This window comes from Streptomyces sp. NPDC054770 (assembly GCF_053611985.1).
In genome coordinates, this window is sequence record NZ_JBSHBL010000043.1 from 56,527 (window position 1) to 99,088 (window position 42,562).

Below are 42,562 nucleotides of genomic sequence, written 5' to 3' on the forward strand. Positions count from 1 at the left end.
CATCCCGCCGACGACGCGGTCGTCCTCGGTGCGGACCAGCACGTACATGCCCCAGCCGGGGCGGTGGCCGCCGGCCGCGTGGGCGCCGAGGAGCATCCCGGCGGCCTCCCGGGAGCCCTCGCCGGGCGTCCCGCCCAGCCAGTCGAGGCCCGCGGGCCGTCCCTCGCGCAGTTCGGCGGCCTCGGCCGGCTGGACCTCGCGCAGCCGCAGCCGGTCCGTCTCCAGGACCGCCGAGGGGCGTTCGGCCACCTGCCGCCGGCAGGTGGGCTCGTCGCCGGACCAGCCGGTGTCCCGCCAGCCGTCCGGCAGGGCGGCGGAGGCGGGCAGTACGGCGTAGGCGTCCTGCGCGTCGAGGGCGATCACATGGGTCACTGGTGCTCCTGAACGGTGGTGCGGATACGGGGGTTGGAACCGGCATCGGTGGGACCGGCGTGGGTGGGACCGGCGTGGGTGGGACCGGCGTCCTCGCCGGTGCCGGGGGCGACGGCGTCGAGGGCGTCGAGGAGCCGCTCGAGCTGGGCGGCGGGGCCGACGGAGATCCGCAGGTGTCCGGGCAGGCCGAACCGGCCGGCGTCGCGGACGAGGATCCCGTGGTCGCGTTCGAGCAGCCGCTCGGCGCGTGCGGAGTCCGCCACCGGTACGGCCAGGAAGTTGGTCACCGACGGCAGCGCACGGCGTCCGCGCGCGGCGAGTTCGGCGCGCAGCCGCTCCCGGGCCGTCTCGTTGCCGCGCCGCACCCGCTCCAGGTGCTCGCGGTCGGCGAGAGCGGCGACCGCGGCGGCCTGCGCGGCGCGGTTGACGCTGAACGGCATGCTGCCCTGGACCTCACGCAGCCGGGCGACGAGGTCCCTGCTGCCGACCGCGTAGCCGATGCGCAGCCCGGCCAGGCCGTGCGCCTTGGAGAAGGTGCGCAGCGCCAGCAGGGGCGCGCCGGTGCCGAGGTAGTCGAGCACCTGTGGCGTGCCGGGCGGAGCGAAGTCCAGATAGGCCTCGTCCACCACGAGGGGCGTGCCGGTGGCCGCGGCCCGTTCGACGAGCAGATCGAACGCGGCGCGGTCCAGGGCACCGCCGGTGGGGTTGTGCGGGTTGCACACGTAGGCGACGCCCGCGCCGTCCAGGGCGCCGGCCAGCGCGGCGATGCCCGGTGCCGTGCCGTCGAGCGGGACCTCCCGGCAGCCGCGGCGCACGTTCTCCAGGCAGATCCGGTAGCCGGGGAAGGTGCCGGCGGTGGTGATGCCGGGGCGCTGCCAATCACCGAGAGACAGGGCGGTGAGCAGGACGAGTTCGTCGCTGCCGTTGGCGACGGCGACCTGGTCGGGCCCGACGCCGAGCAGGCCGGCGATGGCCTGCACGGGCGCGGTGCGGGTCGGGTCCGGATAGGTGCCGGTGTCGTCGACGGCCTCGTGGGCGGCCCGCAGGGCGCGCGGGCTGGGGCCGTAGGGGCTCTCGCTGAGATGGAGGCGCGCGGGCGCGTCCGGCCGGCTGCGCGGGACGGCGGGGGCGGTCACCGTGCACCGCCGAGCAGGAGTCCGAAGCAGTAGCTGCCGGGCTCGGCCTCCAGGGTGAGGAAGCGGTGCTCGGCGCCGGCCGGGACGCGCAGCAGGGCCGGGGAGGTCAGCTCGTGCCGGTCGCCGTCGACGAGGACCTCGATGCGGGCGCCGCCGGGGCGGGGCGACACCAGGAAGTAGATCTCGTCGACCTCATGGCGGTGCGGGTCGGCGACCGGCTTGCCGACCAGGTCGGTGACGGGGCCGCCGGCCAGTTCGACGGGGACGCCGCCGAACATGTCGGCGGTCAGGTAGAACGGGGCCGGCGCGTGGTGTCCCGCCACCGGCAGGAACCGCGGGATGTCGGTGCGGATCTCGGCGCGGGCCGGGCCGGTGGCCGGGGTCGGTGTCTCGGTGGTCATCGCGGGGCCTTTCGTCCGTCGAGCGGGGTGAAGCCGAGAGGGGGAAGGGGTGAGGGGAGGGGTTCGCCGGACCCGGCGAGGTCGCGGGCGCGCACGGTCCGCCCGGCGGGGGTGCCGACGGCGTCGGCGAAGGTGTAGGTGAGGGTGTCCAGGGCCCGGTCGAGGACGGCGAGCATGGTGTCGTGGTCGTCGGCCGTACCCCACAGCACGGCGAGTTCCCCCGTGCCGACGCCGGGGCCGACCCTGGTGCCGGGTCGCACCCGGGTCTCGTAGCCGGCGACCCCCGGCAGGGCGAGCGCGTCGGCGACGCCGTGCACGCCGGTGAGCAGTCCGCCCGCCACGGGCGTCGGCACCGCACGGGCGTACACCACGCGGTCCTCGGGCGCCCGGACGTCGGGGACGGGGCCGCCCAGGGCCAGCCGGGCGGCCAGGGCCACCGGGTCCAGTCCGCCGGCCAGCCGGCCCAGACCGCCCTGGAAGCCGCCCAGCCGGCCGTTGACCTCGATCAGCCGGGGGCCGTCCGGTGTCAGCTTCACCTCGGTGTGGGTGATCCCGGTCCGTACGCTGAGCGCCTCGACGGCGCGGGCGGCCAGGGTGAGCACGGCCTCCCGCTCGTCGGCGGCGAGCGGTGCCGGCCAGAAGTGGCCCACCTCGCGGAACGGCGGGGCCAGCGGGAACTTGCCGGTCACCGCCCAGTGCACGACCCGGCCGGCCGCCACGGAGCTCTCCACGGAGACGTGGTCGCCGAACGGTCCGCGGCCCGCGCCCGCCAGGTACTCCTCCAGCACCAGGGCGTCCTCGCCGCCCTCGGCGCCGGGCGCGGCCAGCAGGCTCCCGGCCAGTTCCGCGCCGCGGGCCGCGTCGCGTACCAGGTGGGTGCTGCGGCTGCCCTCGCCGCGCGCCGGCTTGAGGACCGCCGGCAGGCCCACGGCGGCGAGCGCGGGCGCCCAGTCCGCCGGGGTGCGCAGCAGCGCGGAGCGCACCGGGTCCACGCCCCGCTCGCGCAGCCTGCGCCGCTGCTCGTACTTGTCGGTCAGCAGCCGCACGGTGTCCGTGCCGTGGTACAGCAGCCCGAGGCGGGCGGCGAGGCCCGCCGTGGTGGCCAGTCTGCGCTCGCTGTAGGTGAGCACGGCGTCGGGGCGGTGGCCGCGCAGGCGGTCGGCGGCGGCGTCCAGCCGGTCCTCGTCGTCCCCGTCGAGGGGGACGACGAGGGCCAGGTCGGCCAGCAGCGGGGCGAGTTGCCGGGTGTGCGGGGAGTCGCACACGACGAGGACGACGTCGCCGAGCGGTTCGAGGCGGTCCACGATGTCCGCGGGCGCGACGGAGCCGAAGTCGTAGACGACGGCGATGACGGGGCGTGGCATGGCCGTTCCTCAGGCGTCGGCGTGGTCAGGGTCGGGTGCGTAGCGGACGCCGGAGAGCGTGGCGGCCTGCGCGGTGGTCGCCGGCGCGGTGCGTACGGCCCCTGCTCCAGCCTCGGCCCCTGCCCCTGCCTCGGCGCCGAACATGGCCAGCGCCGGTTCCAGGCCGTTGATCTCGGCGGGGATACGGCGGCCCGCCGCCCAGGCGTCGCGGCCGAGCCGGTACCGGTCGCTGAGGACGCGCCCGCCGCGCACGGCGTTGACCTGTGTGCCGTCGTGCAGGAAGCCGAACTTGCGGCACACCGCCTGCGAGGCCTCGTTCTCCCGGCGCACCACGGAGAACGCGTCCTGGGCACCGAGGCCGGCGAAGGCGAGCTCCAGGACGGCGGCACGGGCGTGGCCGCCCAGGCCCCGGCCCTGGTGGCGCAGGCCGAGCCAGGAGGTCAGCAGCACCTCGCGGGTCACCGCGAAGTCACGGGCACCCAGCGACTGGGAGCCCACCACCTCGCCGTCGTGCACCACCACCAGGAACAGGGTCCAGTCCTGGGGGCTCCAGCCGGCCATGGCGTTCCAGTGGCGTTGCAGGACGCGGCGGGCGACGGTGGCCGGGTCACCGTCGGTCCACTGGGAGAAGAACGGCATGAAACCGGGCGCGTGCACGCCCTCGGCACCCAGGCCCGCGAGGTCGTCGAGGTCCTGCGGCGTCGGCCAGCGCAGCTCGACGAGCGGGGTGCGCACGGTGATGTCGCTCAGCGGCCAGTTGTGCATGGCGGGTCCTTCCCTGAGGCTGCGACGGGGAGCGAGGGCGGTCACGGGGCGGCGGCCACGGGGGCCGATCCGGTATCGGCCACGGCCTGCGCGTCGGCCTGCGCGTCTGCGATGTCCTGCGCGTCCGGTTGCGGGTCGGTGGGCGCCGGCAGGTCGGCGTCCGGTGGCAGGACGCGGTGGAGTCCGGCTCCCACCAGCGCGACGGCCCCGCTGCAGGCGACGAGGGCGACGACCAGCGGCAGCCCGTCCGCGAGGGGCAGCGTGACGCCGGCCAGGAGGGGCCCGGCGACCGATCCGGTGGACACGGCCACCGAGAGCATGGCGTTGACCCGGCCGCGGATCCGCTCCTCGGCGAGGTCGTTGAGCAGTCCGGTGACGACGGGGAAGACCAGGGCCTCGCCCACCGACAGCAGCAGCACACCGCCCATGGCCGTGACCGTCGCGGCGGCGCCGTGCTGGCGTCCCGCGACCAGGATCAGCGCCCAGGCCGCCGCCCACAGACCGCCGGAGGCGGACAGCACCGTGCTGCGCCGGACCCGCTGGATCCGCTCGCCCAGCAGCACCTGGGTGAGCACGGCGACCACGATGTTCACGGCGAAGGAGCCCGACAGGCCCTCCGGACCCACCGCGCCGCCGGCCGTGAGGTAGCCGGGCAGCCCGGACCTGAGCTGTCCGTACGACACCAGCGAACACAGCGTGAGAGTGGCCAGCAGTACGGCGAGCGACCGCTGTCCGAGCACGTCGCGGTAGCCCACCGGCTTCGCGGACGGTCCGGACCCGCCGCCGTCGGCGCCGGCCCGCCGCCCGGAGCGGTCCAGGCGCGGCAGCAGGAGCAGGAAGGCGGCTCCCGCCGCCAGGAAGGTGCATCCGTCGGCGAGGTAGAGGGCCGCGAACCGGGCCGCGCGCGAGCCCGGTCCGGAGGCGGCCACCAGGCCGCCGACGAGGACGCCGAGGCCGGTCATCGCGTTGAACACGGCGTAGTCGGCGGAGAAGGCCAGCCCGCGCTCGCGTGCCGTGGCGGCACCCGCGTACAGGTAGCGCAGGACCGTGCCCACCCCGCTGATGCCGAGCCCGTAGACGACCGCGGCGGCGAGCGCGACCGGCGCCCCCGTGGCGAAGGCGTACAGGCCGGTGCCGGTGCCCGCCACGCACATCACCAGCGTGACGACCGTGCGGGGCGCGAGGCGGTCGAGGACGGCGCCCCAGGCCAGGCCGCCGACGACCGCGGTGGCCGCCTGGACGGCCAGGGTGGCGGCGGGGACCCAGGGGGCCAGGCCGCGGATCTGGCCCAGGTAGATCCACAGGAAGGGCAGGACCAGGCCGCCGCCGAAGGAGTTGACCGCGTTGACGGCGAGGACGGCCCGGGTGCGCGGCGAGAACTCCCGCACGACCGCGAACGGACGGGTGGTCACCGGGCCTCCAGGACGTACAGCCAGGAGTGCGGGGTGCCGAAGGCGACCGTGCGCACGGGGTGGAGTCCGGCGCCCGCGAAGAGCTCCTCGTAGGTCTCCTTGGTGTGCAGCGGGACGCCCATGAGCGCGTGCGCGAGTTCGTAGCCGAGGGAGAACACCGGCAGCGTGGCGGAGCCCTCGGCCTCCGGGCGCAGCATGGTGTCGGCGAGTACGAAGGTCCTGGCCGCCGGGAACGCCTCCCGCAGTCGGCTGAACAGGTGCGGCCGGGTCTCCGGATCCGCGAGCAGGTCGTGCAGCAGGAAGAAGCTCATCACCGTGTCCACCTCGGCGATGGCGTCCCGGTGGGCCTCGCGGTGGCACACGTCGAGCACGTCGGCCCGGACGGCCCGCACCCGGTCCTGGAGGCCGGCCTCGGCGATGGTGCGCCGGCCGAGTTCGGTGGCGGGACCGCTGATGTCCAGGCCCAGGCCGCGGGTGCCGGGCCGGGAGCCGACGACCCGGGTGACACGGGCGGAGATGCCGCTGCCGAGGTCGGCGAGGGTGTGGAAGTCGACGCCGGCGAGGACGTCGTCGAGGGTGGTGGACATGAAGGAGCGGTCGTTCTGCCCGGAGCCGAGGGCGACCATCGCCTCGTCGCGCACCAGGTCGGAGCCGAAGGCGGCCTCGCCGGTGGCCAGTCGGGCGGCTCCGGAGAAGAGGTCGCTGTAGCCGCCGACCGCCCACGTGAAGTAGCCCCGCATGCGGATCGTCTCGCGTCCGGCGTCGGTGAGGACGGCGGTGTCACCGCCGTCCTCCAGCCGCAGCCAGCCGCACACGGCGGCGGCCCGCAGTACCTCGCGGACGATCCGTTCGCGGACCGCGGGTCCGGCGGCGCGCACGAACTCCGGGACGTCCAGGCGGGGGTCCTCGGCCAGCCGGTCCAGCACGCCCAGCCGGTCGAGGGTGTGCACCACGGTGGCGGCGACGTAGCCGTTGAACGCCTGGTCGACGCCGATCGGGGCGGGGGCGGCGCCGTACCAGTCTGCGGGGAGGGCGGTGGGTGGTGTGTGCAGGAGTGTCATCGGGGTTCCGATCTGCGGAGGGTGTGGACGGGGCGTGGACGGGGGCGTGGTGGCGAGGCCGGCGCTGTCAGACGCGTTCGGGTTCGGGGAGCGGGGCGCCGCCGGGTCTGCCGGCGCCGACGAGTGCGACGAGTTCGTCGAGGAGCAGTCGGGGGTCCGCGGCCGCCGTCAGCGGTTCGTACATCGCGAGGGACAGGGCCCAGTGGGCGGCTCCGCTCCGGACGCAGCAGCGCACCAACGGTGTGTCGCGAAGGCTGAGCGGCTGCCGGGCGGCGCGGCGCACCGCCTCCCGCAGCTCCTGCGGTCCGCCGGCGGGGTCGGCGGCGAGGTGGTCGGGCCGGGCGGCCGGGGCCGGCAGGGTCCGGGCCCGCCAGCGGCCGCCGGGCTCACTGAAGACGGTCCGCAGCGCCGGGTGCCGCCGCTGCAGTTCGGCGAAGGCCGCGGCCAGCGTCCGGGCGACGGGAGGGGGCCCGTCGAGCACCGCCTCGGCGGTCACGATGTGGTCGCCGGACGAGCCGTGCCGGACCAGGTCGTAGAACAGCCAGCGCTGTTCGTACGGTGTCAGCGCGCGCGTCTCGGGGGCGTCGGCCGGTCCGGCGCCGCCCGGTTCGCGTCGGCGGAAGGGGTGGCCGGGCAGCCGGACACGGCGGCCCGGCCGGCCCAGGGTCGTGTCGACGTCGAAGCCGAGGCACCACAGCTCGGCCAGCAGCCGCGCGTACGAGGCGTCGTCCGCCGGGTCGAGGACGAGCACGCCGGGCTCACCGGGCGCATCGGGCCGGGACCCACCGATCCGGACCACCGTCGTGCCGGGCCGCACTGCGGCCGGCCCGGTGCCGTCGCCGCCGGCCTGGGCGCGGGCGATGGCCTCGTCCCGGGGGCGGGTTTCGCCCTCGCCCCCGGATCGGGTCACGCCCTCGACCCGTGCCGGGACGCCGGTGGCGGCGGCCCGTAGCGCGTCGGGCAGCGGGAGGTCGCCGCGCACCGCCGCGGCGGCGAGGGCGCCCGGTCCCTCGCCGCGCACCGCGGAGGGCACCACGCGGCGGGCCCGCAGCCAGGCCGCCACGCCGTACTGGACGGCGACGCTCCGGGCGGCCGCCGGATCGCCGTTGTCCCGGCAGAGGTGCTCGGCCAGGCGCAAGGCATCGGCGACCTCGGGAAGGGCACGGCCCGCCCCCGCGGTGGCCGGCGATCCGTCGAGGACCAGCACGGGTCCGTCGCCGGGCGTCCCCACCGGACCGGCGTCGGCGACGTTCCGTTCCCTGAGCAGCCGGGCGAGTTCATCGGTACGGGTGCCCACCACCGCGTCCCGGCAGGGGAAGCGTTCCCGGCCCGTCTGGAGGGTGAGGGCGACGTCGTCGGGATCGGTGTCCGGCGCGTCGTCCAGCCACGCGGCCAGGCGGCGGCGCATCTCGGCCAGGGACTCGGGGTCGTGGGCGGACAGTGCCAGCACACGGCGCGCGTCCGGGTCCGGCGGTGCGGTCGGTCGGGTCTGCGGGTCGGCCACGGCGGGTCAGGTCCTTTCGAGCTGCGGTACGGGGGCTGCCGCCGACGCGGCCCGGTGCTGCTGCACCACCACGTGGGCGTTGGTGCCGCCCACGCCGAAGGAGCTGACGCCGGCCGTGCGCGGCCGCTCCGCCTCCTCCGGCCAGGGGCGGCCCTCGCCGAGGAGCGACAGCCGGGCTGCCGAGGCGAGTTCGTCGATGGGCTCGCGGACGTTGGGCGTCGCGGGAAGGTGCCCGTGGTGCACGGCGAGGACCGCCTTGATCAGGCCGGCGATACCGGCGGCGGTGTTGCAGTGCCCCACCGAGGCCTTGACCGACCCCACCGCCACGGGCGGCCCGTCCGGCCCCAGCGCGTCGGCCAGGGCCGTGGCCTCGATGGCGTCGCCGAGGCGGGTTCCGGTGCCGTGGGCCTCGACGTATCCGACGTCGGCGCCGCTGACCCGGGCGGCGGCGAGGGCGTCCCGGATGACCCGGGTCTGACCCGCCACGCCGGGCGCGGAGTAGCCGATCCGGGCGCGCCCGTCGTTGTTGACGGCGCTCCCCCGGATCACCGCGTACACCGGGTCCCCGTCACGTTCGGCGTCCGCCAGACGCCGCAGCAGCACCGCTCCGGCGCCGAAGCCGCCCACCGTTCCCGAGGCACTGCGGTCGAAGGGCAGGCACCTGCCGTTGTCGGCGTAGAGGAGGCCCGGGCGGTAGCGGTAGCTGCCGTCGGACGCCGGATCGAGCGACACGGCACCGGCCAGGGCGTAGTCGCTGCTGCCGGTCAGCAGGCTGCGGCAGGCGAGGTGGACGGCGTACAGGCCGGTGGAGCAGGCGGTGTCCAGCAGCAGCGCCTCGCCCCACAGATCGTGCAGATAGGCGAAGCGGGAGGCGACGAAAGTGGGATCCGCGTTCACGACGTCGTCCACCCGGGCCTCGGGATCGGTGTCGACGACCTTGGCGCAGCCGGCGTACAGACTGGTGCGGGAGGCGATCTCGGACAGCCGCAGCGACGCGTCCTCCACGGCCGACCACAGCACCTCGTGCAGGATTCCCTGCTGTGGGTCGCCCGCGCGCAGGTCGTCGGCGCTGAAGCCGAGGAAGTCTGCATCGTAACGAGCGCCCTCGGCGGCCATGCCCCAGCGTGCCACCCGGAGTTGTCCGCCGGGCAGTTCGGTGATCAGCGGGCCCGGCCCCTCGGTGAAGCAGTCCCGCCCCGTGCGCAGGTTGTCCCAGAAGGCGGGCAGGTCCGCGGCTCCGGCGAACCGCGCGGCCATGCCGACGACGGCGATGGCGTCGTCGGTGGCGTCGTCGGTGATGGCCGCGGCCGGCGGCCGGCGCCGTCCCACGGGAGGATTGGTGGCCGGGCGGAGGTCGGTGCCGTCACCGCCGAGCAGCCGCGCCTGGGACCGCACCGTGGTGTGGCGCAGCAGGTCGCCGATGGAGGGCCTGGTGCCGGTGGCCCGGCGCAGCGCCGCCTGGAGCCGGACCAGGAGGAGGGAGTGCCCGCCGACGTCGAAGAAGTTGTCGTCGGCGCCGAAGGACCGGTCGCCCAGTACCTCGCGCCACGCTTCGTGGACCGCCCGGTGCGGATCCGGGTCGCCGGTGGCCGGGGCGCCCGTCGGCCCCGGGGATTCGGGCGGGGCGGGCGCGGGCACGGCGGGCACCTCGGTGTCCTCGGGCCGGGGCAGCCTGCGCCGGTCGATCTTGCCGTTGGCGGTGAGCGGCAGTGCGTCGAGGACGAGCAGGTGGGAGGGGACGGCGAAGCCCGGCAGACAGGCCCGCAGATGGCGCATGACCTCCGGGTGCGCACCGGGCCGGGCGAGCACCGCGTACCCGACGATCTCCTTCTCGTCCCGGTCGTTGCGGCGGCTGGTGACGAAGGCCGCGGTGACGTCGGGGTGGGCGCGCAGCGTGGACTCGACCTCGCCCAGTTCGACCCGCTGGCTCCTGATCTTGATCTGGTTGTCGTCCCGCCCGATGAACTCGAGTTGCCCGTCGGCGGTGCGGCGCACCCGGTCGCCGGTGCGGTAGAGCCTGCCGCCCGGCTCCGCGGTGAACGGGTCGTCCACGAACCGCTCGGCGGTGCGGACCGGGTCGCCGAGGTACCCGAGCGCCACGCCCGTGCCGCCGAGGACGAGTTCGCCCGGCATGTACGGCGGTGCGGGGACGAGGGTGCCCTCGAAGACGACATGGGCGCGGGTACCGGGGACCGGACTGCCGATGGGCAGGGTGCGGGCGCCGTCGGGCACCTCTTCGACGGGGTACCAGGTGGAGGTGAAGGAGTTCTCCGTGGGGCCGTAACTGTGCAGCAGGGTGCCCGGCCGTGCCCAGCGCAGCGCCTTGCGCAGGTGCGGGACCGAGACCAGCTCGCCGCCGAAGTACACCCGCCGCAGGGTCTGGAGCAGGTCGGGTGCGTCCTCGACGATGCGGTTGAGCAGCGGGGTGGTGACCAGCAGTGTGGTCACGCCCAGATCGCGGACGGCGGTGCGCAGCGCGGGCGGGTCGAGGACGAGTTCCCGGTCCAGGACGGCCAGCCGGGCGCCGTGGCAGAGCGCGCCCCAGATCTCGTAGGTGGCGCCGTCGAAGTTGAGCGGTGACAGGTGGGAGACGGTGTCGTCGGGGCCCAGCGGCAGGAAGCCGGGCCGGTGCATCAGCCGCAGTACCCCGCCGTGGTGCAGCAGTACGCCCTTGGGACGGCCGGTGGAGCCCGAGGTGTACAGCACGTTGAGCAGGCTGTCCGGGCCGATGTCCACGGCGGGCGGCGTGCCCGGCAGCGCCTCGGCGGCGCGGGCGATGTCCTGCGGGGTGTGCACGGGCAGGCCGCCGGGTGCCCGGCCGGTTTCGGAGGCCTCGGCGATGAGCAGCCGGGGCCGGGCGTCGTCGAGGACCAGCAGCAGCCGGGCGTCGGGGTGGGCGGGGTCGAGCGGTACATAGGCCGCCCCGGCCATGGCGACGGCCAGCATCGCGGTGACCGTGTGCGGGCCGGGCCGCAGCAGCAGCGCCACCAGGTCGCCCCGGCGGACGCCGGCCTCGGACCTGAGCCAGTGCGCGGCCCGGGCCGCCGCCTCGACCAGGGCGCCGTAGGTGAGGGTCTGCTCGCCGTGCACCACGGCGACGGCGTGCGGATCGCGCCGGGCCTCGCGCAGCACCAGTTCGGGCACACCGGCCGCCACGAAGGGAGTCGCGGCCGCGGTCTCGGCAGACCGGGCGGGCCCGGCGTCGGGCGCCGGGGCACCGGCCCGGGAGGGTCGGCCGGCCAGTTCGGCGAGCAGTTCCCGGCAGCGGGCGCCGGGGCGTTCGGCGGCCACGAGCAGCTCGTCGAGCTGGCGCACCATCAGCGCGGCCGAGGACTCGTGGTACAGGCCGGTGTCGTAGTCGATGCGCAGCACCAGCCGGTCGGGGTGTTCCAGCGCGGCCAGGGCGAGGTCGTACTTGGCCGAGGCGGTGTCGAGGTGCAGCACGCGGACGGTCGCGCCGGGCACCTCCTGGGTGGCCTCGGTGCGGGGCTGGTGCAGGAACACGGCCCGGTACGCGGGTGCGGTCGCCGCAGCCGGCGGTCCCCCGGCGGCCAGCGCCTCCATCGAGTCCAGCACCTGTTCGCCCAGGCGTCCCGCGTGGGCGCCGAACTCGTCGTCGGGGACCAGGCCGCTGCGGACCGGCAGGACCCGGGTGAACAGGCCCACGGCGTCCTCGGATCCGGGCGCGTCCCGGCCGGCGAACGGCATGCCGAGGACTCCCTCGCGCTCGCCGGACCAGGCGTGCAGCAGCAGGCTCCAGGCGGCCAGCAGCACGGTCGCGGGTGTGACCGCGTGCCGGACGGCGATGCGTCGTACGGCGGCGAGCCGTTCGGCGGGCAGGGTGCTCTCGACGTATCCGGCCGCGCCGCGGAGCTGGTCCCCGGCGCGCACCAGGTCGGGCAGTGGTCCGAGCGGCACCGGCTCGTCGGCGAGCAGTTCCCTCCAGTACGGGGCCGGGACCCGCCCGCCGTCCCCGCCGTCCCCGCCGTCCCCGCCGACGACGCCGACGACGCCGACGACGGACGACGACGGCAGCACGGGAGCGACCGGAGCGACCGGAGCGACCGGAGCGACCGGGAACGCCGTGTCCGGTGCCGTCGTTCCGCGGGTGCGGGCGCGGGCCCGGTAGGCGGCGAGCAGGTCGCCCACGATGACGTCCATCGTGCGTCCGTCGGCCACGATGTGGTGCACCGTCAGGACCACCAGGGCGCCGTCGTCGTGGAGCAGTACGTCGGCGCGCAGCAGCGGCGCGGTGCCCGGGTCCAGGGGCCGCTGTGCCTCCCGTACCGCGTCGTGCCGCGCGGCCTCCGAGCGGCAGGACCCGGCCCGCCGGGAGACACCGAGCGGGGGCGGCGCGGACGGCTCCGGGTGGAACAGCAGCTCCCCGTCCTCGCTGTCGAACCGGCCGGCCAGCTCGGGCCGCCGGACGAGCAGGTCGCCGAGGGCCAGGCGCAGGGCCGGCACGTCCAGTCCGCCGAGGAACTGCAGGGCGACGGGCACGTTGTAGCGGCCGGACTCGGGCTCGCAGCGGTCCGCGAGCCAGATCTCCGTCTGGGCTGCCGACGCCGGCAGCCCGGCATGGCGGGCGGTCACGGGCGCTCCCCGTCGGCCGCCCCGGACCGTCCGGCGGTGCCGTCCGCCGCCGCGCCCGGGTCACCGGTGAGGGCGTCGGCCAGCCCGCGCACCGTCGGGTTGCGGTAGAGCACCCGCACCGGTATCCGGCGGTCCAGCGCACCGCCGAGTTCCCTGACCACGTGCAGAGCGCCCAGGGAGTGGCCGCCGACCTGGAAGAAGTGGTCCTCGTCGGTGAATTCCTCGTGGCCGAGCGCCTCGGCCCAGGCCCGGTGCACCAGTGCGGTGAGTCCACCGGTACCGCGTGTCGCGGATTCGGTCGCCATAACGGCAGTCGTGTCCTTCCGTCGTTCGTCCTGGCGGCGGTCGGCCGTGCTTCGGCGCGGGGCCGGGGGCCGTACGCTCAGGCGGGTGTCTGCTCGTCGGGCACCAGGGCCCGGTAGGTGTCGTCCACGGAGTCCCACAGCCTCGGGAAGAGGCTGCGGTCGGACATGGCGCGCACCCCCGCCGTGGACTGGCCGCGCAGACTCCTGGGCAGGCCCTCACGGCTGTCCTCGCCGGCGGACGGGGCACCCTCGGGGTGGCCGCCGAGCTGGGACCACACCAGTCGCAGGTGGTGGTGCTTCCACGCGGCCACGGCGCCGTCGAGCCCGAGCAGTGCCTGCCGGACGAGAGCGAGGTCGGGTGCCCGGTCCTCGCGGGCCGGCGGTGTCCCGCGGCCCTGCGCGACGACGAGCTGCCGCATCTCGAGGCCTTCGCGGGTGACGGCCTCCTCCATCTCCTGCCACAGCGCCACGGCCGCGCGGCGCAGGTTGCGGGCACCGGGCGAATCGAGCCCGGTGGTGTTCTCCGGGAACGTGTCCCGCATCGTCAGCAGGCTCTCCTGGGGCAGGAAGTCCAGGAGCACCTCCAGCGCGCGCACCGCCACGTCCCCCATCGCGGACGCCCGTTGCAGGATCTGGGTGGCGAGCAGGTAGTCACGGCCGCGCAGCAGGGCGGCCGCGCGGCGCATCTCGTAGTGCATCTCGCACCAGGCGTACTCGGTGATCAGATGCGCCGTCTGGAACAGCCGCTGGTCCGGATGGACCAGGGTGTCCTCCGGCAGCAGCGCCGACAGCGCGGCCGTCAGCCGGGTGTCCTGTTCGTAGTTGCTGCCCCGGTCGTACTCGTAGACGAAGAGCCGGTTGGTCTCGTCCGGGTTCATCACCCGACGGGCTTTCCCGGGCCTTCCGATCTGGGCTCGCTTGCTCATCGTGGTGGACGCCTCCAGGCAGGGGTGTGCGGAGCGGGTCGGGGCCGGCCGGGTCAGCTGACGAGGGCGCCCTGCCGGTCCGGAGCCGGGAACAGGCGGTTGTCGAGGACCGCCGCCAGATAGGGCACGCCCTGGGTGTATCCGGTGCCGGAGCGCTCGCCGATCATCCGTACGGCCAGGCGGTAGTGGGTCTGCTTCCACCGCTGGTGCACCGACTCCAGCCGGTCGGCGGCAGCCCTGAGCGCGGCCTCTTCCGTGGCTCCCAGGCGGTGTTCGGCGATCAGGTCGTGCCAGGTTCCCTGGACCGTGGCCCGTCCGTTCACCACCCGCTCGCGCACCGCGGGCACGGAGGTGTAGGCGGCCGAGGAGAGCCGGGCGGCACTCGGCGTGGAGCACAGCGACTCGAAGGTCTTGTAACCCGCCGACTGGATGGCGCTGGCGCCTTCGGTGAACTCCCTGAATACGCGGAAGGCTTCGGGCCGCATCGTCGCCAGCAGCGAGAACAGCGGGAGGGACTCCTTGAGCACACCGGCCACCGTGTCGACGAGGGCGGCGGCCTCCTCGGGCCGGTTCTCGTCGAGCTCGCGCACCGCCGTGGCCAGGGCGGCCGACATGAAGGTGAACGTCGTCTCGAACGACTGCAGGGTGCGGAGGAAGAGGTACTCGTCGTGCAGGACGTACACCGGCTGCACGCTCGCCGACAGCCGCAGCGCCTGCCGCGGGGCGGCCGTTCGCAGGACCTCGGCCGCCAGGGGGCCGCCGGGGGTCCGTCCCGGGACCGCGGCGACGGCCGCGGCGTCCACGGCTCCGGGGGGCAGCACGCGCAGGGCGGCCGGCTCCATCACCCGTACGGCCAACCGGGTCCGCTTCGCCACCAGTTCGGGCTCGGGCGGCATGCCGTGCGGCGCGGCCGGGTCGTCGGTCAGCGCCTGCTGCTCGAAGCGGATCAGGTCGGCGAGCAGCTGCAGCAGCGTCTCGTCCCGCGCCCGGGACGCCTCGTGCCAGTCGCCCTGGGGGGTCCGGCTCAGCAGCGACAGGGCGGTGTAACTGGGGTAGTCGTAGCGGCCGTCGTGCTTGTCCAGGACGACGTCGAGGAATTCGCGCAGGAACGAGGATCCGTCCTGCCGGTCGGGCCGATCCGGGCCGGGCCGGTCGGGCAGGGAGCCGCGGATCGTGTGCAGCCGGTCGAGCAGTTCATCCGCCAGGAAGTGCTTGCCGACCGACCGCAGGTGGTCGAGGACCACGGCGCAGGGGAACACCGCGGGGTCTCCGGACACCGCCCATGTGCCGAGTTCCCCGACAACGGCGGCAAGGGTCGGGGCCTCGGTCGGCAGCAGGATTTCCGGTGCCGATTCCGCGGAACTCATCGGGAAATCCAGGACGCGCATATACGGGGGGTGTTCAGCACCCGAAGCATAGGAAACTGAGCGAACATGGAATGGGGTCCTTCTCTCGGTGACGACTGGCGATCGGGCGTCCACGAGGGAGTTTCACCTGTTGAGCCAGGGAACCGACCGCAATCACTTTCCGGAAGAAATACTCCGCCGGTCGCCCCGAGTTCCCAAGTCACCAGTATCCGGTCACGGAAGCACGCGACTTGACTTCAGGACCGTTTCGAGAAGCACCGGAGTTTCCTGACAGGGCGACCTGTTCACGGGACGAGGACGACGGATACCGGCTCGTCCGTCATCTCTTCGGCCCCCGGCCGACCACGTCACCGTCTGGCCAGGACTGCGGGCTGATTCCGTCGCGCTCTTCCCGCGAAGCAGCCGTTCGCTCATCAGCACGACGAAGGCCGCCAGGCCCGGCAGCCCACCCAGCAGGCCGATCTCGGTCCTGCCGGGGGCGACGAGCGGCCGATGGGGCTGACTCTGCGGCGGTTGTGGACAAGGGCAGTCTGGTCCTCGGAGGGCTCATGGGCCCGCCCCTGCTCCTCGTTCTGCTGACCGTCGGTCTCCTGCTCGGCCCACCACCGGCATTGTGGCTGGACTGGGCTCATCACGCCGGACTCCTGCGCGTCGCCGGTAGGTCGTACCAAGGGCGACGTCAGCCCGCGGCTTCGCCTTCCGTCAGTTCCGCTGTCAGGGCTCGGCGGTCCAGTTTGCCGTTGATGTTCAAGGGGAGGGCGGTGCGGTGGGTGAAGCGGTGCGGGACCATGTAGCGCGGGAGGCGGGTGGCCAGGGCCTGGCGGAGGTGGGCGGGCGGCAGGGGGGTGCCGGTGTAGGCGGCTTCGAGGCGGGTTTGGCCGTCGGGGCCGCGGAGGGCGACGACGGCGGCCTGTTCGATGCCGTCCTGGTCGCGCAGTACCGCTTCTGTCTCGCCGATTTCCACTCGTTGGCCCATGATCTTGACCTGCTGGTCGATGCGTCCAAGGTGGACCAGCGTTCCGCCGTCCAGGGTCTGGACGAGGTCGCCGGTGCGGTACCAGTCCTTGTCGCCGGGGACGTAGTGCTCGCGGGGGTCGGTGGGGCGGCCCGTGGGGTCGAGGAAGCGGCCGTGGTTGTCCGCGGGGTCGAGGTAGCCCGTGAAGCGCTGTACGCCGCGTACGCACAGCTCGCCGATCTTGGCGGGGTTGCCGTCCTCGTCGAGGACGAGGTGGTCGAGGTGGGGGTGGACGGGGCCGATGGGCAGGGAGCCGTTGGCGGTGTGCGGCCAGTCGGCGACGTGCTCGGGCACCCTGTACTGGGTACAGGCGATGGTCACCTCCGTGGGGCCGTAGAGGTTTTCCAGGACGGTCTGCGGTGCGGCGGCCTGCCAGGCCCTGGCCTGCTGGGTGGTGAGCTGTTCGCCGCCGAACAGGCTCCAGCGCAGCGTCGGCATCGAGCCGGGGGCGAGGCCGCCGGTGAGGTGGGCCATGGTGATGACCGACGGTACGGAGAACCAGTGCGTGATGCCTTCGCGTGCGACGAACCGGCTCGGTTTCGCGAGGTCCCGGCGGGGCGGGACCACCAGCGTGGCACCCGAACCCCAGGCCGCGAACAGTTCGAAGACGGACGGGTCGAAGGCGAGGCCGATGTTCTGGGCCATGCGGCAGCCGGGGCCGAGTTCGTAGCGTTCGATCACGTAGCGCAGGAAGGCGTCGATGCTGCGGTGCGTCACCGGGACGCCCTTGGGTGTGCCCGTGGAGCCCGATGTGAACAGGACGTAGGCGGTGTCCTCGGGGGCGACGGTGGCGGGCGGCGGGGCGTCGTGGGGTGCTCCGGTGGATCGCAGGCGGGTCAGGAGGTCGTCCGAGAGGGTGAGGTCGAGGGCGGCTGCGTGCGCGATGACAGCCGAACGGGCCGGTGGGAAAGCCGAGTTGAGGGGGACCACGGCCGCGCCGAGGCGCAGGGCGGCGAGGTAGCCGACGTAGGTCAGCGGTTCCGGTGTCGTGGTCAGGCCCACCCGGGCCGGCACCGTACCGCCGTGGCGGGCGACGATCTCGCCGGCCAGGGCGCCCGCCCTGGCGTCGAGTTCGCGGTACGTGAATGTCTCGGCGCCCACCTGGAGCGCGGGGCGGTCGGGGTGGGCGCGGACCGATCGCGCGAACCACTCGTGGAGCCCAAGGGGTGTCATCCGAGGTTCTGCCTTTCGAGGCTGGGGCGAGCTGCTCATTCGTCGCGCCCCTTCGGCTGTGCCCGGGCGCGGAGCACGGCGGCTTCCTTGTCCGCGTCGATACCGAGCGGGACCTTCCCCTGGCGGTACGGCGCGTCGGCCGGTCCGCGTTCGCGCAGCCAGGCCCAGGCGTCGGTGACCGAGTCGGCCAGCGGGCGGCAGCGCAGGCCGGCGGTGACGGCGCGGGTCGTGGACGCCGACCAGACTCCGGCCATGGCCGGCTGGTCGGGGGCCCAGAACGGCAGCTCGGTCCAGGGTCCGACCTCGTGCTCCAGGAGGAAGTCGTCGTCGGCCCAGGCGAGTCGGGCGCCGGCGCCGGTCACGCGTGCGCAGGTGTCGAGGAGGGTGCCCAGGGTCTCGGTGCCCTGGGGTCCCGCGACGAGGTAGCGGCCCTCGTCCCCGGTCTCCAGGAGCCGGATGCCGAACGCCGCGATGTCCCGCGCGTCGATCAGCTGGACCGGGCGGTCGGGGCCGCCGGGTACGAGGACCTCGCCACCGCGCGCCATGCGTTCCAGCCACCAGAGCAGGCGGCCGGGGGCCTCCCGCGGGCCGATGACGAGGCCGGGGTTGAGAATGACGGTACGGCCCTCGAACCCGGCCTCGACGGCCCGCTCGCAGCCGGCCTTCAGGGCGTTGGCGGGTACGTCGTCGACGGCGGCGTCCGGCGCGCAGGGGTGGCGCTGCGAGTCCTCGTCGACGGGACCGGCGGGCCAGTCCGCATAGGCGTGGAAGGACGAGACGAAGAGGTAGGCGTCGGCGTGGCCGCTGAGCGCGCGGGCCGACAGGCCGACGGTGCGGGGGTGTTGACCGCTGGTGTCGATCACGGCGTCCCAGGGACCGTGCTCGGCGAGCGCGGTGAGGTCGGCCGGGTTCTCGCGATCACCGTGGATGCTGTGCGTGCGGGAAAGGTCCGGGCCCGACTTTCCGCGGTTGAACACGGTGACCTCGTGGCCGCGTTCGACGGCGTCCTCCACGAAGGCCCGTCCGAGGAAGACCGAGCCGCCGATCACGAGAATGCGCATGTTCGTTCCTTGTCCGTCGAGGGATCGGCCGCCGCGCGTGCGTCGGCCGTCGCGTTGGTCACCGCGGTCAGCTGCGCCGCGGCCGGGTCGGTGTCGATCCCCGCGCCGAAGCCCGTGCGTCCGTCGGTGGTGATCCGAACGTAGGCGACGCAGCCGGCGCCGGCGGGGTCGGGATGGGTGTGCAGGGAGTCGAGGGTGACGGTCCGGCCGGTGGTGGTGAGTGCGGCGGTGTGGGCCGCGGCCGGGGTGGGGCCGGTGCCGAGGAGGCGGGTGGCGTGGCCGGTGGGGTCGACGACGAGGGCGTCCAGGGTGACGCGGCCGTCGGCCTCTTCGACGTGGAACTCCTTGAGCTGCGGGGCCGTTTCCGGCGGGGTCAGGTAGCAGCTGTCGAAGAGGGCGCGGAGGTCGGCGGCGGTCGGTTCGGCGCCTTCGCGGTCGGCGACGCGCTGGACTCGGCGGGCGAAGTCGATGCGCGTCGGGCGCGGCAGGTCGAGTCCGTGGGCGGACTCGAGGAGGTGGGCCACACCGGGCTTACCGGACTGGCTGTCGACGCGGACCACCGACTCGTAGGACCGCCCGATGTCACGGGGGTCGGCGGGGTCGGTGGCGTCCGGGAGCGTTCTGCGGCGGTCGGTCACGGTCCTGTTCTCCTCAGGGGGCGGGTGGGGGCGTGCGGCCGGCGGCGGTGAGACGGTCGGCGAGGGCCCGTACCGTGGGGTGGCGGGCCAGTTCCGGCCAGCGCAGGCCGCCGTCGATGCGGGCGAGGCAGCGCAGTGCCGACATGGAGTCGCCGCCGAGGGCGAAGAAGTCGGCGTCGCGGCCGACGGGCCCGACGCCCAGGACGTCCGCCCATACCGCGGCGATGTGCTTCTCCCACGGTCCTGTCGGGGCGTCGCCGGCGGCTGGGAGCGGGGCTGCCGGGGTGCCTGCGGCGAGGGCACCGATCGCCTTGCGGTCGAGTTTGCCGTTGGCGTTGAGCGGCAGCGCGTCGAGGACGAGGACGGCAGCCGGGACCATGAAGGCGGGCAGGGACCTGGCGAGGTGGGCGCGGAGTTCGGCGGCTTCGGGCGCGGTGCCGGGGTGGGGCACGGCGTGGCCGACCAGGCGCTGTCCGCCGGCCTCGGACCGGGCCAGGACGACGGCTTCCTTGACGTCGGGGTGGGCGCGCAGGACGGCCTCGATCTCCCCCAGTTCGATGCGCAGGCCGTTCACCTTGACCTGGAAGTCCTTGCGGCCGAGGAGTTCCAGGACGCCGTCGGGGCGGTACCGGGCGAGATCGCCCGTGCGGTAGAGGCGGTCGTGGACGCCGGCGTACGACCAGTCGACGAAGCGTTCCGCGGTGAGGTCGGGGCGGTCGAGGTAGCCGAGGGCGAGACCGGTGCCGGCCAGGTGGAGTTCGCCGACCACGCCGGGGGGCACCGGGCGCAGGGCGTCGTCGAGTACGTAGGTGCGCTGGTTGGCCATGGGGCGTCCGTACGGGATGCTCGTCCAGGCGGGGTCGGTGGTGGTGACCTCGTAGAGGGTGGAGTGGATCGAGGCCTCGGTGGCGCCGCCCATGACGATGAAGCGGGCGCCGGGGGCGAGCGCGCGGACCCGGTCGGGCAGGGAGACGGGGACCCAGTCGCCGCCGAGCATGACGAGGCGGAGCGTGTCGAGGGCGCCGTCACCGGTGCGCTCCAGATGGTCCACGAGGAGTTCGAGGAGGGCGGGGGCGGAGTTCCACACGGTGATGCCGTGCCGGGCGCACAGGTGCGCCCAGTGGGCGATGTCCTTGGCGTGGTCGGGCTCGGGGACGATCACCGTGCCGCCGACCGCGGTGATACCGAGGAACTCGTAGACCGACATGTCGAAGCTGGGTGAGGACAGTGCCAGGACCCGGTCCTGAGGGCCCACCTGGAAGCGGGAGTTGAGGTCCGCGAGGTTGTTGACGACGCCGCGGTGGCGCAGCGCGATCGGCTTGGGTGCTCCGGTGGAGCCGGAGGTGTGGATCACGTAGCAGAGGTCGTCGGGGCCGGCCGTGGGAGCCAGGACCCCGCCGGAGACCGGGGCGGGGGCGGGGGCGTCGAGGAGGGCGTCCACGAGGAGGGCGGGGCGGGTCCGGCCGTGGGGCGGAGCGGGCAGGACGGCGGCCCGGGCGCTGTCCGTGACGACGACGGTGCAGGACGTGCCGTCCAGCATCGCGGCCAGCCGCTGCTCGGGGTAGTCGGGATCGAGCGGGACGTAGGCGGCGCCCGCCTTGAGGATGCCGAGGACGGCGGCGAGGAGTTCGGCGGAGCGCTCCAGGCACAGGCCGACGCGGGCGCCGGGGCCGGCACCGGCCGCGCGCAGCCGCTCCGCGAGGCCGGTGGCGGCGGCGTCGATGCGGGCGTAGGTCCAGGTGCGCTCCCCCTGGACGACGGCGGGGGCGTCCGGCCGTGCCGTGGCACGGGCTTCGAACGCCCGGTGCAGGCAGGTGTCGTACGGCAGGTCGGCCGCGGTGTCGTTCCATTCGACCAGGATCCGCTGGGTCTCCTCGGGGCCGAGGAGAGCGAGCCGGGAGACGGGGGTGGCCGGGTCGTGGGCCGCGTCGGCGGCGAGGGTGCGCAGTCGGGACAGGGTCCGGGTGGCGGTGTCCGCGGTGAACAGCCGTGGTTCGTAGCGGAGTTCGGCGTACCAGGTGCCGCTCTCCAGGGTGGTGGCGAGATGCAGCTCGGCGTGCGGGACGGTCGGCACCGCGGTGTTGTGGGCGAACGCGACCAGAGGGGTGCCGAGGTCGGCGGGGAGCGCGAGGGCCCCGCCGGCGAGGGCGGCCGGGGTGGTGCCGGGGTCCACGTGGTAGCCGCGGATGCCGTCGGGGACGGCGATCGCGACGCGGTCCTGACCGGTCAGCCGGTGCAGGAGCGCCGCGAAGCAGGCTGCGAGCAGTTCTCCGGTGAGGCCACCCTGGTCGGAGCAGGGCAGGGCGGCGCGGACCAGGCCGGTGGCCCGGGGACGGGCGCCCGCCCGGCGCGGCCGGTCGGCGGGGACGACGACGGGGGGCCAGTCCGTGTCGGCGGCGGCGGTCGTCACAGGGCGGCTCCTGTCCACAGGTCCTGGGCGGGGGCGGCCGCCGCGTAGCGGAGCGGGTGGCGGGCGCAGAGGGCGTGGACCCGGTCCCTCAGTCGGGCGCGCTGCTGCGGGTCGATACGGAACTCCGTCTCGTTCAGCGGTGTCGTCGCGGTGAGGACGTCGTGCAGCAGGGCGGCGCACTGGGCCATGTGCTCGGGGCCCAGGCCGCGCTGGGCGAGGATGTTGCAGCCGAGCCGGATGCCGCTGGCGACCAGGGGCGGGCGGGTGTCGTCGGGGATCCGGTTGCGGTTGACGAGGATCCCGCACGCCTCGAGGGCACGCTCCGCCACGACGCCGGTGACACCGGTGTCGCGCAGGTCGAGCAGGACCATGTGGTTGTCGGTGCCGCCGGTGAGCACGCGGTACCCGAGGCGTCCCAGTTCGGCGGCGAGGGCACGGGCTCCGGTGACGGTGCGGTGCGCGGTGCGCGCGAAGGCCGGTTCGGCGGCGAGGGCGAAGGCGCGGGCCTTGGCCGCGATCGCGGCGGGGGCGGGGGTGCCCTGGTTCTGCGGGAAGACCGCTCGCTGCATCAGCCGGAACAGCGGGGTGTGTCCGTCGGGGCCCGGCGCCCGGTGGTCTCGCCCGCTGAGGATCAGGCCGCCGCGCGGCCCGCCGAGCTGCTTGTACGTACTGGTGGTGGTCAGGTGCGCGTGGTCGACGGGGCTCGGGTGCTCCCCCGCCGCGACCAGGCCTGCGATGTGGGAGATGTCCGCGAGCAGGTAGGCGCCCACCGAGTCGGCGATCGCGCGGAACCGGGCGAAGTCGAGGGTGCGCGGGTAGGCGCTCGCCCCTGCGATGAGGACGGTGGGCCGGTGCCGCGCGGCGAGGTCGGCGACCTGGTCGTAGTCGATGCGGCCCGCGGCGTCCAGGCCGTAGGCGACCGCCCGGTAGTGGCGTCCGGTGACCGAGGCGGGGGAGCCGTGGGTGAGGTGACCGCCGGAGTCCAGGCCGAGGCCGAGCAGGGTGCCGCCGGGCGGCATGAGCGCGGCGAGGACGGCGAGGTTGGCCGAGGAGCAGGAGTGCGGCTGGACGTTGGCGTACTGGGCCGCGAACAGCTTCGTGGCGCGCCGCACCGCGAGTCGTTCGACCTCGTCGAAGTTGACGGCGCCCGGGTGGTAGCGGGCGCCCGGGTAGCCCTCGGCGGTGACGTTGGCGAGCGCGGAGCCCGCGGCGGCCAGCACCGAGGGGTCGGCGGTGCTGGCGGAGGCGACCATCGCCAGCGTGTTGTTCTGGTGGTGGACCTCGGCGTCGAGGAGACCGGACAGTTCGGGGTCCTCGCGACGCAGGTCGGTCAGGCCGGTGCGGGCCAGGGCGCTCTGGCCGCCGTCCTCGGCCTCCGGAATCGGCGGGGCGGATACGGGACTCAGGGACACAGCTGCTCCTCGATGACGCGCCACAGCTCGGGCATGTGGTCCAGCAGGTAGAGGTGGCCGCCGGGCATCTCCAGCTCGGTGTGGTCGGCGCTGGTGAAGTTCTTCCAGTCGGTGCTGGACTCGGCAGTGGCCACGGAGTCCGCCGCGCCGCGCAGCACGGTGACCGGGACGGGCAGCGGGCCGGCGACCGGGTTGCGCTCGTCCCCGTACTGCTCGAGGAGGCGGATGTCGGCGCGGATCACCGGCAGCAGCAGGGCGCGCAGTTCGGGGTTGTCGAGGGCCTCGAAGCCGCGCCGGGCGTCCTGCTTCAGCGAGGCGACGGCCTCCTCGTCGTCGTCGCTGAGGCCGGTGTAGCCGCGCTGACGGGGGCTGCGGGCGCCGCTGACCACGAGGTGCTCGGGCAGGGGGCCGCCGCTGTCGTACAGGTGCCGGGCCGCCTCGAAGGCGAGCAGCCCGCCGAAGCTGTGCCCGAAGAGCGCGAACGGCTCTCCCCGGGCTGCCTCGACGGCCCGCCCTGCGATGTCGGCGACGGCCTCGGCGAAGGACGAATAGAAGGGTTGGGAGAACTGCTCCTCGCGGCCCGGCAGTTGGAGAGGGACCGCTTGGAGGCGGCCGTCCGCGAGGCCCTTCCACGGGCGGTACAGGCCGGCTCCTGCTCCGGCGTAGGGCAGGCACATCACCCGCATCATCGAGAGCCCCTCTCGTGGGTGGCGGAAGTGGAGGTGGAGGCCGAGGCGGAGGCCGAGGCGGAGGCCGAGGTGGAGGCCGCGACGGCGGTCAGCTCGGCGAGGCGGCGCCGGACGGCGGCGGCCAGCGCGGGCAGCCGATCGGCCCACAGGCCGCCGGCGGGCGCCTGGAGGACACCGGCGAGGCGGTCCCCGGGCAGCTCGCCCAGCTGGAACTGGATCTCGGCCTGCGCGCCGAGCGGGACCACGGGCTCGGTGCGCAGCCGCAGTGGGCCGGCGTCGTGGACGGGGCGCGGCCAGCTCTCGTACGCGAACAGCGCCTGGTAGAGCGGGAGCCGGCGGCCGGGCCTGCCGCGCACGGCGCCGATCAGCCGGTCCTGCGGCAGGTCCATGTGGAGCAGCCCGTCGGCGAAGGCCTCCCAGACACGGGCGCAGGCTCCGGGGTCGGCCGGGCGGCGGACCCGCACGGGCAGGGTGGTCAGGAGGCAGCCGATCGCGTCCGCCTGGTCCGGGGTGCGGCTGGACACGGGCGTGCCGATGCAGAAGTCGTCGGCGCCGCTGAGGTCGTGCAGGGCCTGGGCGTAGGCGCTGAGCAGTACGGCGACGGGCGGGCAGGCCAGGGCTCGGCCGGCCGCCTTCACCGCCGGTGCGGCGCCGTCGGGGAAGGCGACCGGGTGGCCGACCGGGTCGGCCTCGGCGAGCTCGCGCTGCGTGGGGCCGTCGTCGGCACCGGGCAGGTCGGGCACACCGGCCAGCGCGGTGCGCCAGTACGCGGTGAGTTCGGCCTCGGCACCCGGGTCGAGCGGTAGCGGTGGCGCCGGGGACGGCGGGGCGGGCTCGGGGGCGCCGGTGGCGGCGCGCGCGTAGGCGGCGGCCAGGTCGGCGGTGAACACCTCGTGGGAGAGGCCGTCGTGGACCAGGTGGTGGGTGAGGACGTACAGGGTCGCGCTCGCGGCGTCGGCCGCGTCCGGGGACAGGCCGAGGACGACGTGGCGGCCGGCGGCGATGTCGAGCAGGCCGGTGCGGGCCAGCAGGCCGGCGGCGGTGTCGAAGCCGGCGCCGGGCGGGAGGTCGGTCAGCGGTGGGGCGACGGGCGCCACGGGGGCGCACCACAGGTCGCCGCCGGCCGGCGTGAACACCGAGTGCAGGGCCGGGTGGCGGGCGACGACGCGGCCCGCGGCTTCGGTGAGCAGCGTGCGGTCCACGGCGCCGTCGATGCGTACGGCGCTGAGGACCCGCCAGGCGGGCGAGCCGGGCGCGATGCGCTCGGCGAACCAGAACTGGCGCTCGGTGGCGGTGGCGGGGCGTCCCGGCGGGGCAGGTGCGGCGGTCATCGGGGTCACCGGACCGTGTAGCCGGCGTCGACGGTCAGGGTGGTACCGGTGACATGGCGGGAGCCGTCGCCGGCCAGCCAGAGGACGGCGTCCGCGACGTCGGCGGGGTCGACCAGGCTGTTCATCGGCTGGCCGTCGGTGAACAGTTCGGCATGCCCGGCGAGCGGGACGTCGAGGGCGCGGGCCACCTCGGAGAGCATGCGGCCGTCCATGGCGGGTTCGTCGCGGATGTTGCCGGGGCAGACCGCGTTGACGCGCACGTTGTGGGAGGCGTAGTCCAGGGCGGCGGCCTTGGTCAGTCCGACGAGGCCGTGCTTGGCGGCGACGTAGCCCGCGAAGTTGCGGTAGCCGACGAGGCCGGCGACGGAGGCGATGTTGACGACGGCTCCGGCGCGGCGTTCGACCATGGCGGGGGCGAAGACCTTGATGGCCCGCCAGGCTCCGCCGAGGTCGATGTCGACCATGAGCTGCCAGGCGGCCTCGTCGGTCTGGTCGATGGGGCGGCCGGAGGGGGCGACGACACCGGCGTTGTTGACGAGGACGTGCGGCGGTCCGAAGCGGTCGTGCGCCTCGTCGCGCAGGGCGGTGAGGGCGGCGAGGTCGCGGACGTCGGCGGCGGCGGTCAGGACGTCCGCGCCGCGTCTGCGGCAGGCGTCGGCGGTGTGGTCGAGCTGGCTGCGGGTGCCCAGCGGGTAGGGGACGCCGTCGACGGGCCCGGCCACGTCCACCAGGACGAGGTCGGCGCCGGCGTCGGCGAAGGCCAGGGCGATGGCGCGGCCGGTGCCTCGGGCGGCGCCGGTGACGACCGCGGTACGCCCCTCCAGGGCACCGGCCCGCACGGGGGACGCGGTCATCGGACGGTCGCCTCGCTTCCGGGCTCGGACCGGTCGGCGACGGGGGCGGGCCGGTCAGCGGCGGGGGCGGGCCGGTCGGCGACGGGGGCAGGCCGGTCGGCCGGCGGGTCGGGTGGGGTGAGCCGGTCCGCGGCCGGGGTGTCGCCGGAGGTGTCCGCGGGGCGCTCGTCCATCGCGTACAGGGCCGGACGGCGCCAGCTGACGGCGATGAGGACGAGGTAGACGAGGGAGAAGCAGAACATCGGCCCCCGCAGCCCGGCGACGTCGACCAGCCAGCCGGCGGTGAGCACGCCGAGCGGCGCGGAGGTGAGGGCCATCGCGCCGGTGAGGCCGAAGACACGGCCGCGCAGTTGCTCGGGGACGCGTTCCAGCATGATGGTGGAGAGCATCGGGTTGAGCGGGCCGCCCGCCACGCCGACGAGGAAGCAGATCGCGGTCACGCCGACGGCGCCGGGTTCGAAGGCGAGCATCGCGCGCAGGACGGCGACGACGGCGAAGCAGCCGAAGAGGGTCAGGCGCCGGTGGGACAGGACGGTCCGGCTGAGGGGGCCGTACAGGAGGGTGCCGACGACGGAGCCGACGCCGACGGCGCCCAGGAACCAGCCCATCGCGGCGCCGCTGTGCAGCACCCGCTGTGCGTAGACCGGCAGGAAGAGCGGGGTGAAGGCGTCGTCGAGGAAGTTGGTGACGATGACGAAGGCGGTCATGGCGCTGATCACCGGCATGGTCCGCAGGAGGGCGAAGCCCTCGCGCAACTGGCCGAAGAAGCCGGGGGCGGTCGCGTTCCCCTGCGTGGCAGGGAGGTCGGCGGGCGCGGCGGCCGGGACCCCGAGCGCGACGAGGACGGCGGCGATCAGGAAGCTCGCGGCGTCGACGTACATGCCGGCGGCGGACCCGGTGGCCGCGATCAGTACGCCGGCCAGCGGGGCACCGGCGACCAGGCCCAGGCGGGGCGCGGCCTGGTACCAGGAGTTGACGCTCTCCAGGCGGGCCCCGGCGTCCTCGACGAGCGGCTTCACCAGGGTCATGCGGGCCGCCGTGGCAGGGGTGGCGACGATCGTACGGACGAACAGCAGCGCGAACAGGAGCGGGACGGGCAGCTTCCCGAGGGTGTCCAGGAGCGGGACGAAGAAGACGAGCAGGCCGGCCAGAAGATCGGAGAGCACGCTGAGGCGACGGCCGCCGAACCGGTCCACGAGGACACCGCCGACGGCACCCGCGAAGATCATCGGCAGGGCGCTGACGAACCCGGCGGCGCCGGTGGCGGCGACGGAACCGGTGGTGTGGAGGACGAAGAGGGGGACGGTGACGATGGTGATCGCGTTGCCGAAGGCGGACAGGTACTGGGCCGTCAGGAGTGCGACGAGCGGTCCGCGTCGCCGGCCGGCGGCCGGTGCGGACTCGGCAGGGGTGGTCTCGGCGGGGGTGGTCTCGGTCATGCCCGCTCCCCCGGTGTCGTCGGCCGACCGCCGGTGCCGTGTGCGGCGGCACCCTGCCGTTCGCGTCGTTCCCGGCTGAGCCGGGCGAAGAGGCGTTCCATGCTTTCCTCAGTCACTCCTGTCACGCCCGGCACTCGGTCCGGGTCCTGGGGACGGTTCGCGTGTCCTGTGAGGCCGGCCAGTTCCCGGGCGGCCGACTCGGCCGCCGCACGGACCGCGGCCTCGTCGACGGCACCCGGGTTGAAGAGCCAGCGCAGGACGGCCCGGCCGTCCTGCACCGACACCGCCACGTCGACGTCGACCTCGCGCTCGGTCCGCGGATTGCCGGGGAACGCGGTCTGCACGGAGGCGGTGAAGGGGCCGGTGCCCGCGCCGACGGGGTCGGCCAGCTCGCCCAGGTGGTTGACGACGACGCGGGGACGCGCGGCGGCCGAGAACTCCGCGCGCAAGGCGGGATCGGCGGCGCAGCCGAGCAGGCCGAAGGTCTTGCCCGCGTCGGGGACGGCGTGCAGCGCGACGGTGGTGGCGCGCAGGTCGTCGGTGGCGTCGCGGCCGGTGAGCGGTACCCGGAAGGGGTGGGCGGCGGAGTAGAAACCGACGGCACGCTCCGGGTCCCAGTCGGGCAGCGCGGGCAGCGGGTCACGGCCCAGGCCGATCAGCCAGACCGACGGCTGCTCGTGCGGTGCCCAGGGGCGCAGCGCGCGGGCGACGGCGGTCAGCGCCGCGGCACGCAGCGTGCCGTGTGCCTGCGGCGCCAGCGGCACACCGACCTCCAGCGCCTGTTCGCCCTCGTAGGTGTTGGGGCCGTCGAGCCGCCAGCTGTACGGCCCCGTGCCGGCGAGTTGGCCGCGCCAGTAAGGGGCATGCGCAGCCGGGTCCAGCTCCCTTGTGACAGCGGCGTGTTCGGCGTATCCGGCGTTCTCCGTACGGGGTGATCCGCCCTGGTAGACGTCTGCGAGGTCGCTGATCAGGACGGCCCAGGACATGCCGTCGACGACGAAGTGGCTGGCGGTCAGCACGACGCGGTCGGGCTCGCCGGGGACGCCGGGCAGGTGGGCGACGGCGAACAGCGGCCCCGTGGCGCGGTCGAAGGCGGCACGCTGCGCCGCCATGACCTGCCCGGGGTCGGTGCCCGCGGCCTCGGCGGTCCAGAGCCAGTGCTCGCCGGGCACGAGCACCCGCCCGCGCAGGGTGTCGGTGAGTGTGGGATGGGCGCGGACGAGATCCCGGGCCGAGCGGTGCAGCCGGTCCGCGTCGAGGGGAGCCGTGGCGGTGAGGACATGGCTGTGCGTGAAGTCCTCGACCCGGGCCAGGCCCCGGCCGAGCAGCATCTCCTGCTCGGGGCCGAGCGGCCCGACGGGCGGCGCCGGCCGCGGCGCGGCCTGGGCCTGGGCCGGGTTCTGCCGGGCGCCGAGCAGTCCGGCGAGCCCGGCGGGTGTCGGCCGGGTGAAGACGTCCTTGAGGACGACGGTGAACCCGTCGGCGCGCAGCCGGTGGGCGAGGCGCACGGCGAGCATCGAGGTGCCGCCGCTGGTGAAGAAGGTGTCGTCCGGTGCGGCGGAGGTGGTGCCGAGGATCTCGCACCAGGCGGCGGTGACCCGCTCCAGCGTCCGCCCGGCCTCCGGGTCCGGCGCCGGGGGGCCGTGGTCCGCGGCGCCGAGGAGGGAGGCGACAGGGGCCGGGGGCGGGGGCAGCGGGCGGCGCAGCGGCTCGTCGGGGCGGTACGCGAACTGCTCGACGAGCTGGAGCAGCCGGTCGGCCAGGGCGGCGACGGTGGCGTGCTCGAAGAGCGCCGTGCGGTACTCGATGCGGCCGTAGACGACGTCGTCCACCCGCCACCAGGCAGTGGTGAGGTCCATGGTGGAGATGCCCTCGGGTACCGCGTTGGCGTAGACCTCGGCGCCGGGCAGCTCCAGCGGCCGGGAGCCGTCGATGTCCAGCTGCACCAGCATGGTCTGCAGCAGCGGGTACCGGTCGGCGGCCCGGTCCGGGGCGCTCGCCTCGACGATCTCGCCGAACGGCACCTCGCGGTGGTCGGCGACGGCGCCGGCCGCCGCCGCGGTGGCCGCCAGCACGTCCCGTGGCGTCGGTGCCTCGGGCAGCAGGATCCGCAGCGGGATGCTGGTCAGCAGGAACCCGATGAGCGGCTCGGCCCCGGGTTCGGACCGGGTGGACGTGGGGATGCCGATCACCAGGTCGCGCCGGCCGGTGTGTTCGTGCAGCAGCGCCGCGTAGGCCGCGGTCATGGCGGTCGCGGGGGTGGTGCGGGCCTCGCGCGCACGGTCGAAGAAGGCCTTGCCGACCGTGCTGTCGAGCGTGAAGTTGTGGTGCTCACCGGCATGGTCGTCGGTGTCCGGGCTGTGGTCGTAGGGCAGTGCGAGGTGTTCGGGTACGCCGTCCAGGAAGGTGCGCCAGAACTCCCGGTGGCGTCGGCCGTGCGGGCCTGCGAAGTGTTCCCGCTGCCAGTGGGACCAGTCTCCGAACTGCACCGGCAGATCGGCCAGGCGCGGCGCCCGGTCCTCGGCGAACGCCCGGTAGAACTCCAGGAGTTCGTCGTTGAGACGGACGTAGGAGTGCTGGTCGGTGAAGGAGTGCGGCATGGTCTCGACGATCTGGTGGTCGCCCTCGGCGATCTTGGCGACCGCGAGGCGCAGCACGGGGTCGGCTGCCAGGTCGAAGGGGCGGGCCACGTGGGCCGCGATGAACTCCTGGCGCCGGCGTTCGACCTCCTCGGGCCCTCGGGGCGCGCCGTCGGTGGTGAGGTCGGTCCAGGTCAGGTCGGCGCGGCGGTCGGGGTGGAGCCGCAGGACGGGGCGGCCGTCCTCGGACTCGGCGCCGCAGCGCAGGAGTTCGTGACGCTGCGTCAGGGCGTCCGCGGCCCGGGTGAACAGGGCCCGGTCGAAGTCGCCGCGGACGCGCAGCCCGTAGCCCAGCGTGTAGGTGGTGGTGCCGGGGGCGAGCTGGTCGAGGATCCAGAGGCGTTCCTGGTCCATGCCGAGCGGGAAACGGTCGCGGGGGCCGGGGCGGGGGCGCAGCGCCGGGCCGTCGGCGGCGGCGAGACGGCCGGCCAGCGCGGCCCGCTGCCGGGGGCTGAGGCGGGCGAGGCGGGCGGCCAGGCCCTGGTTCGCGGGGGCGCTCATGCGCGGGTCTCCAGGGCCGGGGCGGTGGGCTCCAGGGCCGGGGCGGTGGGCTCCAGGGCCGGGGCCGTGGGCGCCTCGGCCGGGGCCGTGGGCGCCTCGGCCGGGGCCGTGGGCGCCTCGGCCGGGGCGGTGAGGTGCAGCAGGGCGGGCAGGGCCTGCAGGACGTCCGCGGCGGGCAGTCCGAAGTCGATCAGGCAGCCCACCTCGTCGGCGCCGGCCGCAGCCAGCTCGGCGAGGACCGCGCGGGCCTTGGCCGGTGTGCCGAGCAGGGAGGGCCCGGTGAGGAAATCCAGGTAGGCGCTCTCCAGGAGCACCTCCTCGTCGGTGCCGGACGTCTGGTTGCGGAAGGACCTGAGGTAGGCGTGCATGGCGGGGCGGAGGTGCTCCTCCAGATCGGGGCGGTCGCTGACGTAGGCGTGGGCCATGACGACGACGTCTCCCGTTCCGGGGTGGCCGAAGTCTTGCCAGGCCCGGCGGTAGCGGGCGATGTTCTCGCGCAGGGCGGGCAGGGTCTGGCCGAGCAGGGCGGTCATCACGCCGTAGCCGGCGCGGGCGGCGTCCAGGAAGGTCTGCGGGGTGCCGGTGGCGGTGAGCCACACCGGCAGCTCCGGCTGGACGGGCCGGGGCCGGGTGGCGACCTCGGTGGTGCCGCCGGCGGTGGAGGCGAACGGAAGGGACGCGCCCCGCCACAGCGCGCGGACCTCCTCGATGGTGCGGGCCGTGGTCGCGCGGCGCTCGGCGTAGTCCTCGCGGGCCAGAGCGAAGTCGTCCGGGTGCCAGCCGCTGGCGAAGGAGATGCCGCAGCGGCCGCCGGAGAGGCCGTCGACGACGGCCCAGTCCTCGGCGATACGGGCCGCATGGTGGAGCGGGGCGGCGACGCTGCCGGCGCGGATGCGCAGGTTGCGGGTGGTGGCGGCGACGGCGGCGGCGAGCACCGCGGGGTTGGGCGAGAACCCGCCGAAGTCGACGAAGTGCCGTTCCGGCAGCCACACCGCGTGCTGTGCGGCGGCGTCCGCGGCGGCCGCCGCCCGGAGCACGAAGGCGTAGTACGCGGCGGCGTCGGCGTGGTCGGTGCTGGCGAAGAAGTAGAGGCTGCGGCGCAGCCGTTCGGGGATCCCGGGCGGCGTCGGCGGGGTCGTGAGGGCTGCGGTGCGGCGGGCCCGCAGGCCCGCGCCGAGCCGGCGCCGCTGTTCCGGGGTGAGCGCGTCGAGGCGCTTGGTGAGGTCACTCACGGTCGCTGGTTCCGTCCTCGCGCTCGATCTCCTCCAGCAGTCGCAGCAGCGCCTCGTCGTCGCGCTGGGCGACCAGTTCCTCGACGCGGGCGGTGAACCCGGCGAGGGAGGACCGCTCGTACAGGTCCTGCAGCCGGACTTCCACCAGCAGGGCGTCGTTGACGACGCTGACCAGGTTGGCGGCGTGCAGGGAGGTGCCGCCGAGGTCGAAGAAGTTGTCGTCGGGGCGCAGGTCGCGCACGCCGAAGGCGTCCTGCCAGATGGCGCGGACCTCCTCGGGGGTGGTCGGCTCCGCGTCCTGCGGGGCGACCGGTGCGCCCGGGGCCGGGTTCGGCTCGGGCGCTCCGGGGGCGTCGACCCAGTGACGGTCGTCGGCGAACGGGTAGGCGGGCAGGGGGAGGACGGCCGCGGGCGGCGGCGGGTCGGTGAGGGCGTGGCCCGCGGTCCACAGCGCGGCAAGGGCTTCGCGCCACCGGGCGTTCTCGTCGGCGGCCGGTCCGCCGGACGCGTCGACGACGAGGACGCCCTGGTCCGCGGCGCGGGAGGCGCGGCGGATCTCGGCGGTGCCGGCGCGGGCCCGGTGCAGGCCGAGGACGGTGTCCGGGGCCGCGTCGAGCAGTGTGGTCACGGCGTCGGCGAACCGGACGGTGCTGCGCAACTGGCTTCCCCAGTACGCGGGGTCGACCGCCTGGGCGTCGGTGAGCGGTGCGCCGGTGAGGCCGGAGACGATCGGCACGCCGGGTGCCCGGAGCGTCAACGTGGCCACGAACTCCTCGAACTCGGACGCGGCTCGGGCCATCGACCGGGAGTGGAAGGCGCGGCTCGCCGGCAGCCGCGTGGTGCGTACGCCGGCCCGGCGGCAGCGTTCCTCGAAGGCGGCGAGGGCGTCGGCGGGGCCTCCGCACACCGTGTTGGCGGGCCCGTTGAGGACGCAGACGTCGACCTCCAGCCCCTCGGCGAGGTGTACGGCGGTCTGCTCGTCGGCGCGTACGGCGGTCATGGCGCCGGGTGGTGCGGCGCCCATCAGACGGCCGCGGCGCACGATCGCGGCGGCCCCCTCGGCGAGGGTGAACACTCCGGCGTGCGTCGCGGCGGTCAGTTCACCGACGCTGTGCCCGAGCAGCAGCCCGGGGACGAGGCTGTGCCGGGCGGCAAGGCGCAGACCGGCCAGGCCGAGGACGAAGAGCAGGGGCTGGACGACCTCGGTGTCGAGCAGGCGTGCGTCGTCGGCGGCCCAGCCGGGGGCGTCGGCGAGGTCGGGTCCGCCCGCCGCGCGGACCGCGGCGGCCAGTTCGGCGAGGTCGGCGGCGAAGCGGTCGTCGGCGGCGGCGAGTCCCGCGCCCGCGCCTGCCAGGTCGACACCCTGGCCCGGCAGGACGGCGGCGAGCAGCGGCTGGGCGACGGCCTGGCGGCTGCTCCCGTCGGCGGCGAGCGCCGTCAGGCCCGCGAGAAGCCGCTCGCGGGCGGCACCGGGGTCGGCGGGCAGGGCGAGCGCCCAGCGTTCCGGGAGGGCCCGGCGCCGGTGCCACAGGGCGCCGGCCAGTGTCCCGGCCGGTACGTCGGCGCCGGGTCCGGTGCACCAGGCGGCGAGGTCGGCGGCCTTGGCGCGCAGGGACTTCGGGGTCGCGGCGGAGAGCACGACGGTGTGCGGCGCCGGCTCCGGGTCCGCTGCGCTGCCGAACGGGAGCGACAGCGCCTCCCGGCCTGACGCACCGTCCGCTTCGGGCGCGGCGCTGAGCAGCAGGTGACAGTTGGTGCCGCCGAGCCCGAAGGAGCTGACGGCGGCGATGCGCGGGCCCTCGGGCCAGGGCCGGGCCCGCCGCGGCACGGTGAAGTCCGGGTCACCGAGGTCGGCGTCGGGGCCGTCGCCGGGCTGGGAGGGGGTCGGCGGCAGGACGCCCGCCTCCACCGCCAGGACCGCCTTGGCGAGGCCGACGACACCGGCGGCGGTGTCGCAGTGGCCGATGTTCGGCTTGACCGAGCCGAGGGCCAGCGGGCGCCCGCCGCGCCGGCCGTAGACCTCGGCGAGCGCGGCGAGTTCCACCTGGTCGCCGAGGGCGGTGCCGGTGCCGTGCGTCTCGACGTAGGCGATGTCGCCGGGTTCGAGCCCGGCGACGGCGAGCGCCTCGCGCAGCACGTCGGCCTGGCCCTGCGGGCTGGGTGCGGTCAGGCTCATCCGGGCGGCGCCGTCGTTGTTGACGGCGCTGCCCAGGAGGTGGGCGCGGGCCCGTTCGCCGGTGCCGGGCAGATCACTCGCGCGGCGCAGGACGACGACGCCCGCCCCGCCGGCGGGCACGGTGCCGGCCGCGCCGCGGGTGAAGGCCCGGCAGCGGCCGTCGGCGGAGGTGATGCCGCCCTCGACGAACTCGTAGGTGGGCTCCGGCGCGGGGTGGACCGTGGCGCCGCCGGCGACGGCGATGTCGCACTCGTAGGTGAGCAGGCTGCGGATGGCCTGGTGCACGGCGACCAGCGAGGTGGAGCAGGCGGTCTGCACGGTGACGGCGGGGCCGGTGAGGCCGAGGCGGTAGGCGAGGCCGGTGGCGAGGAAGTCCCGCGAGTTGCCGAGGGCGAGCTGCTCGGCCCCGAGGGCCCGTACCGTCTTCTCGTCCTTCAGGACGTGATCGCGGTAGTACGTCTCGCTGCCGCAGCCGACGAAGACGCCGACGCGGCCGCCGGCGCGCGCGGGATCGATCCCGGCGTCCTCCAGGGCCTCCCAGGTAAGTTCGGTCAGGACGCGGTGCTGGGGGTCGATCGCGGCGGCCTCGGCGGGCAGCAGGCCGAAGAGACCGGCGTCGAACCGGTCGAACCGGTCGATCTGGCCGGCGCGCAGGTGCCCGCCGGGGCCGGCTCCGGGCAGGGCCACGACGCCGCCTGCGACGCCGTCCCAGAACGCCGCGGGGTCGGAGCTGCCCGTCACCCGCAGGGCCAGGCCGATGACGGCGACCGCCTCCGGGATGCCGGAATCCTCGTAGGGGCGGGGGGTGTCGTGGTCGGGGGACTCGCTCACGCTTCCTCCTGGGGGGCAGGTCGGCCGACCGGCCGGCTGATGACGGCCGCGAGGCGGCGTGGGGTCGGGTTGCGGAAAATGTGCTTGAGCTGGGAGCCGGGGAAGCCGTTGGCGCGCTGGAGGGCGTTCAGCCGTACCGCGAGCAGCGAATTGCCGCCCAGCTCGAAGAAGTTGTCGTCCCGGCCGACCGGGACGCCGAGCAGCTGGTGCCACAGCGCGGCGATGCGCTCGGGCGGATCCGGCTCGCCCGCGTCGTCGGCGGGCCGTGCGCTGGCCGTGCCGGGCTCGGGCGGCGTGCCGGTGGCGCGGGGCCGCGCGGGTTCGGGCAGGCGTGCCGTGTCGAGCTTGCCGTTGACCGTCAGCGGCAGCGCCGGGACCGGCGTGAGGGTGGCGGGGACCATGTGGTCGGGCAGCCGTTCGGCGAGCCATCGGCGCAGCTCCGGCAGGTCCGCGTCGCTGCCGGCGGGGACGAGGTAGGCGTCGATCCGGGCGGTGGCCGCGTCGTGCGCGTCGCGGACCACGGCGGCGGCGCCGCTCACCGCCGGGTTGGCGAGCAACGCGCCGCTGATCTCGCCGAGTTCGATGCGGTGGCCGCGGATCTTGACCTGGTCGTCGAGGCGGCCGAGGTGCTCGATCTGTCCGTCGGGCAGCTGCCGGCCGCGGTCGCCGGAGCGGTACAGGACCTCTTCGTCGACGCCCACGGCGGCGCCGGGCAGGAAGCGCCCGGCGGTCAGCTCGGAGCGGTCGAGGTATCCGGCGCTGACACCGGCGCCGGCCACGTGGATCTCGCCCGGCACTCCGGGCGCCACCGGGCGGCCCGCCTCGTCCAGGACGTACAGGCGCCAGCCCGGCAGGGCCCGACCGACCGAACGGGTGCCGGCGAGGGCGTCCGCGCGGGACAGGTCGCGCCAGGTGCAGTGCACCGTGGTCTCGGTGATGCCGTACATGTTGACGACCCGGCACGCCCGCTCCGGGTGGCGGTCCAGCCAGGGCAGCAGCATCCGCGCGTCGAGCGGTTCGCCGCCGAAGATCAGCAGGCGCAGGGCGAGCGGCCGCGGCGCGGCCGAGTCGGCGGCGAGCAACTGCGCGAAGGCGGAGGGTGTCTGGTTGAGGACGGTGACGCCCTCGGCGGCCAGCAGCGCGTGGAACGACTCCGGGTCGCGGGCCGTCTCCTGGGGTACGACGACGAGGTGGCCGCCGGTCAGCAGGCAGCCCCAGATCTCCCAGACGGAGAAGTCGAAGGCGAAGGAGTGGAAGAGCGACCAGACGTCGTCCTCGCCGAGACCGAAGCCGTCGGGGCCCGCGGTGGCGGCGAGCAGTGCGGCGACGTTGCGGTGCCGCACCAGCACGCCCTTGGGGGTGCCGGTGGAGCCCGAGGTGTGGATGACGTACGCCACCCGCTCCGGGTCCGGCGCCGGCAGCGGGGTGTCGGCGCTGCGGGGAACGGCGTCGACGGGGAGCAGCGTCAGGCGGTCCGGGAGCGGAGTGGGCGCGCCGTCGGTCACGGCGGCGGCGATCCGGGTGTCCTCGGCGATGAAGGCGAGCCGTTCGGCCGGATAGTCCGGGTTGAGCGGTACGTAGGCCGCGCCGGCCTTGAGGACGGCGAGCAGCGCGACGACGAGGTCGATGCCGCGGTGCAGGCTGACGCCTACCCGGTCCCCGGCGCGGACCCCGGACTCGGCCAGGGAGCGGGCCAAGGCCGTTGCCCGTTCGTCGAGTCGGCGGTACGTCAGGCGCCGCTCGGGGCCGCAGCTGACGGCCGTGCGGTCCGGCCGTCGGGCGGCCTGGGCGGCGAACAGTGCCGCGAGGTCGCTCTCGGCGGCCGCCGGGGCGGGGGCGACGGGCGCCGCACGGTCCGCGGCGGGGAGGCCGGGAAGGCCAGGAAGGTCGGGAAGGCCAGGAAGGGTGGACAGGCGGTGCACGGGGGCGTCGGGGGAATCGGCCATGGCCCGGAAGGCGGCCTCCAGTTGGCGGCAGAAGCGTTCGGCCGCGGCGGTGTCCACCTCGGTCGCGCGGTACCGGAGCAGGCCGCGCCGGTCGCCGCCGAGGTCCTCGCGCAGATAGAGGGTGAGGGGGAACTGGGCCGGCCCGAAACCGGGGTCGGGCAGCGGCCTCGCGCGCACACCGGTGCCCGCCCCGCCGTCGAGCGGTGACAGGGTGCGGCACGCGACGACGACCAGGCCGAACCCGGTGCGCTCGGTCGCGGGCAGAACGGCGGAGAGCGGCAGATCGGCGTCCCGGTAGGCGGTCATGGCCCGCCGGTGGGTGCGGCGCACGTAGTCGGCGACGCTCAGGGGTGCGCTCCTCCCGGCGTCCGCGGTGTCGACGGGGACCGGCACGGTGGCGTTGAAGTAGCCGACGGCGGTGGCGTGCCGGGGGGCACGGCGGGAGACGACGGTGCCGAGCACGGGCCGTGCGGCGCCGGTGTTGCGGCTCAGGACCAGTCCGGCGGCGGCCAGCGTCAGCGACAGGCGGGTGACGCCGAGACGGGTGGCGAGTGCGCCTGCCGCGTCCCACACCGCGTCACTGATCCGCAGCGGCACGGCCTCCGTGCTCGACGCGTCGGCCGGACTCTCTTCGGTACGCGCCCAGTCCATGGCGAGGCGGACTCCGGTGGCGAGGTCGCCGGCGAGTTCGGCGGCGCGCTCGCGGCGGGCCGCGGGCAGCTCCTGCTGGGTCCGCGCCCATGCGGCGAAGGACTGCTCGGGCAGGGCGGGGCGGTCACCGAGCAGCCACTGGGCGATGACCGCCATCGAGGTCTCGTCCACCACGAGGTGATGGGCCGTCAGGCACAGGTGGGCGATGCGGGCGGTGTGCCGTACGAGAACCACCCGCACCAGGGGGCCGTCGTCGAGGTCGAACGGGCGGGTGGCCTCGCGGCGCAGCCGGGCCCGGGCCAGCGGCCCGTCGGGATCGTAGGGGCCGTCGGTGACGAAGAGGCGGGCGGAACGGCGGGCCGGCACCAGGACCGGGCCCCGCTCGCCCTCGGCCACCCGGCAGTCGAGTACCGGGTGGGCGGCGAGCAGGGCGGCGAACCGGGCGCGCAGCACGTCAGCGTCGAGCGGCCCCTCGACGCGCAGGAAGAGCGCGCAGACGTAGGTGGCCGCGGTCTGCGCGGCGCGGTCGGCCAGGTACAGGTCGACCTGCCCCGGGGTGAGAGGCAGCGACACGGCGGCGATCACGACTCGTCGGTGCCGAGGGACCGGGCGAGGGCAGCGGCGTTCGGCGCGTCCAGAACGTCCAGGTACTCGATCTCGCGGCCGGTCAGCGCGGACAGCCGGTCCGCGAGGAGTACCGCCTTGAGGGAATCCCCGCCATTGGCGATGAAGCTCGCATGCACATCGGCGTCAGCCCCCAGGAAATCCTTCCATATTTCCTGGTGATTCATCGGGAGGTGCCCATTCGAACCACCACCGGAAGCGGTATCTGACATTTCTTCAAGGGACATCGGATTACCCCCGTAGATCGGCGCGGACCTTGGTTTCAGCACACCGAATACAGGCTCTTCAGATTCTCCGCCGAGAGCAACGGGGAAATCGTCAGACGCGGGTCAGCCAATGTCATATCCCGGATAATTCCCGGCCCGCGGGGATCGGGCCATCCATTTCCGGTGCCATCTGCTGCACAATTGGAATTCAAGGTCTCCGCACCGCAGAGGACAGGACGCCGCATGCAGAATCCCGCGACTCCCGGGCAGCTCCGCTTCTTCGTGCTGGACATGCAACAGCCCCGGCCGGCGATCGTGCACCGCCTGACGGTGTCCGGCACGGTGGACGCCGCCGGGCTGGTGGGCGCCGTCCGCGCCGTGCTCCTCGCCCAGTCCGCGCTGCGCGTCTCCCTGCACATGACTGCCGACGGTCTGGTGCAGCGCGTCCATCCGGTGGCCGACGTGCCGTTCGACATCCGGCCGCTGCCGGCCGACGACACCGCGGCCGACCGGGACCTGGCCGAGCGGCAGGCCGCATTGGGCGCCCCGTTCGACCACGCCGGGGCGCCGCTGTGCCGGGTCGTGCTCCTGCACCGCGGCGACCGCGCGCACCTGCTCTTCGCGGTCCATCACGGCGTTTTCGACGACGGTTCCGCCGCGGCCCTGCTCGCCTCGCTGACCACCGCCCACGGCCTCGGCTCCGAGCACCTGGCCGCCGTGCAGCCGCCCTCCCCCGACATGTCCGGGCAACACCTCACGGCACTGCGGGACTTCTGGACCACGACGCTCGAGGACGCGCCCGAGAACTGCACCCTGCCGCAGCTCACGCCGGGGGCGGACCGCGACCGCGCCGAGGTCGCGACCCGGCTGCCCGACGACCTCACCGACCGGATGCGGCGCCGCGCGGCGCTGACCGGGGCCAGCCCGTTCACCCAGGTCATGAGCGCCTTCGCCTGGGTCGCCGGCTGGTACGGCAGCACCGATGACGTGGTGATCGCCACGGTCAGCGGCGTGCATCGGGACGCCCAGGGCGTCTCGGTGGTCGGGTGTCTGCAGAACACCGTCCCGGTCCGCGTCGGCCTCGCCGGCGCCACCACCGAGGACCTTCTCGAGCGCACCCTGGACGCGCTCTGCGACGCCGTCGACCACGCCGAGCTGCCCATCGAGGACATCCTGGCGGCGACCGGAGCGCCGCGGCACCCCGGCCTCAAGCCGTTCACCCAGCTGATCTGCACTCAGGGCGAGCTGGCCACCGAGGTGGTGGACGCGAGCGGGCTGCGCTGGCTGCTGGAGCAGCCGGTGTCGGACAAGGTCGAGTACGACCTGAGCGTCACCCTGCTGCACGCCCCCGACGGGGCGCAGCACCTCGTCGTCGCCCATCCCGAGCGCGCGCTCGACGCCCGTGCGGCCGAGCGTCTCCTCGCGCATCTCGTCGCCGCCCTCGATGCGCTCGCCGCCGACGAGCCCCGGCCGCTGACCGAGCACGACCTCCTCACCCCCGCGGAACGCGCCGAGTTGGCCGGCCTGTCCGCCGCCGCCCCGGCCGCCGCCGGGACACCGGTGCACCGCCTGGTCGAGGCCCGCGCCGCCGCCTGCCCGTCCGCCGTCGCCGTGCGCACCGCCGGACGGGAGCTGGACCATGCCGAGGTGACCGTCCGCGCCCAGGGCCTCGCCGCCGCGCTCATCGAGGCCGGCGTCCGGCCCGGCGACCGCGTCGGGATCCACCTCGACCGCTCCCCCGACCTGGTGACCGCGATCCTGGCGACCTGGTGGGCGGGCGCCGCCTACGTCCCGCTCGACCCGGACCACCCCGCCGAGCGGCTGCGCTACGTCCTCCAGGACGCCGACCCCGCCGCGCTCATCGCCACCGCCCCGCTGCTGCCCGGCATCCCCACCGTGGCACCCGGCGCCCGTGCGGCGGCGCCCGCCGCCTGGCCGCGGACCGCGCCCGACGCACCCGCGTACGTCATGTACACCTCGGGGTCGACCGGCCGCCCGAAGGGTGCCGTGGTCCGCCACGACAGCCTGTGCGCCCTCTTCGCCGCGTTCGACGCGCGGTTCGCCGGTGGACCGTCCGTCGTCCTGGCCGGCACCGGGTACGCGTTCGACATCAGCCTCATCGAGCTGGTGTGGCCCCTGACCTGCGGCCGCACCCTTCACCTGACCAGCCACCGCACCGTGGTCCAGGACCTCCCGGACCCGGCCGGCGCGTTCTACCAGTGCACCCCCTCGGCAGCCCGCCTCCACACCGCGTCCCCGCAGGGCCGCCGCTTCCTCTCCCGCCTCGGGGCGCTGCTGGTCGGCGGCGAGCCCTTGGACCCGGACCTCGCGGCCGACCTGGCCGGCCTCGTCCCGGGCCCCGTCCTCAACGGCTACGGACCGACCGAGGCGACCGTCTACACGACGCTGTGGCAGGTGGTGCCGGACACGCCCGTCCACATCGGCCTGCCGCTGCCCGGCGTGTGCTGCCACGTCGTCGACCGGCACGGGCGCGACCTGCCGCCCGGCTGCCCCGGCGAACTGCTGATATCGGGCAGCGGTGTCGGCGACGGCTACTGGCGCCGCCCGGACCTGACCGCCGAGCGCTTCCCCGCACTGCCGGGGTCCACGGGCGCCACCGGCTACCGCAGCGGCGACCTGGTCGCCTTCTCCCCCGGCGTCGGCCTGGCCTTCCTGCACCGCGCCGACCAGCAGGTCAAGATCCTCGGCCAGCGCGTCGAGACCGGCGAGATCGAGGCGACGCTGCGCCGTGCGGCCGGCGTGCGGGACGCCGCCGTCGCCCTGCTCCCGGACCGTACGGGGGTGGTGGCCTTCGTCGTCCTCGAGGCGGCCGAAGATGCCGAAGGCCGCGTCGGCCCCCGCGCCCTGCCCGCCGAGACCGCGGCCGGCCTACGGCGGGACACCGCGCGGTGGCTGACCGGGGCCATGCTGCCCACCGCCTGGTTCGGCGTGCCGGAGCTGCCCCGCTCCCCCAACGGCAAGCTCGACCGGCAGGCCCTCACCGGGTGGGCCGCGGACCTCGCCCCCGCCCCGCACCCGGCGGCACCGGTGACGGGCAGCTCCGCACAGGCCGTGACCGAGGTGTGGGAGCGGATCCTCGGCACCCCGGTCACCGACGCCGCGGCCACCTTCTTCGCGCTCGGCGGCAGCTCCTCCGGCGTCCTGCGCGCCCTTGCCCAACTCCGGCCCCGCTACCCGAAGTTGCACGTCGCCGATCTCTTCCGGCACACGACCGTGCGCGGTCTCGCGGACTTCCTCGACCGCCTGGACGCCCCGGCCGAGGTCCCGTCGGCCGACACCGCCCGGGGAGCCCGCCGGGCCCGCGCGCTCAACCGGTGGGGAAGGACCGCCCACCGCTGATTCCCGGCCCGCGCACCCGCGCCACTTCTTCCGTCCCCCACGAGGAGCACCATGCCCCTGTCCCTGATGTGCCTGCCCTACGCCGGAGCGGGGGCCGGCGTCTTCCGGCCCTGGCAGGACTCCCCCGACCTGCCGTTCCGGGTCGTCCCGGTCCAGCTCCCGGGGCGCGACGAGCGGTTCGTCGAAGACCCCTGCACCTCCATGCGGGACGCGGCCCAGGTGTGCGCCGACCAGATACGCCGGTTCGCCGGCACCGAGCCGTACGCCGTCTTCGGGCACAGCTTCGGTGCCCTGCTCGCCTACGAGACGGTCCGGCTGCTGTCGGACGGGGGCGGACCGCTCCCCGAACGGCTCGTCGTCAGCGGCGCCGCGGCGCCGGGGCTGCCGCGTCCCCGGATGGACGGCGCGCTCCTGGACGACGAGGCCTTCGTCGCCAGACTGCGTGACCTGGTCGGCTACGACCACGACGCCTGGCACGAACCGGAACTGCGCGAGCTGCTGCTGCCCGCCCTCCGCGCCGACCTGGAGATCCAGGACGGCTACGTCCCCGCCCACGGCCCGGCCCTGGAGGTCCCGGTGACGGTGCTGCGGGGCACCGAGGACTCCCTGGTCGGGCGCGTGGACGCGGCTCGCTGGGCGGAGTGCGCCGCCGCGGGCGCCGGCCTCGTGGACGTACCGGGCGGGCACATGTACTTCACCGAGAACTGGGCGCTGCTGTGGAAGACGCTGGAGTCGGTGCTGGAGTAAGGCGGCGGATCTTCTCCGAGAACGCCGAAAGCGCCCCACCCGGAGGTGGGGCGCTTTCGGTTTCCGCAGGGGCTCAGTAGCGGTAGTGGTCCGGCTTGTACGGGCCTTCGGCCTTCACGCCGATGTAGTCGGCCTGCTCCGGGCGCAGGGTCGTCAGCTTCACGCCGAGCGAGTCCAGGTGCAGGCGGGCGACCTTCTCGTCGAGGTGCTTGGGCAGCGTGTGGACACCCACCGGGTACTCGTCCGGCTTGGTGAACAGCTCGATCTGGGCCAGGGTCTGGTCCGCGAACGAGTTGGACATCACGAACGAGGGGTGACCGGTGGCGTTGCCCAGGTTCAGCAGACGGCCCTCGGACAGAACGATGAGCACCTTCCCGTCCGGGAAGGTCCAGGTGTGGACCTGCGGCTTGACCTCGTCCTT

The 42,562-nt window shown here is 75.0% G+C and carries 29 protein-coding genes (1 of these 29 cut by a window edge); 2 read left to right on the top strand and 27 right to left on the bottom strand.

Annotated elements, in window-relative coordinates; all coding sequences use genetic code 11:
- The 26 genes from ACWGKQ_RS31570 to ACWGKQ_RS31695 all read right to left on the bottom strand — a co-directional run.
- Positions 1–372: the 5' portion of a GNAT family N-acetyltransferase gene (locus ACWGKQ_RS31570; RefSeq protein WP_453295416.1), read on the bottom strand. 252 nt of this gene lie to the left of the window's left edge; the window shows 372 of its 624 coding nt (coding positions 1–372); it begins with the start codon at positions 370–372; its stop codon lies off the left edge, out of view.
- Positions 369–1,508 carry a pyridoxal phosphate-dependent aminotransferase gene (locus ACWGKQ_RS31575; protein WP_453295417.1) on the bottom strand — a complete coding sequence of 380 codons (1,140 nt, stop codon included), beginning with the start codon at positions 1,506–1,508 and terminating at the stop codon, positions 369–371. Before ACWGKQ_RS31575 ends, ACWGKQ_RS31570 begins: the two co-directional genes overlap by 4 nt.
- A complete protein-coding gene (locus ACWGKQ_RS31580) occupies positions 1,505–1,909 on the bottom strand; it encodes a cupin domain-containing protein (RefSeq protein WP_453295418.1) in 405 nt (134 codons plus the stop codon). The genes ACWGKQ_RS31575 and ACWGKQ_RS31580 overlap by 4 nt, the downstream gene beginning before the upstream one ends.
- Entirely contained in the window at positions 1,906–3,273 is a 1,368-nt protein-coding gene (locus tag ACWGKQ_RS31585) for an ATP-binding protein (RefSeq protein ID WP_453295419.1), read from the bottom strand. Before ACWGKQ_RS31585 ends, ACWGKQ_RS31580 begins: the two co-directional genes overlap by 4 nt.
- A gap of 9 nt (positions 3,274–3,282) precedes the next feature.
- Positions 3,283–4,038, bottom strand: a complete 756-nt coding sequence (locus ACWGKQ_RS31590; RefSeq protein WP_453295420.1) for a GNAT family N-acetyltransferase — start codon at positions 4,036–4,038, stop codon at positions 3,283–3,285.
- A gap of 41 nt (positions 4,039–4,079) precedes the next feature.
- A complete protein-coding gene (locus ACWGKQ_RS31595; protein ID WP_453295421.1) occupies positions 4,080–5,450 on the bottom strand; it encodes an MFS transporter in 1,371 nt (456 codons plus the stop codon).
- The gene (locus ACWGKQ_RS31600) at positions 5,447–6,511 is read right to left on the bottom strand and encodes an SAM-dependent methyltransferase (protein ID WP_453295422.1); all 1,065 of its coding nucleotides are present in this window, start codon (positions 6,509–6,511) and stop codon (positions 5,447–5,449) included. Before ACWGKQ_RS31600 ends, ACWGKQ_RS31595 begins: the two co-directional genes overlap by 4 nt.
- A 67-nt stretch (positions 6,512–6,578) precedes the next feature.
- Positions 6,579–8,015, bottom strand: a complete 1,437-nt coding sequence (locus ACWGKQ_RS31605) for a CurL C-terminal domain-containing protein (protein ID WP_453295423.1) — start codon at positions 8,013–8,015, stop codon at positions 6,579–6,581.
- Positions 8,016–8,021: 6 nt separating this feature from the next.
- Positions 8,022–12,608, bottom strand: a complete 4,587-nt coding sequence (locus ACWGKQ_RS31610; RefSeq protein WP_453295424.1) for an amino acid adenylation domain-containing protein — start codon at positions 12,606–12,608, stop codon at positions 8,022–8,024.
- On the bottom strand, positions 12,605–12,913 hold the full coding sequence (locus ACWGKQ_RS31615; RefSeq protein ID WP_453295425.1) for an acyl carrier protein: 309 nt from the start codon (positions 12,911–12,913) through the stop codon (positions 12,605–12,607). The genes ACWGKQ_RS31610 and ACWGKQ_RS31615 overlap by 4 nt, the downstream gene beginning before the upstream one ends.
- 77 nt (positions 12,914–12,990) lie before the next feature.
- Positions 12,991–13,839 (bottom strand): hypothetical protein, encoded by an 849-nt coding sequence (locus ACWGKQ_RS31620; RefSeq protein ID WP_453295426.1) that lies wholly within the window; start codon positions 13,837–13,839, stop codon positions 12,991–12,993.
- 53 nt (positions 13,840–13,892) lie between these two features.
- Complete coding sequence (locus tag ACWGKQ_RS31625; protein WP_453295427.1) at positions 13,893–15,206, bottom strand: tryptophan 2,3-dioxygenase; 1,314 nt, start codon at positions 15,204–15,206, stop codon at positions 13,893–13,895.
- 679 nt (positions 15,207–15,885) lie between these two features.
- Positions 15,886–17,394, bottom strand: a complete 1,509-nt coding sequence (locus ACWGKQ_RS31630; RefSeq protein ID WP_453295428.1) for an AMP-binding protein — start codon at positions 17,392–17,394, stop codon at positions 15,886–15,888.
- A gap of 35 nt (positions 17,395–17,429) precedes the next feature.
- Positions 17,430–18,455: an NAD-dependent epimerase/dehydratase family protein gene (locus tag ACWGKQ_RS31635; protein ID WP_453295429.1), complete on the bottom strand. Its 1,026-nt coding sequence runs from the start codon at positions 18,453–18,455 to the stop codon at positions 17,430–17,432.
- A complete protein-coding gene (locus ACWGKQ_RS31640; protein ID WP_453295430.1) occupies positions 18,440–19,093 on the bottom strand; it encodes an alpha-isopropylmalate synthase regulatory domain-containing protein in 654 nt (217 codons plus the stop codon). Before ACWGKQ_RS31640 ends, ACWGKQ_RS31635 begins: the two co-directional genes overlap by 16 nt.
- A 13-nt stretch (positions 19,094–19,106) precedes the next feature.
- Positions 19,107–21,503, bottom strand: coding sequence for a non-ribosomal peptide synthetase (locus tag ACWGKQ_RS31645; RefSeq protein WP_453295431.1), 2,397 nt, complete (start codon positions 21,501–21,503; stop codon positions 19,107–19,109).
- A complete protein-coding gene (locus ACWGKQ_RS31650) occupies positions 21,500–22,915 on the bottom strand; it encodes a serine hydroxymethyltransferase (protein ID WP_453295432.1) in 1,416 nt (471 codons plus the stop codon). The genes ACWGKQ_RS31645 and ACWGKQ_RS31650 overlap by 4 nt, the downstream gene beginning before the upstream one ends.
- A complete protein-coding gene (locus ACWGKQ_RS31655; protein WP_453295433.1) occupies positions 22,906–23,592 on the bottom strand; it encodes a thioesterase II family protein in 687 nt (228 codons plus the stop codon). The genes ACWGKQ_RS31650 and ACWGKQ_RS31655 overlap by 10 nt, the downstream gene beginning before the upstream one ends.
- A gap of 8 nt (positions 23,593–23,600) precedes the next feature.
- On the bottom strand, positions 23,601–24,935 hold the full coding sequence (locus tag ACWGKQ_RS31660) for a condensation domain-containing protein (protein ID WP_453295434.1): 1,335 nt from the start codon (positions 24,933–24,935) through the stop codon (positions 23,601–23,603).
- 5 nt (positions 24,936–24,940) lie between these two features.
- Positions 24,941–25,789 (bottom strand): SDR family oxidoreductase, encoded by an 849-nt coding sequence (locus ACWGKQ_RS31665; protein WP_453295435.1) that lies wholly within the window; start codon positions 25,787–25,789, stop codon positions 24,941–24,943.
- Positions 25,786–27,228 (bottom strand): MFS transporter, encoded by a 1,443-nt coding sequence (locus ACWGKQ_RS31670; RefSeq protein WP_453295436.1) that lies wholly within the window; start codon positions 27,226–27,228, stop codon positions 25,786–25,788. Before ACWGKQ_RS31670 ends, ACWGKQ_RS31665 begins: the two co-directional genes overlap by 4 nt.
- Positions 27,225–30,368 (bottom strand): condensation domain-containing protein, encoded by a 3,144-nt coding sequence (locus ACWGKQ_RS31675; RefSeq protein WP_453295437.1) that lies wholly within the window; start codon positions 30,366–30,368, stop codon positions 27,225–27,227. Before ACWGKQ_RS31675 ends, ACWGKQ_RS31670 begins: the two co-directional genes overlap by 4 nt.
- Entirely contained in the window at positions 30,365–31,600 is a 1,236-nt protein-coding gene (locus tag ACWGKQ_RS31680) for a MupA/Atu3671 family FMN-dependent luciferase-like monooxygenase (protein WP_453295438.1), read from the bottom strand. Before ACWGKQ_RS31680 ends, ACWGKQ_RS31675 begins: the two co-directional genes overlap by 4 nt.
- The gene (locus ACWGKQ_RS31685) at positions 31,593–34,607 is read right to left on the bottom strand and encodes a type I polyketide synthase (protein ID WP_453295439.1); all 3,015 of its coding nucleotides are present in this window, start codon (positions 34,605–34,607) and stop codon (positions 31,593–31,595) included. Before ACWGKQ_RS31685 ends, ACWGKQ_RS31680 begins: the two co-directional genes overlap by 8 nt.
- A complete protein-coding gene (locus tag ACWGKQ_RS31690; protein ID WP_453295440.1) occupies positions 34,604–37,789 on the bottom strand; it encodes a non-ribosomal peptide synthetase in 3,186 nt (1,061 codons plus the stop codon). Before ACWGKQ_RS31690 ends, ACWGKQ_RS31685 begins: the two co-directional genes overlap by 4 nt.
- The gene (locus tag ACWGKQ_RS31695) at positions 37,786–37,995 is read right to left on the bottom strand and encodes an acyl carrier protein (protein ID WP_453295441.1); all 210 of its coding nucleotides are present in this window, start codon (positions 37,993–37,995) and stop codon (positions 37,786–37,788) included. The genes ACWGKQ_RS31690 and ACWGKQ_RS31695 overlap by 4 nt, the downstream gene beginning before the upstream one ends.
- Before the next feature lie 282 nt (positions 37,996–38,277).
- Here ACWGKQ_RS31695 and ACWGKQ_RS31700 point away from each other — a divergent pair, with 282 nt between their 5' ends.
- On the top strand, positions 38,278–41,394 hold the full coding sequence (locus ACWGKQ_RS31700) for a non-ribosomal peptide synthetase (protein WP_453295442.1): 3,117 nt from the start codon (positions 38,278–38,280) through the stop codon (positions 41,392–41,394).
- Between the two features lie 51 nt (positions 41,395–41,445).
- Entirely contained in the window at positions 41,446–42,141 is a 696-nt protein-coding gene (locus ACWGKQ_RS31705; RefSeq protein ID WP_453295443.1) for a thioesterase II family protein, read from the top strand.
- A gap of 73 nt (positions 42,142–42,214) precedes the next feature.
- Here ACWGKQ_RS31705 and ACWGKQ_RS31710 read toward each other — a convergent pair.
- Positions 42,215–42,562: adenosylhomocysteinase (locus ACWGKQ_RS31710; protein WP_453295444.1), on the bottom strand; the 348-nt coding region annotated here is incomplete at its 5' end.

Excerpts from the sequence above, each read along its gene's own strand:
- ACWGKQ_RS31580 (WP_453295418.1), bottom strand. The coding sequence starts at position 1,909 with ATGACCACCGAGACACCGACCCCGGCCACCGGCCCGGCCCGCGCCGAG.
- ACWGKQ_RS31585 (WP_453295419.1), bottom strand. The coding sequence starts at position 3,273 with ATGCCACGCCCCGTCATCGCCGTCGTCTACGACTTCGGCTCCGTCGCG.
- ACWGKQ_RS31590 (WP_453295420.1), bottom strand. The coding sequence starts at position 4,038 with ATGCACAACTGGCCGCTGAGCGACATCACCGTGCGCACCCCGCTCGTC.
- ACWGKQ_RS31600 (WP_453295422.1), bottom strand. The coding sequence starts at position 6,511 with ATGACACTCCTGCACACACCACCCACCGCCCTCCCCGCAGACTGGTAC.
- ACWGKQ_RS31615 (WP_453295425.1), bottom strand. The coding sequence starts at position 12,913 with ATGGCGACCGAATCCGCGACACGCGGTACCGGTGGACTCACCGCACTG.
- ACWGKQ_RS31620 (WP_453295426.1), bottom strand. The coding sequence starts at position 13,839 with ATGAGCAAGCGAGCCCAGATCGGAAGGCCCGGGAAAGCCCGTCGGGTG.
- ACWGKQ_RS31625 (WP_453295427.1), bottom strand. The coding sequence starts at position 15,206 with ATGAGTTCCGCGGAATCGGCACCGGAAATCCTGCTGCCGACCGAGGCC.
- ACWGKQ_RS31630 (WP_453295428.1), bottom strand. The coding sequence starts at position 17,394 with ATGACACCCCTTGGGCTCCACGAGTGGTTCGCGCGATCGGTCCGCGCC.
- ACWGKQ_RS31635 (WP_453295429.1), bottom strand. The coding sequence starts at position 18,455 with ATGCGCATTCTCGTGATCGGCGGCTCGGTCTTCCTCGGACGGGCCTTC.
- ACWGKQ_RS31655 (WP_453295433.1), bottom strand. The coding sequence starts at position 23,592 with ATGTGCCTGCCCTACGCCGGAGCAGGAGCCGGCCTGTACCGCCCGTGG.
- ACWGKQ_RS31660 (WP_453295434.1), bottom strand. The coding sequence starts at position 24,935 with ATGACCGCCGCACCTGCCCCGCCGGGACGCCCCGCCACCGCCACCGAG.
- ACWGKQ_RS31665 (WP_453295435.1), bottom strand. The coding sequence starts at position 25,789 with ATGACCGCGTCCCCCGTGCGGGCCGGTGCCCTGGAGGGGCGTACCGCG.
- ACWGKQ_RS31670 (WP_453295436.1), bottom strand. The coding sequence starts at position 27,228 with ATGACCGAGACCACCCCCGCCGAGACCACCCCTGCCGAGTCCGCACCG.
- ACWGKQ_RS31675 (WP_453295437.1), bottom strand. The coding sequence starts at position 30,368 with ATGAGCGCCCCCGCGAACCAGGGCCTGGCCGCCCGCCTCGCCCGCCTC.
- ACWGKQ_RS31695 (WP_453295441.1), bottom strand. The coding sequence starts at position 37,995 with ATGAATCACCAGGAAATATGGAAGGATTTCCTGGGGGCTGACGCCGAT.
- ACWGKQ_RS31700 (WP_453295442.1), top strand. The coding sequence starts at position 38,278 with ATGCAGAATCCCGCGACTCCCGGGCAGCTCCGCTTCTTCGTGCTGGAC.
- ACWGKQ_RS31705 (WP_453295443.1), top strand. The coding sequence starts at position 41,446 with ATGCCCCTGTCCCTGATGTGCCTGCCCTACGCCGGAGCGGGGGCCGGC.